The organism is Falsiroseomonas sp. E2-1-a4 (assembly GCF_051433165.1).
GTDB lineage: Bacteria > Pseudomonadota > Alphaproteobacteria > Acetobacterales > Acetobacteraceae > Falsiroseomonas.
Window position 1 is genome coordinate 112446 of record NZ_JBHMFS010000002.1, and the last position, 56223, is coordinate 168668.

50 protein-coding genes and 1 tRNA gene (2 of these 51 running past the window's edge) are annotated in these 56223 nt (G+C 69.5%); 35 read left to right on the forward strand and 16 right to left on the reverse strand.

Translation table 11 applies throughout. From position 1 onward, the window contains the following. The 8 genes from ACFHNC_RS03290 to ACFHNC_RS03325 form a co-directional block, all read right to left on the reverse strand. Window positions 1-429, reverse strand: partial view of an ABC transporter ATP-binding protein gene (locus ACFHNC_RS03290; RefSeq protein ID WP_437167784.1) — the 5' portion only. The gene continues 381 nt to the left of window position 1, outside the view; 429 of the gene's 810 nt are visible here — the first part of the coding sequence; the start codon lies at window positions 427-429; the stop codon falls past the left edge of the window. Then, complete coding sequence (locus ACFHNC_RS03295; RefSeq protein WP_437167785.1) at window positions 426-1403, reverse strand: ABC transporter ATP-binding protein; 978 nt, start codon at window positions 1401-1403, stop codon at window positions 426-428. Before ACFHNC_RS03295 ends, ACFHNC_RS03290 begins: the two co-directional genes overlap by 4 nt. After that, the gene (locus ACFHNC_RS03300; protein ID WP_437167786.1) at window positions 1400-2314 is read right to left on the reverse strand and encodes an ABC transporter permease; all 915 of its coding nucleotides are present in this window, start codon (window positions 2312-2314) and stop codon (window positions 1400-1402) included. Before ACFHNC_RS03300 ends, ACFHNC_RS03295 begins: the two co-directional genes overlap by 4 nt. Continuing rightward, the gene (locus tag ACFHNC_RS03305; protein WP_437167787.1) at window positions 2311-3318 is read right to left on the reverse strand and encodes an ABC transporter permease; all 1008 of its coding nucleotides are present in this window, start codon (window positions 3316-3318) and stop codon (window positions 2311-2313) included. Before ACFHNC_RS03305 ends, ACFHNC_RS03300 begins: the two co-directional genes overlap by 4 nt. A gap of 2 nt (window positions 3319-3320) precedes the next feature. Then, window positions 3321-4904: an ABC transporter substrate-binding protein gene (locus tag ACFHNC_RS03310; protein ID WP_437167788.1), complete on the reverse strand. Its 1584-nt coding sequence runs from the start codon at window positions 4902-4904 to the stop codon at window positions 3321-3323. 10 nt (window positions 4905-4914) lie between these two features. Then, window positions 4915-8718, reverse strand: coding sequence for a hydantoinase B/oxoprolinase family protein (locus tag ACFHNC_RS03315; RefSeq protein ID WP_437167789.1), 3804 nt, complete (start codon window positions 8716-8718; stop codon window positions 4915-4917). Between the two features lie 159 nt (window positions 8719-8877). Further along, the gene (locus tag ACFHNC_RS03320) at window positions 8878-9813 is read right to left on the reverse strand and encodes an AroM family protein (RefSeq protein WP_437167790.1); all 936 of its coding nucleotides are present in this window, start codon (window positions 9811-9813) and stop codon (window positions 8878-8880) included. Between the two features lie 112 nt (window positions 9814-9925). Next, window positions 9926-10789 carry an oxygenase MpaB family protein gene (locus ACFHNC_RS03325; protein WP_437167791.1) on the reverse strand — a complete coding sequence of 288 codons (864 nt, stop codon included), beginning with the start codon at window positions 10787-10789 and terminating at the stop codon, window positions 9926-9928. A gap of 134 nt (window positions 10790-10923) precedes the next feature. Between ACFHNC_RS03325 and ACFHNC_RS03330 the strand changes: the two genes are divergently transcribed. The 6 genes from ACFHNC_RS03330 to ACFHNC_RS03355 are packed head-to-tail and all read left to right on the forward strand — an operon-like array spanning window position 10924 to window position 17236. Beyond that, complete coding sequence (locus tag ACFHNC_RS03330) at window positions 10924-12057, forward strand: ABC transporter ATP-binding protein (RefSeq protein ID WP_437167792.1); 1134 nt, start codon at window positions 10924-10926, stop codon at window positions 12055-12057. Next, the gene (locus ACFHNC_RS03335) at window positions 12050-12964 is read left to right on the forward strand and encodes a carbohydrate ABC transporter permease (protein WP_437167793.1); all 915 of its coding nucleotides are present in this window, start codon (window positions 12050-12052) and stop codon (window positions 12962-12964) included. Before ACFHNC_RS03330 ends, ACFHNC_RS03335 begins: the two co-directional genes overlap by 8 nt. Continuing rightward, window positions 12957-13793 carry a carbohydrate ABC transporter permease gene (locus ACFHNC_RS03340; protein WP_437167794.1) on the forward strand — a complete coding sequence of 279 codons (837 nt, stop codon included), beginning with the start codon at window positions 12957-12959 and terminating at the stop codon, window positions 13791-13793. Before ACFHNC_RS03335 ends, ACFHNC_RS03340 begins: the two co-directional genes overlap by 8 nt. A gap of 26 nt (window positions 13794-13819) precedes the next feature. Continuing rightward, window positions 13820-15091 (forward strand): extracellular solute-binding protein, encoded by a 1272-nt coding sequence (locus tag ACFHNC_RS03345; protein ID WP_437167795.1) that lies wholly within the window; start codon window positions 13820-13822, stop codon window positions 15089-15091. Between the two features lie 26 nt (window positions 15092-15117). Continuing rightward, window positions 15118-16407 carry an ABC transporter substrate-binding protein gene (locus ACFHNC_RS03350; RefSeq protein WP_437167796.1) on the forward strand — a complete coding sequence of 430 codons (1290 nt, stop codon included), beginning with the start codon at window positions 15118-15120 and terminating at the stop codon, window positions 16405-16407. Window positions 16408-16411: 4 nt separating this feature from the next. Then, window positions 16412-17236: a metallophosphoesterase family protein gene (locus tag ACFHNC_RS03355; protein ID WP_437167797.1), complete on the forward strand. Its 825-nt coding sequence runs from the start codon at window positions 16412-16414 to the stop codon at window positions 17234-17236. A 39-nt stretch (window positions 17237-17275) separates the two neighbouring features. Here ACFHNC_RS03355 and ACFHNC_RS03360 read toward each other — a convergent pair whose 3' ends face one another. Next, the gene (locus ACFHNC_RS03360) at window positions 17276-18604 is read right to left on the reverse strand and encodes a diguanylate cyclase (RefSeq protein ID WP_437167798.1); all 1329 of its coding nucleotides are present in this window, start codon (window positions 18602-18604) and stop codon (window positions 17276-17278) included. After that, the gene (locus ACFHNC_RS03365; RefSeq protein WP_437167799.1) at window positions 18594-18974 is read right to left on the reverse strand and encodes a PAS domain-containing protein; all 381 of its coding nucleotides are present in this window, start codon (window positions 18972-18974) and stop codon (window positions 18594-18596) included. The genes ACFHNC_RS03360 and ACFHNC_RS03365 overlap by 11 nt, the downstream gene beginning before the upstream one ends. 492 nt (window positions 18975-19466) lie before the next feature. Here ACFHNC_RS03365 and ACFHNC_RS03370 point away from each other — a divergent pair, with 492 nt between their 5' ends. Genes ACFHNC_RS03370 through ACFHNC_RS03385 form a run of 4 tightly spaced genes read left to right on the forward strand, consistent with a single transcriptional unit; the run spans window position 19467 to window position 29211 of the window. Continuing rightward, window positions 19467-20090 carry a hypothetical protein gene (locus ACFHNC_RS03370; protein WP_437167800.1) on the forward strand — a complete coding sequence of 208 codons (624 nt, stop codon included), beginning with the start codon at window positions 19467-19469 and terminating at the stop codon, window positions 20088-20090. 32 nt (window positions 20091-20122) lie between these two features. After that, entirely contained in the window at window positions 20123-20950 is an 828-nt protein-coding gene (locus ACFHNC_RS03375; protein ID WP_437167801.1) for a cellulose synthase operon protein YhjQ/BcsQ, read from the forward strand. A gap of 23 nt (window positions 20951-20973) precedes the next feature. Next, the gene (gene bcsA / locus ACFHNC_RS03380; RefSeq protein ID WP_437167802.1) at window positions 20974-25518 is read left to right on the forward strand and encodes a UDP-forming cellulose synthase catalytic subunit; all 4545 of its coding nucleotides are present in this window, start codon (window positions 20974-20976) and stop codon (window positions 25516-25518) included. Between the two features lie 3 nt (window positions 25519-25521). Continuing rightward, window positions 25522-29211, forward strand: a complete 3690-nt coding sequence (locus ACFHNC_RS03385; protein ID WP_437167803.1) for a cellulose synthase subunit BcsC-related outer membrane protein — start codon at window positions 25522-25524, stop codon at window positions 29209-29211. Window positions 29212-29384: 173 nt separating this feature from the next. On the opposite strand, the gene ACFHNC_RS03390 is transcribed toward ACFHNC_RS03385, so the two are convergent. Further along, window positions 29385-29723: a winged helix-turn-helix domain-containing protein gene (locus tag ACFHNC_RS03390; RefSeq protein ID WP_437167804.1), complete on the reverse strand. Its 339-nt coding sequence runs from the start codon at window positions 29721-29723 to the stop codon at window positions 29385-29387. A gap of 169 nt (window positions 29724-29892) precedes the next feature. Between ACFHNC_RS03390 and ACFHNC_RS03395 the strand changes: the two genes are divergently transcribed. From ACFHNC_RS03395 to ACFHNC_RS03405, 3 genes are all read left to right on the forward strand, one after another. Then, the gene (locus tag ACFHNC_RS03395; protein ID WP_437167805.1) at window positions 29893-31098 is read left to right on the forward strand and encodes a CaiB/BaiF CoA transferase family protein; all 1206 of its coding nucleotides are present in this window, start codon (window positions 29893-29895) and stop codon (window positions 31096-31098) included. Beyond that, window positions 31099-31932, forward strand: coding sequence for an alpha/beta fold hydrolase (locus ACFHNC_RS03400; RefSeq protein ID WP_437167806.1), 834 nt, complete (start codon window positions 31099-31101; stop codon window positions 31930-31932). 73 nt (window positions 31933-32005) lie between these two features. Continuing rightward, entirely contained in the window at window positions 32006-34063 is a 2058-nt protein-coding gene (locus ACFHNC_RS03405) for a methyl-accepting chemotaxis protein (RefSeq protein WP_437167807.1), read from the forward strand. A gap of 6 nt (window positions 34064-34069) precedes the next feature. Here ACFHNC_RS03405 and ACFHNC_RS03410 read toward each other — a convergent pair whose 3' ends face one another. The 3 genes from ACFHNC_RS03410 to ACFHNC_RS03420 are packed head-to-tail and all read right to left on the reverse strand — an operon-like array spanning window position 34070 to window position 36721. After that, entirely contained in the window at window positions 34070-34432 is a 363-nt protein-coding gene (locus ACFHNC_RS03410) for a hypothetical protein (protein ID WP_437167808.1), read from the reverse strand. After that, the gene (gene hemB / locus ACFHNC_RS03415) at window positions 34425-35429 is read right to left on the reverse strand and encodes a porphobilinogen synthase (protein ID WP_437167809.1); all 1005 of its coding nucleotides are present in this window, start codon (window positions 35427-35429) and stop codon (window positions 34425-34427) included. The genes ACFHNC_RS03410 and hemB overlap by 8 nt, the downstream gene beginning before the upstream one ends. Next, window positions 35426-36721, reverse strand: a complete 1296-nt coding sequence (locus ACFHNC_RS03420; RefSeq protein WP_437167810.1) for an O-acetylhomoserine aminocarboxypropyltransferase/cysteine synthase family protein — start codon at window positions 36719-36721, stop codon at window positions 35426-35428. Before ACFHNC_RS03420 ends, hemB begins: the two co-directional genes overlap by 4 nt. Before the next feature lie 200 nt (window positions 36722-36921). Here ACFHNC_RS03420 and rpiB point away from each other — a divergent pair, with 200 nt between their 5' ends. From rpiB to ACFHNC_RS03470, 10 genes are all read left to right on the forward strand, one after another. Then, window positions 36922-37383 carry a ribose 5-phosphate isomerase B gene (gene rpiB / locus ACFHNC_RS03425; protein ID WP_437167971.1) on the forward strand — a complete coding sequence of 154 codons (462 nt, stop codon included), beginning with the start codon at window positions 36922-36924 and terminating at the stop codon, window positions 37381-37383. Continuing rightward, window positions 37380-38681 (forward strand): serine hydroxymethyltransferase, encoded by a 1302-nt coding sequence (glyA, locus tag ACFHNC_RS03430; protein ID WP_437167811.1) that lies wholly within the window; start codon window positions 37380-37382, stop codon window positions 38679-38681. The genes rpiB and glyA overlap by 4 nt, the downstream gene beginning before the upstream one ends. Before the next feature lie 192 nt (window positions 38682-38873). Beyond that, the gene (gene nrdR / locus ACFHNC_RS03435) at window positions 38874-39326 is read left to right on the forward strand and encodes a transcriptional regulator NrdR (protein ID WP_168052412.1); all 453 of its coding nucleotides are present in this window, start codon (window positions 38874-38876) and stop codon (window positions 39324-39326) included. Between the two features lie 2 nt (window positions 39327-39328). Further along, window positions 39329-40429, forward strand: coding sequence for a bifunctional diaminohydroxyphosphoribosylaminopyrimidine deaminase/5-amino-6-(5-phosphoribosylamino)uracil reductase RibD (gene ribD, locus ACFHNC_RS03440; protein WP_437167812.1), 1101 nt, complete (start codon window positions 39329-39331; stop codon window positions 40427-40429). Further along, window positions 40430-41047 (forward strand): riboflavin synthase, encoded by a 618-nt coding sequence (locus ACFHNC_RS03445; RefSeq protein ID WP_437167813.1) that lies wholly within the window; start codon window positions 40430-40432, stop codon window positions 41045-41047. Beyond that, window positions 41044-42171: a 3,4-dihydroxy-2-butanone-4-phosphate synthase gene (ribB, locus tag ACFHNC_RS03450; protein ID WP_437167814.1), complete on the forward strand. Its 1128-nt coding sequence runs from the start codon at window positions 41044-41046 to the stop codon at window positions 42169-42171. The genes ACFHNC_RS03445 and ribB overlap by 4 nt, the downstream gene beginning before the upstream one ends. Next, complete coding sequence (gene ribH, locus ACFHNC_RS03455) at window positions 42168-42665, forward strand: 6,7-dimethyl-8-ribityllumazine synthase (RefSeq protein ID WP_437167815.1); 498 nt, start codon at window positions 42168-42170, stop codon at window positions 42663-42665. Before ribB ends, ribH begins: the two co-directional genes overlap by 4 nt. Beyond that, window positions 42662-43201, forward strand: a complete 540-nt coding sequence (nusB, locus tag ACFHNC_RS03460; RefSeq protein ID WP_437167816.1) for a transcription antitermination factor NusB — start codon at window positions 42662-42664, stop codon at window positions 43199-43201. Before ribH ends, nusB begins: the two co-directional genes overlap by 4 nt. Window position 43202: 1 nt before the next feature. Continuing rightward, the gene (gene thiL, locus ACFHNC_RS03465; protein WP_437167817.1) at window positions 43203-44162 is read left to right on the forward strand and encodes a thiamine-phosphate kinase; all 960 of its coding nucleotides are present in this window, start codon (window positions 43203-43205) and stop codon (window positions 44160-44162) included. After that, window positions 44162-45343, forward strand: coding sequence for an MFS transporter (locus tag ACFHNC_RS03470; RefSeq protein ID WP_437167818.1), 1182 nt, complete (start codon window positions 44162-44164; stop codon window positions 45341-45343). Before thiL ends, ACFHNC_RS03470 begins: the two co-directional genes overlap by 1 nt. Before the next feature lie 45 nt (window positions 45344-45388). Here ACFHNC_RS03470 and ACFHNC_RS03475 read toward each other — a convergent pair whose 3' ends face one another. After that, window positions 45389-45949: an outer membrane protein assembly factor BamE gene (locus tag ACFHNC_RS03475; RefSeq protein WP_437167819.1), complete on the reverse strand. Its 561-nt coding sequence runs from the start codon at window positions 45947-45949 to the stop codon at window positions 45389-45391. Between the two features lie 121 nt (window positions 45950-46070). Here ACFHNC_RS03475 and ACFHNC_RS03480 point away from each other — a divergent pair, with 121 nt between their 5' ends. The 8 genes from ACFHNC_RS03480 (at window position 46071) to ACFHNC_RS03515 (ending at window position 50555) form a co-directional block, all read left to right on the forward strand. After that, the gene (locus tag ACFHNC_RS03480) at window positions 46071-46604 is read left to right on the forward strand and encodes a ubiquinol-cytochrome C chaperone family protein (RefSeq protein ID WP_437167820.1); all 534 of its coding nucleotides are present in this window, start codon (window positions 46071-46073) and stop codon (window positions 46602-46604) included. Beyond that, the gene (locus ACFHNC_RS03485; RefSeq protein WP_437167821.1) at window positions 46601-47140 is read left to right on the forward strand and encodes a YceD family protein; all 540 of its coding nucleotides are present in this window, start codon (window positions 46601-46603) and stop codon (window positions 47138-47140) included. Before ACFHNC_RS03480 ends, ACFHNC_RS03485 begins: the two co-directional genes overlap by 4 nt. A 103-nt stretch (window positions 47141-47243) precedes the next feature. After that, window positions 47244-47444, forward strand: coding sequence for a 50S ribosomal protein L32 (gene rpmF / locus ACFHNC_RS03490; protein ID WP_304814600.1), 201 nt, complete (start codon window positions 47244-47246; stop codon window positions 47442-47444). Between the two features lie 25 nt (window positions 47445-47469). Further along, the gene (plsX, locus tag ACFHNC_RS03495; protein ID WP_437167822.1) at window positions 47470-48558 is read left to right on the forward strand and encodes a phosphate acyltransferase PlsX; all 1089 of its coding nucleotides are present in this window, start codon (window positions 47470-47472) and stop codon (window positions 48556-48558) included. A gap of 13 nt (window positions 48559-48571) precedes the next feature. Next, a complete protein-coding gene (locus ACFHNC_RS03500; protein WP_437167823.1) occupies window positions 48572-49537 on the forward strand; it encodes a beta-ketoacyl-ACP synthase III in 966 nt (321 codons plus the stop codon). Between the two features lie 137 nt (window positions 49538-49674). Further along, on the forward strand, window positions 49675-49995 hold the full coding sequence (locus ACFHNC_RS03505) for an integration host factor subunit alpha (protein WP_437167824.1): 321 nt from the start codon (window positions 49675-49677) through the stop codon (window positions 49993-49995). After that, window positions 49992-50411 (forward strand): MerR family transcriptional regulator, encoded by a 420-nt coding sequence (locus ACFHNC_RS03510; protein ID WP_437167825.1) that lies wholly within the window; start codon window positions 49992-49994, stop codon window positions 50409-50411. The genes ACFHNC_RS03505 and ACFHNC_RS03510 overlap by 4 nt, the downstream gene beginning before the upstream one ends. A gap of 67 nt (window positions 50412-50478) precedes the next feature. Continuing rightward, window positions 50479-50555: transfer RNA gene (locus ACFHNC_RS03515), tRNA-Pro, on the forward strand. Between the two features lie 18 nt (window positions 50556-50573). Here ACFHNC_RS03515 and ACFHNC_RS03520 read toward each other — a convergent pair. Continuing rightward, window positions 50574-51737, reverse strand: a complete 1164-nt coding sequence (locus ACFHNC_RS03520) for a multidrug effflux MFS transporter (RefSeq protein WP_437167826.1) — start codon at window positions 51735-51737, stop codon at window positions 50574-50576. A gap of 177 nt (window positions 51738-51914) precedes the next feature. On the opposite strand from ACFHNC_RS03520, the gene ACFHNC_RS03525 reads away from it, so the two are divergent. The 4 genes from ACFHNC_RS03525 to ACFHNC_RS03540 all read left to right on the forward strand — a co-directional run. After that, window positions 51915-52691, forward strand: coding sequence for a cyclase family protein (locus ACFHNC_RS03525; protein WP_437167827.1), 777 nt, complete (start codon window positions 51915-51917; stop codon window positions 52689-52691). 104 nt (window positions 52692-52795) lie between these two features. Then, entirely contained in the window at window positions 52796-53620 is an 825-nt protein-coding gene (locus tag ACFHNC_RS03530; RefSeq protein ID WP_437167828.1) for an FAD binding domain-containing protein, read from the forward strand. A gap of 7 nt (window positions 53621-53627) precedes the next feature. Beyond that, window positions 53628-54098 carry a (2Fe-2S)-binding protein gene (locus ACFHNC_RS03535; RefSeq protein ID WP_437167829.1) on the forward strand — a complete coding sequence of 157 codons (471 nt, stop codon included), beginning with the start codon at window positions 53628-53630 and terminating at the stop codon, window positions 54096-54098. Next, on the forward strand, window positions 54095-56223 hold the 5' portion of the coding sequence (locus ACFHNC_RS03540) for a xanthine dehydrogenase family protein molybdopterin-binding subunit (RefSeq protein WP_437167830.1). The gene runs 247 nt beyond the window's last position; the window shows 2129 of its 2376 coding nt (coding positions 1-2129); it begins with the start codon at window positions 54095-54097; the stop codon falls past the right edge of the window. The genes ACFHNC_RS03535 and ACFHNC_RS03540 overlap by 4 nt, the downstream gene beginning before the upstream one ends.

Sequence of the window (56223 nt, forward strand, 5' to 3'; positions counted from 1 at the left end):
TTCATGCGGGAAGCGCCAGAGGAATTCCTGGCCGAGGCCCACATCCTCCAGCAGCCCATCGATCCGCGCGCGCAGCCGCGCCCGGCTCAACCCGCCCTGGATCTGCAACGGCTCCGCCACCGCGTCATGCACGGAAAGCCGCGGGTTCAGCGCCGAATGCGGGTTCTGGAACACCACCTGCACGTCGCGGCGCAAGGCGCGCAGCGCGGCCCCGCGAGCGGTGGTGATATCCACCCCATCCATCAGCACCTGGCCGGAGGCCACCTCCTGCAACCGCAGCAGCACCCGCAGCAGGGTGGATTTGCCGGAGCCGGATTCCCCCACTAGCCCGAGCGCCGCACCGGGTTTCAGCGCCAGGCTGACATCGCGCACCGCCGCCTGCGCGCCAAACCGCACGGTGACCTCGCGCAATTCCAGCAGCGGGATCATGATGGCTCCGCCTGGGGCGGCACCGCGTGGCAGGCCACCGCATGCGGCGCACCGCGCAGCACCGGCTTGGTGGTGCGGCAGACCGGCATCGCCAGCGGGCAGCGCGGATGGAAGCGGCAGCCCTGGGGCGGGTCGCGCAGGTTCGGGATGCTGCCGGGAATGCCCGCCGGCATATGCTCCGGCTGCCGCAGATCAGGCATGGCGGCGAGCAGGCCGCGCGTATAGGGGTGCTGTGGCGCGCCGAACAGCGATTCCGCCGGCGCATCCTCCACGATGGTGCCGGCATACATCACCACGATGCGCCGGCAGGCCGCACCGATCACGCCGAGGTCGTGGCTGATGAGCACCAGCGTCAGCCCCAGCCGCGCCACCAGGTCGTCGATCAGCGCCAGGATCTGGCGCTGGATGGTGACGTCCAGCGCCGTGGTCGGTTCATCCGCCACCAGCACGCGCGGATGGCCGGCCAGCGCCTCCGCGATCAGCACGCGCTGGCGCATGCCGCCGGACAATTCGTGCGGGTAGCGGTCCAGCAGCGCCGCGGCTTCGGGCAGGCGCACGGCCTCCAGCAGCTCGATGCAGCGGGCGCGGCGCTGGGCGCGGGACAGGGAAGGTTCATGCGCGCGCAGCACCTCCTCCATCTGCCGGCCGATGGTGAAGACCGGGTTCAGGTAGGTGACGGGGTCCTGGAAGACCATGCCGATGATGCCGCCACGCAACCGGCGCAGCGCATCGCCGCCCATCGCCAGGATATCCTCGCCATCATAGCGGATGGCGCCGGAGACGATGCGCGCAGGCGGCGCGGGGTTCAGCCGCAGCAGGCTGCGCGCCAGCACGGATTTGCCGCAGCCGGTCTCGCCGACAATACCGACGGAGGAGCCCGCCTCGATCGCGAGGTCGATGCCGTCCAGCACATGGACCCGGCCCTCAAAACCATCGAAGGCGAGGCGATAGTTCTCGATCTCGATCAGGCTCACCCGCGCGAACTCCGCGGGTCGAGCGTGTCGCGCAACCCGTCGCCGAACAGGTTGAAGCCGAGCACGGTGAGGAAGATGAACAAGCCGGGGAAGGCGGAATACCACCACCAGTCGGGCATGTAGGTGCGGCCGACGGCGATCATCGCGCCCCATTCCGGCGCCGGTGGCTTGGCGCCGAGGCCGATGAAACCGAGGGAGGCGGCGGCCAGGATCGCCATGCCCATATCCATGCTCGCCTTCACCACCAGCGGGCTGACGCAATTGGGCAGGATGTGCCGCCACAGGATATGCGCGTGGGAGGCACCCATGGTGCGCGCGGCCTCCACATAGGATTCGCTACGCAAGGTCAGCGCCTTCGCCTCGATCAGCCGGACGTAGCCGGGCCACCAGACGATGGCGAGCGCCAGTACGCCATGCATGATGCCGGGGCCGAGCGCCGCGACGATGGCCAGCGCCAGCACCAGGCCGGGCACGGCCAGGAACACATCGGTGATCCGCATGATGACAGCGCGGATGCGGCCGCCGAAATAGCCCGCGGCGATGCCCAGCGGCACGCCCACCAGCATCGCGATCCCGGTGATGGTCACGCCGATCCAGAAGCTGGTGCGGGTGCCGATGATGACGCGGGTCAGGATATCGCCGCCCATTTCATCCGTGCCGAACCAGTGCGCGGCGGAAGGCGGCTGCAGGCGGTTGGCGAGGTCCACCGCGCCGCGCGCATGGTCCGGGTAGGGCACGATCCACGGCCCGATCAGCGTCAGCACCAGGAAGGCCAGCACCAGCACCAGGCCAAGCATGGCGGAGGGGCTGCGCGCGAAGGTCCAGACGAAGAAGCGCGCCTGGCGGATGCTGCCGGCATGTTCCGTGCCAATGCGGGCGAGGCGGGAGGCGGGAAGGGCGGCCTCGCTCATGCGCCGCGGGTCCGCGGATCGAGCCAGCCATAGGCGAGGTCGACCAGGAGATTGGCCAGCATGAACATCAGCCCGATCACCAGCGTCACCCCCATCACCGGCTTGAAATCGGCGGAGATGGCGGAATTCACGGCGTAGAGACCGATGCCTGGCCAGTCGAACACCGTCTCCACCAGCACCGTGCCACCCAGCATCCAGCCGAAGCGCAGGCCGATCATCGCCAGTGTCGGCAGCATGGCATTTTTCAGCGCCAGCAGCCCGACCACCCGCACCGGCATCACGCCATGCGCGCGGGCGGCGGTAACATGGTCTGAGCCCAGCACCTCGATCATTTCGGCGCGGTTCACCCGCAGCACGGAGGCGAGGCAGGGCAGGGACAGCACGAAGGCGGGCAGGATGGCGTGGGAGGCCGCATCCCGCAGACTGTCCCATTGCCCCGTCAGCAGGGAATCGAACAGCACCATGCCGGTGATGGGTGGCGGTGGATCGGCGGCGATGGACATCAGGCCGCCGGTCGGCAGCAAGCCCCACCAGACGCCCACCACCATCTGCAACAGCAGCGCGATCCAGAAGGCCGGCAGCGCGATGCCGGAGACGGCCAGCACGCGAATGCCATGATCGAGCCAGGAACCGCGCCAGACGGCAGCAAGAATGCCGAGCGGAATGCCCACCGCGCAGGCGAAGGCCATCGCCAGGATCACGAGCTGCAATGTGGCCGGCACATAGCGCGCCAGATCCGCGCCCACCGTATTGCCGCTGGTCAGCGACCGGCCGAATTGGCCCTGCGCCAGATCCGTCACGTAGCGCACGAACTGTTCGGGCAAGGGCCGGTCCAGCCCGTATTCGGCGCGGATCGTCGCCACCATGTCCGGCGTCGCATCCGGCCCGGCGGCCAGCGCCGCCGGGTCGGCGGGCGTGACATTGGCGATCACGAAGGTGATCACCACCAGGCCGAGCAGCATCAGCGCCACATGCACCAGCCGCCCGGCCAGGTAGCGCGCCATGCTCATCCGCGTGCGGCGAAAAGCGGGAACAGATCGACCTCGCCGGTCAGGTTCAGCGCCTGGTGCCGGAAGCCGCGCACATAGCTCCGCATGGCCCAGCGCTGGTTCGCCGTCATGCAGAACACCACCGGCTGCAATTCCAGCACGCGGCGCTGGATGCGAGCGTATAGGTCGGTGCGCTTCGCCGCATCAAGCTCCACCGCCGCCTCCGCCACCATGCTGTCGATCTCCGCATCGCGCAGATGGTGGATGCCCCAGAACTGGCCGGCGGCGGTGGACGCGTATTGCGAGGCGACCGTGTCCGGGGAGGTGGTGACGGGCGTGACATACACCGCCGTCATGGCCGCCGCCGTCTCGGGGTTGGCGCCGCGGCCGATCAGTGTCGGCCAGGGCTGGCCCACGATGTTCACACGGATACCGAGCGGTTGCAGGGCGTTCAGCAGCACCAGGCCGATCTGGCGCTGCACCTCATGCCCCGCCACCTGAAGGTATTCCAGCTCGATCCCGCCATTCGGCGTGGCCGTGCGCGCCATGTACTGCTTCGCGCGGTCCAGGTCGCGGCGTGGCATGTCCAGCGTGATGCGGCCCTCGGTGACGAAGGGGAAGGGGCCGTCCATCAGCTTGGCGTCGCCCTTGTGGATGGCGATCAGCGACTCATAGTCGAAGGCATAGGCGATGGCCTTGCGCAGGTTGATGTCCGCGGTCGGGCCCTTCTGCGTGTTCATCATGATGGCGAAGGGCGCGGCGCCCGTGTCGTTCGTCACCACCATGTTGGGCATGCGGGCAAGCTGCTCGAGGTCATCCGGCGTCAGCCCGGCGGCGATATCCACCTCGCCGCGTTGCAGCGCTGCCTTGCGGGGTGCGGATTCGCGCATGACGCGATAGATCACGCCGGCGGGGCGGTCGGCATCCTCCATCGGCCAGCCCTTCCAGTATTCCGGCACCGCTTCCAGCACCATCACCGTCTGGCCATCCCAGCGGCGGATGCGGAAGGGGCCGGAGCCGGCGGCATTGGTGGTCAGCCATTTCTGGCCGTCATCGCCGCCTTCCACATTCGCCGTCACCTGCTTCGGATTCACCACGAACCACAAAGGCAGGAAGGAGATGAAGTCGGGATAGGCGCGTTCCAGCGTGAAGCGCACGGTACGCGCATCCACCGCCACGATGTTCTCCGGCTTCAGGTGGCGCGACAGCATCCAGGAGATGCCCTTGTTCAGCCGCAGCCCGCGCTGGAACGAAAAGCGCACCGCTTCCGCATCCAGCGCATCGCCATTGTTGAACTTGGCGTTGCCGACCAGGCGGAAGGTCCAGGTCAGGCCATCCGCGCTGGTCTCCCAGCTCTCGGCGAGCCAGGGGATGATGCGCGCGGGTGAGCCTTCATAGCGCACAAGCGGATCATACAGGCAGCGCTGCATCATCCGCGTTGACCAATCGTAGCGCTGATGCGGGTCCAGGATCGGCACCGGCTGGTTGCCGGAAAAGACCAGAATTCGGCGATTGCCCTCGCGTTCGAACCCATAGGCGGGGCTGAGCGAGGAGGCGGCGACCAGGCCACCTGCACCGAGGAGGAGTTCGCGGCGATTCATGCGTCGTCTCCTAGTCCGCAGCCTGGGCCGCGGCCTTTGCCGCCGCCGTGCTGACATAGCCTTCAAGCAAGTCTCGTTCCACGAGGGCGGCACTGCGCGACTCGGGGTCGCCGAAGCCGGATCCGCCACACAGGCGCACCTCGATCATCCGGCTGGTATCGGTCAGCGTCACCAATTCGCCGGTGCCGCAATCCCGGATCAGATTGCCGTCGCGGTCCAGCACCGCGCCGCGCGCCGCACCACCTTGCAGGCCGCCGAACAGGCCGGGTGAATCCACGCCCACACCTTCCGCGGCGACGGAAGCCTGGGTCGGCAGCCCGTCATCATGCAGCTTCCGCATGCGCGTGCGCGTGCCGAGGCCGCCGCGATGCTGGCCGACGCCACCGGAATCGGCGACGAGGGATTTCTCCACCACCAGGACCGGCGACCGCGTCTCGAACAATTCGATCGAGGTGTTCGCGGCCGAGGTCGGCCACAGCAGCGCCGACTTGCCATCATGCGCGGCACTCGCCCCCTGGCCGCCGCCCATGAAGAAGTGGTCGGCATAGAGCCGGCCCTTCGCATCAAGCCCATGCACCTTCACCGAAACCGGCAGGCCCGTATGCGCCTGAACCCGGTCCCGCGCCGCCTCGGAAAGCGCCCGGAAGATGTTCGGCGCCAGGTACCAGCCGGTGCGCGTACGCAGCGCCACCGCGGCGGGGCGCGTGCAGTTCAGCACGGAGCCTTCCGGCGCCTTCACCGTGATCGGCCGGTAGCAGCCGGCATTGCTGCGCACCTGCGGGCTGAGGATGCATTTCAGCGGGTAGGAGCCGTGCGCGGTCGTATAGCTGTAGGTGCAATTCAGCCCGCCGAGCGGCAATTGCTCCGGCACGCCTTCGAAATCCAGCTCGATCGCATCGCCCGCCACCGTCAGCTTCAGCGGGTAGTGCAGCGTGCGGCCGAGCGCGGCGTTGCTGACGGTGGAGTGGTACACGCCATCCGGCAGCGCGCGGATCGCATCGCGCATTGCCCGCTCCGCGCGGCCCTGCACCACGGCGGCCAGTGCCCGCAGATCCTGCATGCCATAGTCGCGCATGAAGCCGAGCAGACGCTCACCGCCCTGGGCGTTCGCCGCGATGAAGGAATGCAAATCGCCCAGCACTTCCTCCGGCTTGCGGACATTCTCGCCGATCATGTCGAACAGCGTGTCGTTCGCCTCGCCGGCTCGATACAGCTTGGCGGGCGGGATCTGCAGGCCCTCGTCGAAGATCTCCGTCGCCTTCAGCCCGTCCTTGATGCCACCGATATCGCCGACATGGCCCACCGTGCCCATCAGCGCGACCAGCCGCCCCTCCATGAAGACCGGCGTGACGATGGCAATGTCGTACAGGTGGCCGGCGCAGAGCCAGGGATCGTTGGTGATCAGCACATCGCCCGGGCGCAGCGTTTCCGCCGGATACTTCTTCAGCATCGCCTTCACGGCACGCGGCAGGGTCAGGTTGAACACCGGCATGGCGCGCGGCGAATGCGCCAGCGATTCGCCATCCGCATCCAGGATGTCGCAGGCGAAATCCTGCGCCTCCGAGACAATCAGGCTGAAGGCGGTGCGGCAGATGGCGTGCCACATCTCCTCCACGATCGTCACCAGCCGGCTCCACATAATCTCGAGCGAGACGGGGTCCGCCTCGATCAGCGCGCAGGCCTCGGCCATCGGCGTGGCGGGCGTGATGCGCGCGGCGATAGGGGCGGCGACGCCGACGCGGATGCGCAGCGTGCCGGCGGCGCCGACCGTGACGCTGTCGCGCGGGCCGAGGATGGTGGTGGCCTCGCGTTCCTCGATGATGGCGGGGCCGTGGATGGTGCCCGCGGCGTCCAGCGCGTAGCGGTCATAGACCGGCGTGTCGTGGAAGCGGTCGCCAAACCAGGCCATGCGGCGGCCCTTCAACGCCACGCCCCCCTCTGGCACATCGGCCTGCGCCACGGTCAGCGCCGGGGCCGGGCCGGCGGCGCGGACGCGGAAGGACACGGCCTCCGCCGTCACACCCTCATAGACCGAGGTGAAGCGTGCGGAGTAGACGCGGCGGAAGGACGCCATCACCGCGGGCAGGCTTTCGGCCGTGATCGTGCCGTCCGGCAGCGGCACGTTGATCTCATGGATCTGGCCAGCGAGCCGCATATCGGCGCTGCGCTCGATGGTGATATCGGCCAGCGACATTCCGGCCGAGGTCAGCATCGCCGCCGTTTCTGCCGCGAGTTCCGACAGCACCTGCTGCATCGCGGCCGGCGCCGCCGGATCGTCCAGCGCCACCGGCAGCGAACGCACACTTTCAAAGGACAATGGTGCCGCGAGGAAGCCGAGCGCGGAGGCGGCGCCGGAGGCCGGCGGGATCAGCACCTCCTCCACACCCAGGATGCGTGCGACCTCCACCGCATGGGCGGGTCCGGCGCCGCCGAAGCCGACCATGGCGTAGCGGCGCGGGTCCTTGCCCTTCTCCACGATATGGATGCGCGCGGCGGCCGCCATGCTTTCCGTCACCGTGCGATGAATGCCCCAGGCGGTCTGCACCGCCGAAAGGCCCAGCTGCGCGCCCACCGCAGCCAGCGCGCGTTCCGCCGCCGGCTTGTCCAGCGCCATGCGGCCGCCAAGGAAGAAGCCCGGATCGTAATAGCCGAGCATCAGATTGGCATCGGTCACCGTCGCCTGCGTGCCGCCGCGGCCGTAGCAGGCCGGGCCGGGGTCCGCGCCCGCGGAGTACGGCCCGACCTTCAGCAGCCCGACCTCATCGATGCTGGCGATGGAGCCACCGCCGGCGCCGATCTCGATCATGTCGATGACGGGCGCCTTGATGGGCAGGCCGGAGCCCTTCTTGAAGCGGTGCAGCCGCGCCACTTCCATCATCGGCGCCACTTCGCAGGCGCCATCCGCGATCATGCAGGCTTTGGCGGTGGTGCCGCCCATGTCGAAGGAGATCACATCCGTCTTGCCGACCAGGCCGCCGAAGAAGGCGGTAGCCAGCCCGCCACCGGCCGGGCCGGACTCCAGCAGGCGGATCGGAAAGCTGCGTGCCGCCTCCGGCCCGACCAGACCGCCGGCGGATTGCATCAGCCGCAGCGCACCCCGGAACCCGCGGCCCCACAATTCGCGCTCCAGCCGCGCCAGATAGCGGTCCATCAGCGGCTGGACATAGGCGTTGGCGCAGGTGGTGACGAAGCGCTGATACTCCCACAACTCCGCCACGACCGCGCTGGACAGCGACAGCGCGAGGTCCGGGAATTCCGCGCGGATCGCGGCGGCGGCCGCCTTCTCATGCATCGGGTTGCGGTAGGCGTGCAGGAAGCAGATGGCGATTGCCTCCGCCCCCGCCGCCACCAGTTGCCGCGCCGCCTGCTGCACGGCGGGCAGATCCAGCGGTGTCACCACCTTGCCGTCACGGTCCAGCCGCTCCGGCACCTCCAGCCGGTGTCGGCGCGGCACCAGCGGGTCCGGGTATTGCAGGAACAGATCATAGATGTCGTAGCGCTGCTCCGTGCCCATCTCGATCACGTCGCGGAAGCCCGCGGTGGTGATCATGCCGAGCGCGGCGCCCTTGCGCTCGATCAGCGCATTGGTGATCAGCGTTGTGCCGTGCACGATCTCCGCGATGTCGGACAGCGCGAGGCCCGCCTCGACCACCAGCGCCGCAAGTCCCGCCAACGCGCCTTCGGAGGGGTCCTGCGGCGTGGTCAGGCATTTGTGCAGGCGGATGGTGGCCGTGCTGCGATCCAGCAGGATGAAGTCGGTGAAAGTGCCGCCGATGTCGAAGCCGATCCGGTAGCGGTCCGCCAAATCTGCCATCTGGCCAGCACCTGTCCCTGTCGCGGCACGCGGGGGGCGGCCGGGTTGTCACGGAACAGCCTTGCAGATTGCAGCGCCCGGGCTGAATAAGGGCGGCTCCTTACCCCGGCGGTCCATTGCGCCCCCAAAGCGGGCAGGGCAGCCGAAATCCGGGCAGCCTCAGGGATCGCGGACGATCATCAGCCGGCGGAACAGCTCGATGGCGGACCCCGCATTCAGCTTGGTCATGACCCGGCCGCGATGGATTTCCACGGTGCGGTGGCTGATGCCAAGGCGGCGGCCGATTTCCTTGTTGCCCTCGCCCTGCAGCAGCGCCATCAGCACATCGCGTTCCCGCGGCGTCAGGCTCTCGGTCTGGCCTGGCAGGCGGTCGATCAGCGCGTGCAGCGGCTCGGCCTCCGGCCCCGGCGGCGGACGGGCGGCGCGCGCCACCAGATGCAGCCGCATCGCGCCAGCCAGTATGCGCCGCGCCGTCACCACGGGCTTGCCGGTGCGCGCCGCAAGCTGTTCGGCCATCGCCTCCGTATAGCCGACGGAGTGCATGAGGATCAGGTTCGCAGCCTCCAGCCGCTGTGCCGCCTCGTCGAAGTCGGCGATGTCATCCTCCCGCGCCACGGCGCGGGCGCTCTGGATCAGGGCGCCATGGGCAGATCCGCGGTGTTGCTCGGCCAGGGAATGGATCACGCCGATCCGCGCCTCGCCCATCACCAGCGCGCCGATCCAGGCATCCACCACCTGCTGGGCGTGCACGAAGGGCGTGCGCAGGCGGTAGGGCTGGAACAGGCTGGTACTGGCCAGCACGATGAGGTCATGATCCTCCGTATCCAGCCGGTGCAGCAGGGGGGCCAGCCGGCGCGCCAGGAAGCCGGCGCCGAGCCGCACGCGCCGCCCATCCACCAGACGCGTGAACAGCACCGGCTCCCTCTCCCGCGGTGCGCCGGCGGCTATGCCGGCCTCATCCAGCCCGTCCAGCGCGCCGTATTCGCACAGATCGATCTCGCCTGGCGCGGCACCGGCCAGGGCGAGCACCTCCGGCGCCATGTCCTCGCGCGGGGACTGGCCGATGGTCACGAAGGCGATGCGTGGGCGGGCCATCCGGCGTTCCTGGAGGCTTGGACCCTATGCCTATTGCGGCGTACTGGCCTCGTGTCCACAGGCAAGTGCCGGAGGCACCACTTGCCCGAAAGCTGCGTTGGCGTGGCCCGCCTCAGCGGAACGCCCAGCGCAGCGTCTGCGCCACACCGAGCGTGCCCGCGCGCACGAAGGGCCGGACGAGCAGCGGGTTGGGCAGCCCGTGCAGGCGCCTGGCCCATTCGGGCAGCAGGTCGATGGCGGCCTGGTTGCCCAGGGCCTGCACCTGGGCTGCCAGCAGGTCCGCGGTGGCCGTCTTCAGCACCAGGGACCGAACCTCCCGCGTGCGTTGGTCCACACGCAGCCGCGGCCGGTAGCTCTCCATCAGGCGCCACGCCCCGGCGCGGTCCGTCGGCACCGGGGCGGCGCCCAGCGCGCGGGCGACCTGTGCCATCTCCGCGAAGTAGCGGTCCTGGTCGGCCGGCGGCATCCGCGGCTCCACATAGCGGCGCCAAGCGTTCAGGAAGCTTGTCGCCTCCGTCACATGCACCCAGGCGAGCAGCGCCGGATCATTGGCGGCATAGGGCGTGCCGCCGGGCAGGGTGCCACCTACCCGGTCATGGATGTAGCGGACGCGGCGGATCACCGCCTCCGCCTCCTCCCGCCCGCCATAGGTGGTCAGGGCGATGAAGCGCGCCGTGCGGCGCAGGCGGCCCTGCATGTCGGTTCTGAAATTCGAATGATCCCAGACGCCGGCCAGCACCGCCGGGTGCAGCATCTGCAACAACAGCGAGGAGATGCCGCCCACCATCATGGCGGCGACATCGCCATGCACGCGCCAGGCAACGGAATGGGGACCGAACAGGCCATCCGGGCGGCGCGGGACCGGCGCCTCGCCGCGACTGCGGTCGTTGAACAGGGCGACGACGCGGCCGGCGATTGCGGCCTTGAGGGGGCGCGCGAAATCCATCGGCGTGGGGCTGCGCAGTGTCTGGCTCATGCGGCGGGATATGGTGTGGGCTTCGCACAGGGCCAGTCGTGCGGTGCGGTTATCTAGTCATTCTGCAACACCGCTCTCATCGGGACGTCACGAAACCCTGCGATACCGCCGCCGCAAGCGGGGGAGTTTGGTCATTGGCGGGTATCAGCATCGAGGGTGTCAGGCGGCGTTTCGGCACTGTGACGGCGCTGGATGGCGTGTCGTTGCAGGTTGCCGCCGGTGAATTCGTCGCCCTCGTCGGCCCCTCCGGCTGCGGCAAGACCACGCTGATGCGAATCGTGGCCGGGATCGAGGGTGCCGATGCGGGCCGCATCGTCATCAACGGGCGCGACGTGACCCGGCTGCGCGCGGCGGAACGCAACGTCGCGATGGTGTTCCAATCCTACGCGCTCTATCCGCATCTGACCGCGCGGCAGAACATTGCCGTTCCGCTGGCCATGCGGCGGCTCTCCACCGCGCAGCGCCTGCCGCTGCTGGGCGGTATCTGGCCCGGCGCGGCGGAGGTGCGGCGCGGGATCGCCGCGGATGTGACGAAGGCGGCGGAGGCGCTCGGCCTCGGCGCCTTGCTGGACCGGCGTCCGGGGCAGCTTTCCGGCGGCCAGCGCCAGCGCGTGGCACTCGCCCGCACCATCGTCCGCAGCCCGGCGGCCTTCCTGATGGATGAGCCGCTGTCGAACCTCGATGCGGCGTTGCGGGTGCAGACCAGGCGCGAGATCGTCGACATCCACCGCCAGAGCGGCGCTGCCACGCTGTATGTCACGCATGACCAGGCCGAGGCGCTGACCATGGCCGACCGCGTCGCCGTGATGCAGGCCGGGCGCATCCTGCAACTGGGCACGCCGGAGGATATCTACGCCAATCCGGTGGATCTGCGCGTCGCCACTTTTATCGGCAGCCCCCGCATCAACACCCTGCCGGCGGAGGCAGGTGCAGATGGCTTGGTGCGGGTTGGCGGCCTGCCGATCGGGCTGCGGGCGCAGCCGGGCGCGTTGACCTTCGCGGTGCGGCCTGAGGATTGCCGCCTGGCCGAGACCGGCATCCCAATGGAGACGGCCGGCGCGGAATTCCTCGGCGAGAGCCTGCTGCTGCATGGTTTGCACGCACCGACCAACAGCCCGGTGATCCTGCGGCTGGCGCCGGAAGCGCCGCGCCCGCGGCCCGGGACGCCGGTGCATATCGGCTTCGATCCAGCGCGCGCGCTGCTGTTCGACGCCGCCGGCCAGCGCATCGCGCGCGTCGCCGCCATGGCGGAGAAGGCCCTTGTCTGACGCCCTCGCCATCGGCGCCATGCCGCGCCGCCGGCCGGTGGGGGAGGCGCTGGCCGGGCTGATGCTGACCCTGCCGGCGGCCATCGCCTTCCTGCTGCTGCTGCTGCTGCCAACGCTGGCCGCCATCGTCCTGGCCTTCACCGATTACGAACTCGGCGCGCCGGACATCGCCTGGATCGGGCTCGGCAATTTCGAGGAGTTGCTGGAGGATCGAGGCTTTCGCCAATCGCTGCGGAACACGCTGGTCTATACCGCCATCGTGGTGCCGGCTTCCATCGGCGGGGCGCTAGCGCTAGCGCTGATAATCGAGGCGCTGACGCGCGGCAAGGCGCTGTACCGCGCCGTCTTCTTCCTGCCAGTGGTGTCGCTGCCTGTGGCGATGGCGACCGCCTGGCAGTACCTGCTGCACCCGACCATCGGCCCGCTGAACGCGATATTGCGCGAGGTTGGGGTGAACGGCCCCGCTTGGCTCACCTCATCGGACACCGTGCTGATCTCGCTCGCCGTGATCGGGATCTGGGAGGCGATCGGCTTCAACCTGGTGCTGTTCCTGGCGGGTCTCACCGCGATCCCGCGCGAATTGCACCAGGCGGCGGAGGTGGATGGCGCGGCCTCGGCCTGGGAACGCTTCCGGCTGGTGACCTGGCCGCTGCTCGGCCCGACCATGCTGTTCGTGGTGACCATCACCATGATCCGCGCGGTGCGGACCTTCGACAGCGTGGCGGTGCTGACCCAGGGCGGGCCGAACCGCGCGTCGGAGGTGCTGCTCTACACCATGTACACCGAGGGCTTCACCTTCTTCCGCCTCGGCTACTCCGCCGCGATCACGCTGGTGTTCCTGCTCATCGTGCTGGCGCTGATGCTGCTGCAGACGCGTATTCTCGACCGGAGAGTCCATTATGGTTGAGCCGCGCGCACGCAGCCTGGAAGTGGTGCGCTGGATCGTGCTCGGCGCGCTCGGGCTGCTGTTCCTGATGCCCTACATCTGGATGGTCTCGGCCTCGCTCAAGCCGCTGGATGAGATTTTCCGCGCCTCCCTGAACCTCATTCCCGAAGGTGGTGGCACGCTGGCGAACTACGCCAAGGTGCTGGCGGAGGTGCCGGTCGGGCAGTATCTGTGGAACGGCGCCGTCGTGTGTGGCGGCATCCTGTTCTTCCAGTTGCTGTTCGCCGTGCCCGCGGGCTACGCTCTGGCAAAGCTGAACTTCCCTGCGCGGGACTGGGTTTTCGGCGCCGTGATGCTCGGGCTGCTGGTGCCCTATCATGTGCCGGCGCTGCCGCTGTATGTCGGCTTCAGCGCGCTCGGCATGCTGAACACCTATGCCGCGCTGATCCTGCCCTCCATCATCTCCGTCTTCGGCATCTTCCTGTTCCGCCAGTTCTTCAAGGCGCTGCCGGATGAGCTGATCCATGCCGCGCGGCTGGATGGCATGGGCGAGCTTTCGGTGGTGTGGCGCGTGATCATGCCAAATGCGCTGCCGGCCGCAACCGCCTTCGCCATCTTCTCCGTCGTCGCGCATTGGAACGACCTGTTCTGGCCGCTGATCGTGGTCAGCGGGCCCGATCGCGCGACGCCGGCGCTCGGCGTTCTCTACTTCCGGACGGAGGAGGCGGGCGATGATTTCGGCGCGCTCATGGCCGCCTCCGTCATCATGACCACCCCGCTCGTCCTCGCCTTCCTCGTCGCGCAGCGGCGCTTCGTGGAAGGCATCGCGACCACTGGCCTCAAGGGCTGACGCGCCCGCTTAAGGAGTTCCCGACCATGACGCGCATCACCCGCCGCACGGCGCTCGCCCTGCCATTCGCGCTCGCCGCGCCTGCCATTCCGCGCGCCCAGGGCGCGGTGGACATTACCGTGCATTACGCGCAGCCCTTTATCTTCAAGCCATCCTACGATGCCATCACCGAGGCCTTCGCGCGCATCGAACCCGGCATCCGCATCAACTACGTCAACACCCCGAACTACCAGGACGGCGCCCAGCTTCTGCTGCGCCAGGCGGCGACCAACCAGTTGCCGGACCTGTCCTACCAGGGGCTGAACCTGCTGCGCGTCTTCGCGGAACGCGGCATTGCGCAGGACCTCGGGCCGTTGATCGCGCGTGATGGCGACCCCGCCGCCCAGGGCTTCACGCCGGGGCTTCTCAGCCTCGGCCGGCACAACAATTACCAGGCCGGGCTGGCCTATGCCGCCTCCACCGCGATCAGCTTCATCAACGCCGATCTGGTTCGCAGCGCAGGCTTCGATCCGGACAATCTGCCGCAGGATTGGGACGGGCATCTGCGCCTTGCGGCCGCGGTCAAGGCGCGCAGCGGCGGGCCGGACGGCATGTGGTTCGCCTGGAGCGAGTGGATGTTCCAGACCCTGGTTCTGAGCCACGCCGGCGCGATGATGACGCCGGATGAAAGCGACATCGCCTTCGAAGGCGCGGAGGGCCTCGCCACGCTGAAGCTGCATGAGCGGATGGTGGCGGAGACGGCAATGCCCGCGCTCAACGCCAACACCGCCTCGCAGGCCTTCGCCGCCGGCCGGCTCGGGGCGTTCTACTGGACCACTGCTGTGGTGCGGAACACGATCAACAGCGTTGGATCGAATTTCGACTTCCGCACCTATCCGCTGCCGGTGGTCGCGGGCGTGGAGGGCGGCACCCTCGCGACCGGCGGTTCCGCCGGCATGATCACGGCACGCGACCCGGCGAAGCGGGAGGCGGCTTGGAAGTTTCTGCGCTTCACCGCCTCCGCCCAGGGCCAGGCGCTGATGGCGATGAACAGCGGCTACGTGCCCTGCAACCAGCTTGCGATCGATGATCCGCGCTGGCTCGCCGATTTCTACCGCGCCAATCCGCGCTTCGGCGCCGCCGTGGCGCAGATGCCGCGCATGGCGCCTTGGTTCGCCTTCCCGGGCGCGAATGGCGTGCGCATCACGGAGGCCATCAACAACAATACCTCCCGCGTCATCGAGCGTCGCGCCACGCCGGAAGTGGCCCTGGCGGACATGGCACGTGACGTGCGCCGCCTGCTGCCGCGCCGCAGCTGATGCCCTTCCGCATTCGGAGACTGTCCATGACCGCCCTTTCCCGCCGCACGGCGCTGATGCTGCCCACCGCCCTTGCCCTGCCATCGCTTGCCCTGTCGTCGCGCGCGCGCGCGCAGCAGCCGGTCGAGATCACCATCCACTACGCCCAGCCGGCGATCTTCAAGGCGTCCTACGACGCCATCATCGCCCGCTTCGCGGAGCTGGAGCCGCGTATCCGCGTCAATGTCGTGACCACGCCGAACTACGAGGAGGGCGCGCAACTTCTGCTGCGCCAGGCGGCGACCAACCAGCTCCCGGACCTGTCCTACCAGGGCTTCAACCGCCTTCGCATCTTCGCCGAGCGCGGCATCGCCAAGGACCTCGCGCCCCATCTGGCGCAGGAGGGTAATCTGGTGGCCGCCGGCTATACGCCGACGATCCTGGCCCTCGGCCAGTTCGGTGGCATCCAGGCCGGCATGCCCTATGCCGCCTCCAACCCCATCACCTACTACAATGCCGACCTGTTCCGCCGCGCCGGGCTGAACCCGGATGCCTTCCCGACCGATTGGGACGGCGTCATCGCCGCCTCCCGCGCCATTCGTGCGCTGGGTGATGGCGTCGAGGGGCTGTACTACAATTGGGTTGGCGATGACTGGATGTTCTCCGCCCTGCTGTTCGGCCATGGCGGCCGCATGCTGACGAAGGATGAGCGCGACATCGCCTTCGACGGGCCGCAGGGTCTCGCGGCGCTGCGCCTGCTGGACCGGATGGTGAAGGAAGGCGGCATGCCCAACTTCAACGCCGCCTCCAGCCAGCAGGCCTTCGTCGCCGGCAAGCTCGGCATGGTGTTCCGCTCCACGGCGACGCTGCGGAACATCATCAACGGCACCGGCAACAGTTTTGCGCTGCGGACCACCGCGATGCCGGTGATCGACCGTGAAAATGGCCGGCTGCCCACCGGCGGCGCCGCCGGCATGATCACGGCGCGCGACGCGGCGAAGGCGGAGGCGGCCTGGAAGTTCCTGCGTTTCTCCACCAACGCGGAAGGCCAGGCGCTGATGGTGATCAACACCGGCTATGTGCCGATGAATCAGCTTTCGATCGACGACCCCCGCTGGCTCAGCGCCTTCTACCGGGAGAATCCGCTGTTCCTGGCGGCCGTGCGGCAATTGCCGATCTCCGTGCCGTGGTACGCCTTTCCCGGCACCAATAGCGTGCGCGTGACGCAGACCATGGTGAACAACCTGGCCCGCATCGCCGAACAGCGCGCAACGCCGGAAGTGGTGCTCGCTGACATGGCCAGCGAAGTGCGCCGCATGCTGCCGCGGCGGAGCTGAGGCAATGCCGACGATCCTGCAACTCTCCGACGCGCATCTCTCGCCGCGCAACGACCTTTTCCGTGGCAATCTGGCGCGCATCCGTGCCGCGGTGGAGGCCACGCCACTCGATCTGGTGGTGGCCAGCGGCGATGTCTCGCTCGACGGTGCCGACCGCGACGAGGATCTGGCGCTGGCCGCCGCGTTGCACCGGGCGTTTCCCGCACCCTTGCTGGCGCTGCCGGGCAATCATGATGTCGGCAGCCATCCGCACACCATGCCGAAGCAGCCCTTCGACAGCGCCCGCCTCGATCGCTTCCAGACCCACCTGGGGCAGGGCAGGGGTCTGGTGGACCTGCCGGGCTGGCGCGTGGTCGGGCTGAACACCGAAGTGATGGGCACCGGCCATGCGGAGGAAGCCGCGCAGGCCGAGTTCATCGCCGAGGCCGCGGCGGGTGCCGGGACGCGCCGCATCGCGCTGTTCCTGCACAAGCCGGTCTTCGTGACGGAGCGGGAGGATCCGACCTTCGACTACTGGTCGGTGCCGCCGCATGGCCGCGCCGCGCTGGCGCCGCTGCTGGACCATCCCGGCCTGCGGCTGGTCGCCTCCGGCCACCTGCATGTTCACCACCAGATGCAGCGCGGCCAGGTCGCCTATGCCTGGGCGCCGCCGCTATCCTTCGTGGTGGAGGCCGAGGGCCAGCCGGGCCTGCCTGGCGAAAGACGGACCGGCGCGCTGCTGTACCACCTGCATGAGGATCATGTGGAGACGGTGCTGCTGGCGCCGGACGGCATGGAGGCGCCGTTCATCAGCCAAATCCGGCATCTGACCTACGGCGCGCCGGGCTGACGCCCGGTTGAGCACCGGCGGCACTGGTCGCAGCCGGGGTCAGGGCGTGGATGTGCCAGGATTGGCGGATGCCGGCACTGGCGCAACGTTCCTCGCCTTGGCGGCGCGGGCTGGCGCGCCGATCTCGACGCGGTTCCGTCCGCGACGTTTGGCGGCATAGAGGGCGGCATCGGCGATCTGGATCAAGGCATCCGGACTCCCGCTGCCGATGGCCAGGCCAAGACTGGCTGTCATGGTGATCCTGCCGGCCGGAATGGCGATGGCCGCTGTCTCGATGGCAGCGCGCAATGCCTCCGCGACCGAAAGGGCCTCATCCTCCCGCGTCGAGGACAGGATGATCAGGAACTCCTCACCACCCCACCGGGCAACCGCCCCGCGTTGGCCCAGCACCGCCTGGCAGATGTTGACGAGGGCACAGAGTGCCGCATCGCCGGCCTCATGGCCGTGCCGGTCGTTGATAGGCTTGAAGTGATCGACGTCGAGCATCAGCACGCCAGGCTGCCGATCGTCGCGCTGCGGCAGACGGAAGGCGTCGGTCAACAAGGCCTGGCCCGAGCGGCGGTTGAGCGCGCCGGTCAAGGGATCCGTCGTGGCCAGGCGGCGAAGCTCGTCCTCCATCCGCTTCCGTTCGGTCATGTCGCGGGAGACGGCGACGAAGCCGCGCACGTCACCGGCCACATCCGGCAGGGCCGTCAGCACGGTATTGGCCCAAAGAAGGCTTCCATCGCGGCGCAGGCGCCAGCCTTCGGTTTCCACCGAACCTCTACTGCGCGCCTGGGCCAGCATCGTCTCCATCTTGCCGGCGTCGCGTTCTTCCTGGGTGAAGAACGTGTCGAGCGGGCGCAGCGTGACATCCTCCGGCAGCCATCCGCCGAAGCGCTGCAGCGACTGGTTCCACTCGTCGACGCGCCCCTTCGGATCCACCGTGAAGATGGCGTAGTCACGCACATTGTCGAAAATGGCGCGGAAGCGCTGCCGGTCTGCGTAGATCTGGCGCTCCTGGGCGACGAGTGCGGTCACGTCGTCCAGCACGATCAGGTTGGTGCGGCCGTGCATGCGGTGAACGGTGACGGACAGCACGGAAGACCGGGTGCCGAGCGTCACTTCGCAGCGATGATGGTCCAGGATGATGCCAGCCGGTGCGGTGAATTCGCGCACCAGGCGCCCGAGTTCCGGCACCAGCGGCGACAGCGCGGAATAGGCATCCGTCAGGTCCCCCCCTGGCGCCAGGGGCATCAGCAGCTGGGCGGCAAGCGGATTGGCGATCTGCACGGTCCCGTCCATGCGGAACTGCATCAGGCCGACCGGCACGACGTAGAGGAACTCCGTCAGCGCCTCCAGCGCGTCGGGCTGGGTTTCAAGCTGCATGCGCGTTACGCCGCTGAACCAGCAGATACATGCGCGAGGCATCCGGATGCTTCAGCATCCGCAACTGAACCTGTGCCGGCGCCATGCGAAGCGTGAAGACGTAGTCGATGGTGCGATCCAGCTCCGCTTCGGCCTCGAAGGGGTGCGCGACCAGGTAGTTGTTGGTGCAGGGCGCGACGGAGGTGAAAAAATGGCGGCCGATGACGCGCGCCGCCGTGAGGCCGGACAAGGCGGCTTCGGCCTGATTATAGGCCAGCACATGTCCTCCTGAGTCCATGACGACGACGCCAAATGGAAGCAGATCCATTTCCGAATAAGTCATGGACTCAAGTTGCGGAAGGATATCGAAGTCAGAAAAGTTGAGTTCCATGCTACTTCATTACCACGAAAATGCGCCGGGGAGCATGTTTTACTGAAAAGCCCGCTGCGTCATGAAAAAATTTGTTAGACTGGAACGCAAACGACACTTCCTTACGTTTGCCTTGGGGAATTTCTTGGCGATTGCGGTCGCAATGGCGCCTGGAAACGGGGATCTGCGCTCCTCCGCCGATCTCGCGCTGATTTCGGGGGTGGGTTAGCCTTCGGCCGAAGTGCAGGGGCCGGTTGGCTGCGAGTCGCTTGACGAAAATTCAGCGCAAGTCGGTCTTCGGTACAACGGCGGAAGCGCCGAAACAAAAAAGCGTCTCAAACTCTGGAAATGCTGCCCGTTCTGCGAAGTCATCGTAAACGAATCGAACCATCACCCGATTCTTCCCTTACCTTTTCCTCCCGGACAGATGTGCGACAGCCAAATTTTGTTGACTTATCGGCGAATCCTGATGCATTCACGTGCTCCTGTTGCTTCAACAGGAAGTGGGGGGGCATGGAAAGCCACGTCGAACGGCTAATCGCTTCCTGCGGTCTCGCCCAGTTCAGCTACCGTACCTGGCCGGCTACCGAGATTATGGCCTCCGCTGCTCCGGCCGAGCCATCGCCACCTACCGAAGTTGCGCGCCTTCTTGTCGTCGCCACACCGGTACCTGTCGCAATCGGCGTGACCGAAGCTGCCGTAATGGAAGCCAACGTCACCCTGGCCGGCCTGTCCGAGGCTGGTGCGGCGAAGCCGCGTGCCGCAGCCGAGGCGCCGGCCGCGGCTCGTGCCCGCACGCTGCTGGCAAGCCTTTACAGTTTGATCGAAAAGCCGCCATCGCACCCGGCCGGTCCCGTCGCGCCAGGCCTCCAGCGGGCCAACCGGCCGCGCGGCCCGCTCGCGCTGCCCCCGCCGGAGGGGTTCGAGGCGCCCATTCATGTCGGCTACCAATCGCCGGCGAAAAGGGTGCGAGACCGGCTGGAAACCGCGGTCGGCGCCATAAGGGCGCCCACGGGGGGCGCTCCGGCGCCCATTGCCGAAGCCGGGCCAGCCCGGCGCTTCGCGCTGCTCGACGAATTGCTGCCGGTGCCGCCGCGGCACGCCGACCGGCGCGCGCCACCTACGTCCACGCCCTAGCCCAACCATCCAGCCAGAGTACCCCATTCGCCATGCCGCTCGTTGCTTTTGTTTCGCCCAAGGGCGGCGTCGGGAAGACCACGCTCGCCGCCAATGTCGCCGCCGTGCTGGCAGCCCAGGGGCATGAGGTTGTGGGTCTCGATCTCGATCCGCAGAACGCGCTGCGCCTGCACCTCGGCGTGCCGATCCATGAGGAGGGCGGCTTCCTCGCACGGCTGGCGGAGGGTGTGTCCTGGCGCGACTGCGTGCGCCCGACGCGGGCCGCGGTTTCCCTGTTGCCGCATGGCAATACCGAGCCCAAGGCGGCGCTCGACCTGACGCGGCTGCTGCTGGAACAGCCGGAGGTGCTGGCCAGCCAGGTGCGGGACATGCTGTCGGCGCCGCAGCGCGTTGTAGTGGTGGATGCACCACCGGGGCCGACCCCGGCGCTGTCCGCCGTGCTGCCGATGGCGGATGTGATCTGCGTGGTGCTGCTGGCGGATTCGGGTTCCGCCTCCTTCATCCCCTCCATCGCCACGGGGCGCTTCCTGGGTCGCGGCACCCTGGCGGCGCGTTCGGCGCAGAAGGCGATGCTGGTGCTGAACCAGGTCGAACTCGCCGCCCCGCTCTCCGATGCCGTGCTGGAATTCGCGCAGCAGACCATGGGCGACCGCCCGGTCAGCGCCGTGGCGCGCGACCCTGCGGTGGCGGAGGCGCTGGCCGATCGGCGCCTGCCGGTGGAGGGCACCGGGCCGGGGTCCGAGGATCTGGCCCTGCTGGCCGAGCGCATCGAGGGCCTGTTGGCGTTGGCTGTGCCGAAGGATCGTGACAAGCCGCGGCCCACCTTTTCCGCGCTGGCATCCTGGGGCCACCGGCGTTGATCCGCGCCGCGACGGAAGGCCGATTGCCGCTCGCCGGCCGGCTGCTGCGCGGGCTGTTGATCGGCCTCGGCCTGCTGGCACTGCTCATCGTCGTGACGGTGCCGCTGCCGGGGGAGGCACAGGGCGTGCTGACCCTGGCGGGGGCCGCCGCCTTCATCATCCTGAACCGCTTCCGGTCCCGCCGCATCACCGTGGTGCTGGTGATGCTGTCGGTCGCCATCACCTCCCGCTATCTGTTCTGGCGGGTGACGCAGACGCTGGAATTTGAGACCGTCCTCGGCGGCACCCTGTCCATCGGCCTGATCCTGGCGGAGGCCTATGCGGCGACGCTGCTGTTCCTGTCCTACATCCAGTTGACCTGGCCGCTGGACCGCAAGCCGGTGCCGCTGCCGGCCGACCCGGCAACCTGGCCCACCGTCGATATCTACGTGCCCTCCTACAACGAGGATCTGGACATCGTCCGGCCGACGGTGCTGGCGGCGATGAACATCGACTGGCCGCGGGACCGCATGAATGTCTACATCCTGGATGACGGGCGGCGGACCGAGTTTCGCAAATTCGCCGAGGAAGTGGGCTGCGGCTACATCATCCGTCCCGACAACAAGGGCGCCAAGGCAGGCAACATCAATCACGCGCTGAAGCACACGGATGGCGAATACATCGCGATCTTCGACTGCGACCACGCGCCGACCCGCGCCTTCCTCCAGCTCACCGCCGGCTGGATGGTGCGCGACAGCCGCATCGCGCTGGTGCAGACACCGCACTTTTTCTATTCGGCCGATCCGTTCGAGCGGAACCTGGCGCGTCGCCGCCCGGTGCCGAATGAGGGCCTGCTGTTCTACGGCGCCATCCAGCCCGGCAATGATCTGTGGAACGCCGCCTTCTTCTGCGGCTCCTGCGCGCTGATCCGCCGCACGGCGCTAGAGGAGGTGGGCGGGGTTCCGCACCAGACGGTGACGGAGGATTGCCACTGTTCCTTCCTGATGCAGAAAAAGGGCTGGCACACCGCCTATCTCCGCCTGCCGCTCGCTGCCGGCCTCGCCACCGAACGCCTGTCGATCCATATGGGCCAGCGCATGCGCTGGGCGCGCGGGATGATCCAGATCCTGCGGCAGGAAAACACGCCGATGGCGCGGGAACTGACGGTGGCGCAGCGCCTTTGCTACACCACGGCCGGATTCTCCTTCCTGTTCGCGCTGCCGCGCATCGTCTTCCTGACGGCGCCACTGGCCTTCCTGTTTCTCGGCCAGAACATCATCGCCGCCTCGCCGCTGGCGATCATCGCCTATGCGGGCAGCCATATGATCCATGCCTTTGGCACCGCGGCGCGGCTGAACGGCCGCAACCGCCATTCCTTCTGGTCCGAAATCTATGAGGCGACATTGGCCGGACCGCTGATTCGCGTGACGCTGGCCACGCTCTGGGACCCGCTGAAGGGCAAGTTCAACGTGACCGACAAGGGCGGCATGGTGGAGGAAGGCTATCTCGACGTGCAGGCGGTGCTGCCGACGATGATCATCCTCGGCCTGCTGCTGATCGGGGTTTCCATCGGCATCTACGGGCTGTCCACCACTGCCGTCGGGTCGCTCGAATTCCAGGCCTATGCGCTGAACACGCTGTGGGCGGTGCTATGCCTGGTGCCGGTTTCCGCCGCCGTCGCCGTGGGTGTGGAGCGTGAGCAGATGCGCGCCCGCGCCCGCATCCAGGCGGATATCCCTTCCGAGATCGTGCTGTCCGACGGGCGGCGGATGCCGGCCACGACCTCGGACCTGTCGCTGTCCGGTGCGCGGCTGCTGCTGGACCGGCCGCTCGGCCTGGCCGACGAAGCCGAGATCCGCATCGCGTTCCATGTCGGCGGAGAAGTGCTGGAAGTGCCGGCGCAATTGCTGCGCTGGGAGGATGACGAGGCGATGGTCCGCTTCGTGCTGACCGATGTGCGGGATGAGATGGCGCTGGTGCGGGTGTTCTTCGGCCGGCCGGATGCGTGGATCGCCTGGGACAATTGGCCGGTCGATCGCCCGATGCGCGCGCTGCGCGACGTGGTCGCGGCCACCCGCGATGCGGTCTTCGTGCGCTACCGCTTCCGCATCCGCAAGCCGCCGGTCCGCAAGCCCGCGGAACTGGTGGCGGCGGTGCAGGAACGCAAATCGGACATGCTGCGTCCGCGTCGCCCGGGCGAAGCCGCGCCGGCGCAGAAGAAGGTGCCGGAACTGGTTTCGGCGCTGCTGCTGTCGCTGGCGCTTGGCCTGCCCGGCGCGGCGCTGGCGCAGACGCTGCGCCCGCTGCTGGACCCTGGCGCCTTGGCCGAGCCGGCACCGGTGCCGTTTACGCCAATGCCCCTGGCAGCCCCGCGCGCAACCCCATCCGCAACCCCGTCCGCAATCCCGCTGGCCGCCGCGCCGCTGGCGTCGAATGCGGTGCGGGAGTTGCGCTTCACGCTGCGGGAGTTGGGCCTCAGCGGCCCCATGCAGTTCCGCGGCACGGCGGATCTGCAGGGCGTGCTGTTCGGCTTCTCCCGCGACGAGGTGGTCACCGCCGCGCGGCTGGTGGTGCAGGGCGGGTCTTCGGCCCAGCTCATCCCCTCCCTGTCGCAGATCGCGGTCACGCTGAACGAGCAGTTCGTCGGCAACCTGCCGCTGGACCCGGCGCGCGGCGCCTTTGGCCCGGTCGGCTTCGACCTGGACCCGCTGGCCTTCGCCGAGCTGAACCGGCTGAACTTTCGCTTCAGCGCGCGCTACAGCACCGAGTGCAACGACCCGCTCTCCGGCCTGCTCTCGGCCAATGTCTCCGACCTCTCAACGCTGTCGCTGACGATTGAGCGCCTGGCGCCGCAGCGCGACCTGGCAAGGCTGCCGGAGCCGCTGTTCGACCGCCGGAACCTGCGGCAGGCGCTGAACCTGCCGGTGGTCATGGCGTCCGAATCCGGCACGGCGGCGCTGCGTGCGGCGGCGATCGCCACCTCCTACTTCGCGGTGGAGGCGGATTACCGCGGCGCGCGCTTCCCCGTCTCCCGCCAATTGCCGCCGACCGGCAACGCGCTGGTGCTGGCGGCCAGCGCCGACGCCATCCCGAACCTGCCCTTGCCACGCATCACCGGGCCGACGCTCGCGCTGGTGCCGAACCCGACCGACCCCTTCGGCACGCTGCTGGTCATCGCCGGACGGTCGGAGGGTGAACTGGTGCAGGCCGCGACCGCCATGGCGGCGGGCGGCAACAGCTTCGGTGGCGAGATGGTGGTGATCTCGACCCCGCCGACGCTCGCGCCGCGCCGGCCCTATGATGCGCCGCGCTGGGTTGCCGCCGACAGGCCCGAGGAATTCGGCCAGCGCACCGATCGCACCGACCTCCAGGCCTATGGCTACAGCCCCGGCACCATCAGCGTGCCACTGCGCACCGCGCCCGACCTGCTGACCTGGGCCGGGCGCGGCATCCCGGTGGATATCGCCTTCCGGGCGCCGACGGGGCAGGCGCTGGATGTCGCGGCCTCCCGCCTCGACATCGCCGTATCCGGCGCCTTTCTGAAGTCCCTGCCGCTCGGCACCGGGGATCGCTGGTGGCTGCCGGCATTCGCGCAGCCCTGGTTGGTCGGCACGCTGCTGGACGACCCGGCGGTGCGCCGCGGCCGCGTGCTGGTGCCGACCTACCTGCTGGCGGGCCAGGACGAGCTGCAGATGCGCTTCGACATGCGCCCGATGGCGCGCGGCGATTGCGTGGCGGTGCCGGGCGAAATCCGCGCCGCGATCGAGCCGACCTCGACCATCGACATCAGTAGCGCCTGGCGGCATGCGCGGCTGCCCTCGCTGGGCTTCTTCGCCTCCTCCGGCTTTCCCTTCACCCGCATGGCGGATCTGTCCGGCACCGCGGTGGTGCTGCCGGAACAGCCGAACACGGTGGAGACCGGCGCCTTCCTCGATCTGATCGGCGCGCTGGCGCTGAAGGTCGGGCTGCCGGCGACGGGGTTGCAGGTGGCCTTCCCCAATGGCCTTGCCGCTACCAGCGCACGCGACGTGATCCTGCTCGGCACGCTCGGCCGCCAGCCGGCCGCGGCGGCGCTACTGCGCGACAGCCCTGTGCAGGTGACGGCGGATCGCCTGAGCCTCGGCGCCTCCGACCGTCTTTCCGACATCCGCGCGCTGTTCCTGGGCGAGGGCGAGGAACGCCAGCGCGCCGCCGCGGCCCTTTCCGAACTCGGCGAAAGCGTCGCGGTCATCGTTGGCACCGAATCGCCGCTGCAATCGGGCCGGTCGGTCGTGGCGCTGCTGGGCGCCACGCCGCGGGCGCTGGCCAATGCGGTGGCGACCTTGCGCGATACGGCGACGGCAGGGCAGGTGCAGGGCGACCTTTCCGTGCTGAATGGCAGCCGCATCAGCGCCTTCCGCACCGGGCGCGGCTATTCCGTTGGCGACCCGCCCTGGTGGCTGGTGCCGTATCTCTGGATTGATGAAGACCCCTACGCGGTCATCGCGCTGATGCTGGCTGCGGCGCTGCTGCTCGGCCTGCCGACCGCCTGGATGCTGCGCCGCCGTTCCGGCATGCGCCTGCGTGCGCGCAACCCGAAGGATCATTGACGGATGCGCAAGCGGCTCCCCCTCCTCCTGCTGGCCACGCTCGTGGCCGCGCCCGCCTTGGCCCAGGAAGCGCCCGCCTCCGGCGCCGTGAGCATCCTGATCCGGCAGGCGGAGCGCTGGCTGGGGCAGGACCGGCCGGACCTGGCCGCGGCGCCGATCGAGCGCGCCCTGGCGGCCGAACCGCAGAACGCAGCGGCGCTGGAAGTAGCGGCGCGGCTGGAACTGGCGCGCGGCAACCGGGATGCGGCGAATGGCTACCTCATCCGGTTGCAGCGCGGCGGCGCGACCGCGCAGGTGGCGGCTGTGCAGGACGCGCTGCGCGCCAGCACGCTGGACCGCACGGGGATCGAGGAAGCCCGGCGCCTGGCCCAGGATGGCCGCGCCGCCGCCGCGGTGCAGCGCTACCGCGCCGTCTTCGGCAACCGACCGCCGCCCGAGGAATTCGCCGCCGAATACTACCAGGCGCTCGCCGGCGCCCCGGCAACGCGGGCGGAGGGGTTGCGGAGCCTTGGCCGCCTAGCCGACCAGCCCGGCGCTGATGACCGCACCCGCCTGGCCCATGCCCAGGCGCTGACCTTCGATCCCGGCACCCGCGCCCAGGGCATCGAGCGTCTGCGCGCCCTGGCCGAAGTGCCGGATGTCTCGGTCGAGGCCCGCCGTGCCTGGGCCGCCGCCATCGGTTTCGCCGGTAACGACCCCGCCATCGCGCCGCAGGTCGAGACCTTCCTGCGCCGCTTCCCGGATGATGCCGCCATGGCGCAGCGCCTGTCCGGCCTGCGCAGCGCGCCCGCAGCCGTCGCGCCAGACGCCGATGCGGCGGCGCGCGAGACCGCCTTCGCGCGGCTGGAAGCCGGTGCCCTGGGCGACAGCGCAAGGCGCTTCCAGGCGCTGGTGCAGGACAATCCGACGGATGCCGATTCCCTCGGCGGCCTCGGCATCATCCGGCTGCGGGAAGGCAACATGCCGCAGGCGCGTGACCTGCTGGAACGCGCCATTGCGGCCAACCCGACGGGTGCCGGCCAGTGGCAGCGCGCGCTCGACGCGGCCTACTATGGCGAAGAAGTCGCCGCGTCCCGCGCCGCGCTGCGCCGTGGCGCGCTGGACCAGGCTGATACCATCGGCCGCCGGGCCGCCCTGCGCGATGTCGAGGACCGGTCCGACGCCGAGACGGTGCTGGGCGAGATCGCACTGCGCCGCGGCGATGCGCCTGGGGCCGAGGCGCGCTTCCGCACCGCCCTGGCCCGGCGCCCTGGCTTTCCCACGGCCCAGGCCGGGCTGAACGCGGCGCTGCGGGCGCAGAATCGGGGCGGTGAGGTCGCGGTGAGCCAGCCCAGCGCGCCAGGCGCGGTGGCCGGTGGCACGCCGCCCGCGCCCGCCGCCGCCACCGCCTTCCGCAATGAGGCCGCGCGCATGGCCGACCCGGCCGCGGCCGCCGCGCTGCTGCGCAATGCCGTGGCGGCGGCGCCGAACGACCCGTGGATTCGCCTCGACCTCGCCCGCGTCCTGCGCCGGCAGGGCCGTGGGGCGGAGGGCCGTGCGCTGGTCGAGGAACTGGCCGGCCGGCTCGCCACGCCGGATGCGACCTATGCCGCGGCGCTGATGGCGGAGGAGGATGGCAGGCTGGCCGATGCCGATGCCTTCCTGGCCCGCATCCCGGCCAATCGTCGCAGCGCCGACATGTCCCGCCTCGCCACCCGCATCCGCAGCCAGCGGGACGTAGCGGCGGCGGTGGCGCTGATGGCCGCTTCGCCGCTGGATGGCCGCACGCGACTGCTGACCATCGCCGCCCGGCCGGACCCCACCGGCAGCACTGCCGCCGCCGTCATCCGTGCTTTCGGCGAGGCCAGCGACCGCCCCGGCGCCGGGGAAGCCGCGCGCGTAGCCGCCATCGCCAACCGCACCCAAGTGCCCGCCCGCATCGCCATAGCCGGCGCGCTGCTCTCGGCCGGGCTGGAGGCGGAAGCGGTGGCGCTGGCTGCCGAGATCGAGGCCGGCGGCGTTTCCGCCGAAGCGCAGCGCGACCTCGCGGCGCTGCGCGGCGGCGCCGCCATCCGCGCCGCGGACCGGCTGAACGAGTCCGGCGACCAGGCCGGTGCCTTTGAGCGCCTGCGCCCGGCCTTGGCCTCCGGCAGTGATGCGGAGGCGCAGCTTGCCCTCGCGCGCCTCTATATCTCCGCCCGCCAGCCCGCCGAGGCGCTGCGGATCGCGGAGACCCTGCTGGCCCGCGACCCGCGCAATGTCGAAACGCGGCGCGCCACCATCGAGGCGGCGATCGCCGCCGGCGACCGCCAGCGCGCGGCGCAGCTTCTGGCGGAAGGCCGCAGCGCCATGCCGGGTGATGCGCGGATGCTGCTGCTGGAGGCCCGCGTGGCCCGCGACGCTGGCGATGGCGGCCGGGCGCGGCAGGCGCTGGAGGCCGCGCAGCGGCAACGCGCCGCCGAACTCGGCGGTGGGCGCGGCCTGGCGCCGGCGACGCCGGCCGGCCGGGTCAATCCCTTCGGCCCCGCCGCCGTGACCCGGCCCGGCGCGCCCGCCGACCCGCTGACCCGAGAGATCGAGCGGGAGCTGGCCGCGCTGCGCAACGATGTCGGCCCCAGCCTCGGCGCCATCGCCTCCGGCCGCATGCGCTCCGGCGATGGCGGCCTCGACAAGCTGAGTGAGCTTTCGGCGCGGCTGGAGGGGGTGGCGGCGCTGCCGGTCATCGGCGGCCGGCTCACCGCCTTTGTGGAGCCTACCACCATCGATGCGGGCGGGCTGGAGAATTCCCGCCAGGCGCGGCAGCGCTTCGGCACCAGCGTGCTGAACGGGGCAGGGACGCTGCCCGCGCCGGGCGATGCCGGTGCCGCCGGCGTCGGGGTCGGTCTCGCCTATCAGCGGGGTGACTGGCTGCGGATGGATGTCGGTACCACGCCGATCGGCTTCCAGACCTCCAACATCATCGGCGGCGCCGAGATCGCGCCGGAGCTGACGGCGCAGGGGCTGCGCGCGCGCTTCACCGTCGAGCGGCGCGGCATGAATGACAGCCTGCTATCCTGGTCCGGCGCCACGGACCCGCGTACCGGCGCAAGCTGGGGCCCGGTGCTGCGGACCGGCGGGCGGGCGCAGATCGAATTCCCGCTCGGCAATGGCTACGGCTATGTCGGCGGCGGCTATTCCAGCCTGGACGGCAGCGGTGTCGCCTCCAATACCAGGATCGAGGGCGGCGCGGGCGTCTCCGTCCCCGTCTGGCGGCAGGGCGATGCGGAGCTGCGGACCGGGCTGGACCTGGTCTACCTCGCCTATGAGCGGAATCTTCGCTACTTCACCCTCGGGCATGGCGGCTACTTCTCGCCGCAGCAATACACGGCGCTGAACATCCCGGTGGATTATCGCGGCCGCAGCGGCGACCTGACCTACGGCGTCGGCGCCACCATCGGCTATGCCGCTTGGCGCGAGGATTCTGCGCCGGTCTTCCCGAATGATCCGGGGCTGCAGGGCCAGCTCGTTTCTCTGGCCAACGCCTCGACCGGTACCAATGACGCGATCCTGGCCAATTACCGCAGCCAGTCCCAGGCCGGCGCGGTGGGTGGGATCAGGGCGGATCTGGATTATGCGCTGAACCCGAGCCTCTCGATCGGGGCGGGGCTGCGCTACGACAAGGCGTCGAATTTCGACGAGACGCGGTTCCAGTTGCGGCTGCGGAACCGCTTCTGAAGCCGGGCGGCGCGCTGCGGCTCATTCCAGATCCATTGATTGCGACCTGCGCCCGCCACAGGCGGGAGCGCCCGAATGGGCGCCGCGCCAGGTGGCGCCTAGCCAAGCGGAGCGCCGGCGTTTGAGGGGTTGGAGCTATAGCTCCAACCGGTCACGATTCGCGGGATTTGGTATCAGTCCTGGCGGGCCAGGACTCCGCGCAGCCAAGTGACCCGATCACGGACCGCGGCCTCCGCGGCGGCCTCCGCCTCGCGGTAGGCGCGCAGCACCTGCTCACCGAGGCTGGTCAGGCGCGCGCCGCCGCCGCCAGATCCGCCCATCGCGGTCGCGACCAGCGGCTCGCGGAAGTCTTCGTTCAGCGCGGCCACCAGGTCATGCGCGCGCTGGTAGGACATCTGCATCCGGCGCCCGGCCGCGGCGATGGAGCCTTCGTCCCGGATCGCCTCCAGCAGCGCGGCCTTGCCCGGCCCGATCGCCACCTGTTCGCCGAGAGCGAGCCGGAGCGTCAGCATCCGCCGCCCCACTTCGCCCCGATTGCGCCGTCCTGCCATGACACAAGGAAACCACGCGAGCCCGGCGGCGCCAACCACCGCCCGTATCGTTGCCCCCCCCCCGCCGCGGCCCCCGGGCTTGCCCTGTCCGGGCACCACGCTTAAGCAATCCACGAGATGGAGGCAGCCCATGACATCGCCCACCGGCCCGCTTCGCGGCCTTCGCGTCCTCGACCTGACCCGCGTGCTAGCCGGCCCCACCTGCACCCAGATGCTGGGCGACCTGGGTGCCGAGGTCATCAAGATCGAAAAGCCCGGCTCGGGCGATGACACCCGCGGCTTCGCGCCGCCGGTCTGGCCGGAGACGGAGGAAAGCGCCTATTTCCTCGGGGTCAACCGCAACAAGAAGTCGCTGACGCTGGATATCGCCAAGCCGGAAGGCCAGGCAATCATCCATGATCTGCTGGATGGCTGCGACATCCTGGTGGAGAATTTCAAGGTCGGCGCGTTGGCCAAATACGGCCTAGGTTTCGAACAGCTCAGCCAGAAATTCCCCGGCCTGATCTATTGCTCCATCACCGGCTTCGGCCAGACCGGCCCCTACGCGCCGCGGCCGGGCTATGATTCACTGATCCAGGCGATGGGCGGCGTCATGTCCCTGACCGGGGAGCCGGATGGTCTGCCGCAGAAGGTGGGCGTGCCGGTGGCCGACCTGTTCGCCGGGCTTTATGGCTGCATCGGCATCCTGGCCGCGCTGCGCCACCGGGAACGCACCGGCCAGGGCCAGCAGGTGGATATCGGCATGCTGGACACCAGCGTGGCCTGGCTGGCCAACCAGGGCATGAACTACCTGGCGACCAAGGAAAACCCGGCCCGCCTGGGCAACCAGCACCCGAACATCGTGCCCTACCAGGTCTTCCCGACGCGGGACGGGCACATCGTGCTGTCCGTCGGCAACGACCCGACCTTCGTGCGTTTCTGCGAGGTCACGGGCCAGCAGGCGCTGCTGGCGGATGAGCGCTTCGCCAGCAACGCGGCGCGCGTGGCGAACCGGGACTTCGTAACGCAGACGCTGACGCCGGTGATGCAGTCCCGCAGCACCGATGAATGGGTGGCCGCGCTGGAAGCCGCGAAGATCGGCTGCGGTCCGATCAACACCTTGGAAAAGGTGTTCGCGGACCCGCATGTGCGGGCGCGCAAGGTGGTTGTGGAGATGCCGCATTCCTCCGGCGCCACGGTGGAGGTCATCGCCAATCCGGTGCGGCTTTCTGCCACCCCGGCGGATTACCGCGTGCCGCCGCCCCAGCTGGGCGAGCACTCCGAGGAAGTGCTCTCCGGCCTTCTGGGCATGAGCGAAAGCCGGATCGCGGCGCTGCGCGAGAAGGGCGTGGTCTGAATGCGGGCGGGAAGGCTGCGCTACCTGCTGGGTGCCGCCTTCCACCAGTTGGCCTGGACCGAATGGGGGCCAACGGATGGCGCCCCGGTGGTCTGTGTCCATGGCCTGACCCGCAATGGTCGGGATTTCGATGCGCTGGCCGAGGCACTGGCCGCGCGTGGCAGGCGCGTGCTGTGCCCGGATTTGCCGGGGCGCGGCCTGTCGGACTGGCTGCCGGACCCGGCGCTGTATGCGCCGCCCGTCTATGTCGGCGCGCTGGCGCATCTGCTGGCACGGCTGGATGGACCGGTGGATTGGGTCGGCACCTCGCTGGGCGGCATCTGCGGCATGATGGTGGCCGCGGCCACGGGCCAGCCGATCCGGCGCCTGGTGCTGAACGATATCGGGCCGCAGGTGCCGTTGGCGGCGATGGCGCGCATCCACGCCTACCTCGCCGACAGTCCGCGCTTTGCCGACCTGGCGGCGGTGGAGGCGCATCTGCGCGAGGTGCATGCGCCCTTCGGCCCGCTGACCGACGCACAATGGGGCCATCTGGCGCGCCATTCGGCACGGCCGGCGCCGGAAGGCGGACTGATGCTGCATTTCGACCCCGCCCTCGCCACACCCATCCGCGCGCGGCCGCCCGAGGCGGTCGATCTGTCAGCGCTGTGGGCGCGTGTTTCCGTGCCCGTGCTGGCGATCCGGGGTGCGGAAAGCGACCTGCTGCTGCGGGAGACCCTGGCCGCCATGGCCGCGCGCCCCGGCGTACAGGTGGCGGAAATCGCCGCAGCCGGGCATGCCCCCGCGCTGATGGACCCGGTGCAGGTAGATCTGGTGGCAGGCTTCCTCGACTGAGGTCGCGTTCACCTGAAGGCAACCTGCCTGACGCATGATGGCCCGAGCCACCATGCGCCAGGGACCTCCAGACATGCGAATCCGCCAAGTCTTTCTGCTTACGACGCTCGCGGGCTCCGCTGTCGGCATCGTGGCGGCCGTGATCTTTGCCTTCGCCCAATGGGGGGTGCTGCGCGCAGACCGGATGGCGCTTCAGGATACAAGGCTGCTGGCCGCCGCACTGCGCATGCCGGAGGCCCTGAATCTGGAACGCGCCTTCGTCAACCCGCTGCTGTTGGCCCCGGGCGCTGCGACGGCGGAGCAGATGGTGCCCGTGACGCGCCATTCGACCGCTGGCGACGCCGCATTGACCGAAGGCAAGAGCCTGGCCCCGCTGCCCGCGGATGCCGAGGCCCTGGCCCGCATCGAGCGGAACATCGGGCAGATCCGGCGCGCCGCGCTTCAGGCGGTAGCCCAGCCACAGGCCGCGCGGGATCCCGCACTGCTGCGCGACTACGTCGCCCGCATGTTCGCAGTGCAGGAGGAGGCAGCCGAATTCGCCGCCGACCTGCAGCGCCGTATCGCGACGCTGGAAAACAGCGTCGGCCGCGCCGCGCGCCTCGCGCTGCTGGGCTGGGACATGCGCGACCAGGCCGGGCGCCAGGTGACGCTGGTGGTTCGCGCGGTCGGCCTTCGCCAGCCGATGGAGGGCGAACTGGCGGAGCAGATCGCCAGCTTCAAGGGCCGGATCGAGACCATCTGGGCCAGCATCCGCGCCGCCGCGATGGAGGTTCGCACGCCGGCCGTGGATGCGGCGCTGGCCGGGGTGCAGAATGGCTACTGGGCCAAGGGTGGCGAAGCCTTCGGCACCTTCGTCGTTCCCTATCGCGGGCGGCCTGCCGAGACCACCGTGCCGAACCTGTTCCGGGACACGGTGCCGGTGCTGAACACCATTCTTCCCGTCCGCGATGCCGCGCTGGCCGAGGCGCTGGCCCGCGCCGAGGCCGCCATCGCCTCGGCCTCGCTGCGCTTCCTGCTGGCCTGCGGCCTGGTGCTGACCACGGTTCTGGCCAGCGCCGCCGGTGCCTGGTGGTTCAACCGTCGCGTCGTCGCCCCCACCGGGCACCTCACCGCCGCGGTGCGGGGTCTGACCGGCGGCGCGCGGGAGGTGGCGATGCCGCTCCAGGACCGCCATGACGAGCTCGGCGAACTGGCGCAGGCGATCGAGACGATGCGGCGCGCCGCGCTGGAGGCGGAGGCCGCTGCGGCTGCGAACATGGCGGAACAGCAGGCCCGCGCCGCCCGCGGCGCCGCCCTGCAGCAGGCCGCCGGGGCCTTCGAGACGGATGCGGATGCCGCACTCGGCGCCGTGTCCCGTGCCACAGGCCAGTTGCAGCAACAGGCGAACACGCTCACCGAGGCCGCCAGTGAGGGCAACCAGCAGGCCGACGCGGTGGCCGGTGCCGCGCAGACCGCGTCCGAGAATGTGCAGGTGGTCGCCGCGGCGATCGAGGAACTGACCGCCAGCATCGGCGAGGTGCATCGCCGCGTGGCGGACGCCGCCAGCATCGCGGTCGGCGCGGCCGGCGCGGCACGGGAAGGCAACACCGCCATGCAAAGCCTGGCCGAAAGCGCCCAGCGGATCGGGGAAGTGGTGAAGATGATCACCGACATCGCCGGCCAGACCAACCTGCTCGCTCTGAACGCCACGATCGAGGCGGCGCGGGCAGGCGAAAGCGGCAAGGGCTTCGCCGTGGTGGCGGGCGAGGTGAAGGCGCTGGCCAGCCAGACCGCCAAGGCAACGGAGGAAATCGCCCGCCAGATCGGCGCGATGCAGGGCGCGACCGAAGGTGCCGTATCCGCCATCCGAGGTATCGGCGAGACCATTGGCCAGCTTGAGGGCGTGACCGCCGCGGTGGCCGACACCGCCCGGGAACAGGCGGAGGCCACCCGCAGTATTGCCGAGGCGATCAGCCGTGCCGCGGCCGGCGCCGAGGATGCGGCGCATCATGCCAAGGCGGTGCGCCAGGGCGCCGCACGGACCCGGCAGACGGCCGAAGCGGTGCTCTCGGCAACGGGGGAATTGTCCGGTCGCGGCGATGCGCTGCAAAGCGGGGTGCGTGGCTTCCTGACCTCGCTGCGGGCGGCGTAGGCCGCACTACCGGTCGGGCGGTGCTGCCTCCTCCCGCAGCAGCCGGGCAATGCGGCCCGGCGGCTGCGCTGTTTCCAGCCGCAGCAGGCCGAACCGCAGGCGCAGCTTCTGCCAGCCACTCAGCGCCCCGTCCGGCGCCGGCAGCGGCGGCAGGCGGTGCGCTTCCTCTCGCAGCAGGGCCAGACGGGCCTGCCGCGCGCCGTGCAGCCGCCACCAGGCCAGCGTCTTCGCCTCGCCAGGCCGGGTATGCTGCCAGGCCATCAACGCCTCCACCTCCGCCCGCTTCGCGCGCAGCGCCGCCACCGCAGGCTCGCTGCCGCGGTCGGAGGCGCCGTGCCAGGGGCGGGGGAAGGGCGTGGGTTCAGCCATGGCGCAGCAGCGTCGCCGCCTCCACGGCGAAGTAGCTCAGCACGCCATCGGCACCGGCGCGCTTGAAGCCGAGCAGGCTTTCCATCATCGCCCGGTCATGGTCCAGCCAGCCATTGCGGACGGCCGCCATGATCATCGCGTATTCGCCGGACACCTGGTAGGCGAAGGTAGGCACTGCGAAGCGGTCCTTCACCCGGCGAACGATATCCAGGTAGGGCATGCCCGGCTTGACCATGACCATGTCGGCACCTTCTGCCAGGTCGAGTGCCACTTCGCGCAGCGCCTCATCCGTATTGGCGGGGTCCATCTGGTAGGTCTTCTTGTCCCCACCTTGCAACGAGGCGCCGGAGCCGACCGCGTCCCGGAACGGGCCATAGAAGGCGGAGGCGTATTTCGCGGCGTAGGACATGATCCGCGTGTGGATCAGGCCCTTCGCATCCAGCGCGGTGCGGATGGCGCCGATGCGGCCATCCATCATGTCCGACGGCGCGATGATGTCGATGCCGGCTTCTGCCTGGATCACCGCCTGGATGGCCAGGATCTCCACCGTCTCGTCATTGGCGACATACATTCCGCCCGGCCCGGGGCGCAGCACGCCGTCATGGCCGTGGTCGGTGTAGGGGTCCAGCGCCACATCGCCGACCAGGCCGAGATCGGGGAATTCCCGCTTCAGCAGACGGGCCGCGCTGCACATCAGGTTCTCGGGGTTCTTCGCCTCCGTCCCCTCGCCATCCTTCCTGGAGGGGTCCGTGGCGGGGAACAGGGCGAGCGCCGGGATGCCCAGCTTCGCTGCCGGTTCCACATGCGCCGCCAGCCGGTCCAGCGTCACCCGCTTGATGCCGGGCATCGAGGCGACCTCAGTCTCGATCCCCTGGCCCTCGATGACGAAGATCGGCCAGATCAGATCATCGACCGATAGCTTGTTCTCCGCGACCATCCGCCGGGTAAAGGCATCCACCCGGTTGCGGCGGGGGCGCTGGGCCGGATAGCCGCTCATGCCACCGCGGCCGCCAGTGCCTGGTCGAGGTCGGCGATGATGTCGTCGATATGCTCGATGCCGATGGATAGGCGCACATAGCCCGGCGTGACGCCCGAGGCCGCCTGTTCCTCCACCGAGAGCTGGCTATGGGTGGTGGTGGCCGGGTGGATCGCCAGGCTGCGGGCGTCACCGATATTGGCGACGTGGTAGAACATCTTGAGCGATTCGATGAACTTGCGCCCGGCCTCGGCGCCGGCCTTCAGCTCGAAGCCCATCAGGCTGCCATAGCCGCCCTTCAGCGCCGCATCCGCCCGGCGCTTCGATTCGCCGGTCATCAGGCTGGGATGGGTGACGCTGGCCACCGCCGGATGTCCGGCGAGGAAGGCCGCGACCTTGATGGCGTTGGCGCAATGGCGCTCCATCCGCAGCGGCAGCGTCTCCAGCCCCTGCAGGGTCAGGAAGGCGTTCATCGGCGCCATCGGCGCGCCGAGGTCGCGCAGCAGGATCACCCGCATGCGGATGATGTAGGCGACCGGCCCCATCGCCTTCACCGCCTGGGTCCAGACCGCGCCGTGGTAGCTGGCATCCGGCTTGTTCAGGGTGGGGAAGCGGGCGGCATTGGCCTCCCAGTCGAAATTGCCGCCATCCACCACCACGCCGCCGATGCTGGTGCCGTGCCCGCCGATCCACTTCGTCGTGGAGTGCATGACGATGGCCGCGCCCAGCGCCAGCGGCTTGCACAGGATGGGGGCCGCGGTGTTGTCCATGATCAGCGGCACGCCGAGCTTGCGACCGAGTGCGGCCACTTCCGCGATCGGGAAGACCTGCAATTTCGGATTCGGCAGCGTCTCCGCATACCAGCAGCGGGTGCGGTCATCGGTGGCATCCGCGAAGGCCTGCGGGTTCGCCGGATCGATGAAGCGGACCTCGATGCCGAAGGTTTTCAGCGTGTTGGCGAACAGGTTGAAGGTGCCGCCATACAGGTCGGTGGAGGAGACGATGTTGTCCCCCGCCTCGCACAGGTTCAGCACGCAGAAGGTGGTGGCGGCCTGGCCGGAGCCCACCGCCAGCGCCGCCACGCCGCCTTCCAGCGCGGCCACGCGCTTTTCCAGCACGTCCACGGTGGGGTTCATGATGCGGGTGTAGATGTTGCCCATCTCGGCCAGGCCGAACAGGCGCTGGGCGTGGCCCGTGTCCTGGAACTGGAAGCTGGTGGTCTGGTGGATCGGCACGGCGACGGAACCCGTGGTCGGGTCCGCACGCCAGCCGGCATGAAGGGCGATGGTCTCCGGATTCGCCGACGACGCCATGTTCTGTATCTCCTGTCCCGGGCGCATCCGTTCCACGTCCAGGGGGGCGGAGGCAAGGCGGGGCTTTGGCTGCTCCGGCGGGGCGGGGTTGGGGGTGCGGCTGTCTCCCGCAATGGCGGCGCGGGAACAATCCTGCCATGCGCCACAGTATCTGGCGGTTGTGGTTCCGGGCGGACACCGGAAGTGGTAACAGCCTCGGCATGACGCCCCAAAGCACCCCCATCGCCCTCGGCTCCGACCATGCCGGCATCGGTTTGAAGGCGACGCTGCGCGCGGCGCTGGAGGCAGCCGGCCATCCGGTGCTGGATCTCGGCACGCATGGTCCGGAAAGCGTGGACTACCCGGATTTCGCCCATGCCGTCTGCGGTGCGGTGCTGGAAGGCAAGGCGCGCTTCGGCGTGCTGGTCTGCGGCACCGGCATCGGCATTTCCATCGCCGCCAACCGGCATGAGGGCATCCGCTGCGCCCTGATCCATGACGCGACCGGCGCGCGACTGACCCGGCAGCACAATGATGCCAATGTCCTGGCCCTCGGCGCGCGCATGATCGGCGCGGAAGTGGCGCTGGATGCCCTGAACGTCTTCCTGACCACGCCATATGAGGGGGGCCGGCATGACCGCCGCGTCCTCAAGCTCAGCCCCGGATGGAGCCCGTCCCCATGAACGAGACCACGCCGGCGGTGACCCCCGCCCGTTTCTTCCAGGCCCCGGTGGCCGAGACGGACCCCGAGATCGCCGCCACGCTTCGCGATGAACTGATCCGCCAGCAGGACGGCATCGAGCTGATCGCCTCCGAGAACATCGTCTCCCGCGCGGTGCTTGAGACGCAGGGCTCGGTGCTGACCAACAAATACGCGGAAGGCTACCCCGGCCGCCGCTATTATGGCGGGTGCGAGGTGGTGGACATCGCCGAGAGCCTGGCGATCGAGCGCGCCAAGAAGCTGTTCGATTGCGGTTTCTCCAATGTGCAGCCGCATAGCGGCGCGCAGGCCAACCAGGCGGTGTTCTTCGCGCTGATGCAGCCAGGCGATACCTTCATGGGGCTCGACCTCGCCGCTGGCGGCCACCTGACCCATGGGGCGCCGGCCAACCAGTCCGGCAAGTGGTTCAAGGTCGCGCCCTATACGGTGCGGCGCGAGGACCAGATGATCGACATGGAGGAGGTCGCCCGCATCGCGCGGGAGACGAAGCCCAAGATCATCATCGGCGGCGGCTCCGCCTATGCCCGCACCTGGGACTTTCCGCGCTTCCGCGAGATTGCGGATGAAGTCGGCGCAATCTTCATGGTCGATATGGCGCATTTCGCGGGCCTGGTCGCCGGCGGCGCACACCCTTCGCCCTTCCCGCACGCCCATGTGGTGACCACCACCACCCACAAGACCCTGCGCGGCCCGCGCGGCGGTATGATCCTCACCAACGACGAAGCGCTGGCCAAGAAGTTCAACAGCGCCGTCTTCCCCGGCCTGCAGGGCGGCCCGCTGATGCATGTCATCGCCGCCAAGGCGGTGGCGTTCGGGGAGGCGCTGCGCCCGGAATTCCGCGCCTATGCGAAGCAGGTCGTGCTGAACGCCAAGGCGCTGGCGGCGGAGCTGAAGGGGCAGGGGCTGGATCTCGTCACCGATGGCACCGACAACCACCTGGTGCTGGTGGACCTTCGCCCGAAGAGGCTGACGGGCAAGGCGGCGGAGGGTGCGCTGAACCGTGCCCACCTGACCTGCAACAAGAACGGCATCCCCTTCGACCCGGAGAAGCCGATGGTCACCTCCGGCGTCCGCCTGGGCAGCCCGGCCGCCACCAGCCGCGGCTTTGGCGAGGCCGAGTTCAAGCTGGTCGGCCAGATGATCGGCGAAGTGCTGGACGGCCTGGCCCAGGCCAACAGCCCGGAGGCCAATGAGGCGGTCGAGACCGCGGTGAAGGCCCGCGTGCTCGACCTCTGCCGCCGCTTTCCGATCTACGGGTGAGCCACCCAATGGCGCACTTCCCTCCAGGCGACGTGTGCCGGAACAATGGCGCGACCTGCGGCCCGCGCACTTTCGCGGGCCGAGCGGCCGGATGGCCGCCGCGCCCAGACCAGCCGTTTGCCCCGGCGCCAGAGTGCACGGCGCGAAGGCAAGCGCGCGGAGCGCGCGCCCGCCGTTTGAAGGCATAGATATATGCGCTGTCCCTTCTGCGGGCATGAAGACACGCAGGTGAAGGACAGCCGTCCGGCGGAGGATGGCGCCTCCATCCGCCGCCGCCGGTCCTGCCCCGCCTGCGGCAACCGCTTCACCACCTTCGAACGGGTGCAGCTGCGCGAATTGGTGGTGATCAAGACCGATGGCCGCCGCGTGCCCTTCGATCGGGACAAGCTGGCGCGCTCCGTCCGCGTCGCGCTGCGCAAGCGGCCCTTCGACGAGGAACGCATCGAGCGCATCGTCAACGGCATCCAGCGCCGGCTGGAGGTGGAGGCCGATAGCGAGGTCCCCTCCCACCGGATTGGCGAGGTGGTGATGGAAACGCTGCGGGACGTGGATGAGGTGGCCTATGTCCGCTTCGCCAGCGTCTATCGCAATTTTCGGGAAGCCAAGGATTTCCGTGCCTTCCTGGGGAAGATCGAAGGCTCCTGACCGTGTCGGACGAAGCGCATATGCGGGCCGCGCTGTCCCTGGCAGCGCGAGGCCTCGGCAATACCTGGCCCAACCCGGCGGTCGGCTGCGTCATCCTGGCGGCGGACGGCCAGGTGGTCGGACGCGGCTGGACCCAGCCCGGCGGCCGCCCGCATGCGGAGACGGAGGCGCTGAAACGCGCTGGCGCCGCGGCCCGCGGCGGCACCGCCTATGTCACGCTGGAGCCCTGCTGCCACTGGGGCCGCACGCCCCCCTGCACCGATGCGATGATCGCCGCCGGCGTGGCCCGGGTGGTCGTGGCACTGCGCGACCCTGATCCGCGCGTGGATGGCGCGGGTTTCTCGCGGCTGCGCGCGGCCGGCATCACGGTGGAGGAGGGATTGCTGGCGGAAGACGCCGCAAGCCTGAATGCTGGCTTCATCAAGCGCCTGCGCTACGGCCTGCCGATGGTGACGCTGAAGCTGGCGACCACGCTGGATGGCCGCATTGCCACCGCCTCCAAGGAAAGCCGCTGGATCACCGGCCCTGAATCGCGCCGCGCCTCCCATGGCCTGCGGGCGCGGCATGACGCCATCCTGGTCGGCTCCGGCACCGTGCTGGATGACGACCCGGACCTCACCTGCCGGCTGCCCGGCGGCGTGCCCATTCCGGCGCCCCGCGTGGTCGCGGATGCGCGGCTGCGGATGCCCCTCGGTGCAAAGCTGGTCCGCACGGCGCGGGAGGTGCCGACCCTGGTCGCCACCATCCCCGGCCATTCCGAATCCGCCCTGGCGCCGCTGCGCGAGGCAGGTGTGGAAATCCTCGAACTGCCGCCGGGGCCGCAGGGCCTGTCCATGCACGGTATCCTGACGGCGCTCGCCACCCGCGGCATCACCCGCGTTCTGGCGGAGGGTGGCTCCGGCATCGCGGCGTCCCTGCTGCGGGAGGAGCTGGCCGACCGGCTCGCCTGGTTCCACGCGCCCAGGGTGATCGGCGGCGATGGCATACCGGCTTCCTATGAACTGCCATTGCTGGAACTGGCGCGCGCGCCCAAGTTCCGCCGCGTGGCGCACCGCACCATCGGCGCGGATGTCCTGACCGAATTCGAGCGCGAGGCTGGCTGAATGTTCACCGGGATCATCACCGCCCAGGGGGAGGTGACCGCCATCACGCCGATCGGGGAGGGCCAGGACATGCGCCTGACCGTCGCCGTGCCGCAGGGCTGGCTGGAGGGCGCGGTGCTCGGCGCCTCCATCGCCTGTTCCGGCTGCTGCCTGACGGCGGTGGAACTGGAGCCCAGCGCCTTCACCGTCGAAGCCTCGGCCGAAACACTGGCGAAAACCACGCTGGGCGGCTGGCAGGTGGGGCGCCGGATCAACCTGGAACGGCCCCTGCGGATGGGCGACGAACTGGGCGGCCATGTCGTCTCCGGCCATGTCGACGGGCTGGGCGAGGTTCTGGCCGCCACGCCGGAAAACGGCTCCACCCGCTGGCGCTTCCGCGTGCCGCCCGCCATCGCACCCTTCATCGCGTCGAAAGGCTCGGTCGCCATTGATGGTGTCTCCCTGACCGTCAACGAGGTGGCCTCCGACAAGGAGGGGGGCCACGAATTTGGCGTGAACATCATCCCCCACACGACGGAAGTGACCGGCTTTGCAAATCTGCGCCCCGGCCATTCCGTGAACATCGAGATCGACATGCTGGCCCGCTACGTCGCCCGCCTGCGGGAGTTCAACGCATGAGCACCGTCACCGCCCAGGTCACCAATTTCCACGACTTCCTCAGCCCCACCGAGGAGCTGCTGGAGGAAGCCCGCCGTGGCCGCATGTTCATCCTGGTGGATGACGAGGACCGGGAGAATGAGGGCGACCTGGTCATCCCCGCGCAATTCGCGACGCCGGATGCGATCAACTTCATGGCCAGGCACGCCCGCGGGCTGATCTGCCTGGCGCTGACGCGGCATCGGGTGGATCAGCTCGGCCTGCCGCTGATGGCGCAGTCCAACGGCACCCGCCACGCTACCGCCTTCACGGTGAGCATCGAGGCACGGGATGGCGTGACCACCGGCATCTCCGCCGCCGACCGGGCGCGGACCGTGGCCGTCGCGGTGAACCCGGAACTCGGCCGCGAGCACATCGTCACCCCCGGCCATGTCTTCCCGCTGGTGGCGCGGGAGGGCGGCACGCTGGTGCGCGCCGGGCATACCGAGGCGGCGGTGGATTTCGCGCGGCTGGCCGGGCTGAACCCCTCCGGCGTCATCTGCGAGATCATGAATGACGACGGCTCCATGGCCCGGATGCCGGACCTGGTGGCCTTCGCGCAGCATCATGGGTTGAAGCTCGGCACCATCGCCGACCTCATTGCGCATCGCCGGCGGACGGAACGCCTGGTGCGGCGGGTGGAGGAAGGCAGCGTGGAAGGCGTGGGCGGCACCTGGCGCGTGGTGGTCTATGCCTCCACGCTGGACCAGGGCGAGCATCTGGCGCTGGTGAAGGGCGACCTCTCCGGCCCCAGCCCGGTGCTGGTGCGGATGCATGCGACGTCGCTGCTGCGGGACATGGTGGGCGGCAAGGTGGAGGATGACCTGCACGCCGCCATGCGGACCATCGCGGAGGCCGGGCGCGGCGCGGTGGTGATGCTGCGTGACTGGCGGCTGGATGGGCTGTCCCAGCAGGTGCGTGCGGCGCGAGAGCGGCGCCTGACCTCGCCGGAAATCCGCGACTATGGCATTGGCGCGCAAATCCTGGCCGATCTGGGCTTGCGCGACATCATCCGCCTGTCCGACAACCCCCGCCCCGTCGTCGGCCTCGAAGGTTATGGCCTGACCGTGGTCGAGACGCGACCGATACCGAAGGACAGCAAGTGAGTACCAAGGACGCACCCGCCCGCACCACGCGGACACTGGCCGGCGAGCAGCCGCGCATCCTGGTGATCCAGGCGCCCTATTACGCCGATGTCGTGGGCGGCATGCTGGCCGGTGCGCGCGGCGTGCTGGAAGGCGTTGGCGCCAGCCTCGATGTGGTGGATGTGGCCGGGGCCTTCGAGATGCCGGCGGCACTCCGCATGGCGCTCGGTGCGACGGAGCGCTGGGACGGCTTCCTGATGCTAGGCTGCGTGGTGAAGGGCGAGACGGACCATTACGACTTCATCTGCGCCTCGGTCTGCCAGGGTGCGATGACGGTCGCCTCCGAATATGGTGCGCCGCTCGGCTTCGGCCTGCTGACGGTAGCCACGCTGGACCAGGCCATCGCCCGATCGCGGCCTGACCAGCACAACAAGGGCGCGGAGGCGGCGCATGCCGTGCTCGGCCAGGTCACGCTGGCGCGGCGCTGGCATTTCTCGCATTGGGCCCGGCGATGAGCAGCCAGAAGGGCCCACCGAAGGGCAAGCCCCCCGCATCTGGCGGCCGCCCGCGCACCGGCGCACGCGTCGCCGCGGTACAGGCGCTGTTCCAGAGCGAGCAGGCCGGCGAGAATCCCGAATCGGTGATCGCCGAATTCGTCCGCCACCGCCTCGGCCCCAACGCGGCCGAGGACAGCTACGGCGAGGGCCGCATCCCGGAGGTCGACGCCAAGCTGTTCGCCCGCATCGTCCGCACCGCCGCCGCCCAGATCGAGAGCCTGGACGAGACGATCGGCAAATCGCTGGCCAAGGATTGGCCGCTGGAGAAGCTGGACCCCGTCCTGCGCGCCCTGCTGCGCGCCGCGGCGGCGGAATTCGCCACGCCGAAGGACCCGCCCGCCCGCGTCGTCATCAACGAATACCTGGATATCGCCAACGGTTTCTTCCTGGGCGATGAGCCGCGCTTCGCCAATGGCGTGCTGGATGCACTGGCCCGCGCCTACCGCGCCGACGAGTTCGCCCCGGTTCCGTCCGCACCGGCGCCGCGCGGCTGAGATGACGCTGCCCGCCGAGTTCGGGCTGATCGCGCGCCATTTCGCGCCGCTGGCGGGCAAGGGCGCGCTTGGCCTGGGGGATGATGCGGCGCTGCTGGACCCGCCGCCGGGCCGCACCTTGGTGCTGGCGGCGGATGCCATGGTGGCGGGGGTGCATTTCCTGCCGGATGACCCGCCGGAGACGCTGGGCCGCAAGCTGCTGCGGGTGAACCTGTCCGACCTCGCGGCGATGGGCGCGGTGCCGCTGGCCTATCTGATGACCACCGCCTTTCCGCGCGGCGTGACGCAGGACTGGATCGCGGCCTTTGCCGGCGGGCTGGCGCTGGACCAGGCGGAATTCGGCATCGAGCTGCTGGGCGGCGACACGGTGGCTACCGACGGGCCAGCGACCTTCTCGCTGACCATCCTCGGCCATGTCGCGCCAGGGGCGGCGCTGCGGCGGGTGGGGGCACGGCCGGGCGATGAGGTCTGGGTATCCGGCAGCATCGGCGATGGCGCGCTCGGGCTGCTGGCGTTGACGGGGCGGTTGCCGGCGGACCCGCACCTGGCCTCCCGCTACCTGTTGCCGCAGCCGCGCGTGGCCCTCGGCCTGCGGCTGGCCGGGCTGGCGCGCGCGGCGATGGATGTCTCGGACGGGCTGGTGCAGGACCTCGGCCATCTGGCACGGGCGGCCGGCTGCGGCGCGGTGATCGAGGCGGAAGCGGTGCCGCTTTCCGGCCCGGCGCGGGCCGCGTTGGCCACTGACCCGGCGCTGCTGGCCCGCATCCTGACCGGCGGCGACGACTACGAGCTGATCTTCGCCGCCGGCCCGGCCGATTCGGCGCGGGTGCAGGCGGCCGCGGCCGAGGCAGGTGTCGCGGTGACGCGGATCGGGGTTTTTGAAGCCGGGCAGGGGGTGCGCGTGCGCGGCCCGGACGGGCATGATGTGACGCTGCCTACCAGCGGATGGAGCCATTTCTGATGCCTGCCGAAGAAGCCCGCATGAAGCGGGATGTGCGCATCCTGTTCTTCTGCCAGGCGCTGATGAATGCCTCCGTCGTCGGGCAGGTCACGATGGGCGGGCTGGTCGGCTACAGCCTGGCCGATGACAAGTCCTTGGCCACGCTGCCGCTGGCGTTGCAGATGGTCGCGACCATGGCGGCCTCGATCCCCGCCGGTATCATCTTCGCCCGCCTTGGCCGCCGCGCCGGCTTCCTGATGGGGGCGGCGGGGTCCTTCTGCGGTGCGCTGATCTTCGCGCTGGGTATCTGGAAGGGTGATTTCTGGATCTACGCGCTGGGTGGGCTGCCCGCCGGCATCGGCTTCGGCATTGCCCAGCACTACCGATTCGCCGCGGCCGAGGTCGCCTCCCCGGCCTATCGGCCTCGCGCCATCTCCCTGGTCATGGCCGGCGGCGTGCTGGCGGCGATCTTCGGGCCGGAACTGGTGAAGCACAGCCGGAACATGTTCGAGCCCTTCATCTTCCTCGGCACGTATCTGATCCTGGCGCTGCTGCCGATTGCCTGCGCCGTGCTGCTGACCAAGGTACGCCTGCCGCCGGCACCACCGCGGCCCAAGGTGGCCACGCCCATCATCGAAATCCTGCGCCGCCCGGCCTTCCTGGCCGCGGCCGGCACCGGGGCTATGGCCTATGGCACCATGAACCTGCTGATGACCTCGACTCCGCTGGAAATGATGGCCTGCGGCTTCGGCGTCGGCGCCAGCGCGACCGTGATCCAGGCCCATGCGGTGGCGATGTTCGCGCCGGGCTTCTTCACCGGCCGGCTGATCGCCCGTTGGGGCGCACGCACCATCATCGCGGTGGGAGCGGGGCTGAACGCGCTATGCGTCGCGGTGGCGGTGCAGGACGAGACCTTCTGGCACTTCACCGTGGCGCTGGTGCTGCTCGGGCTCGGCTGGAACTTCATGTTCACCGGCGCCACCACCCTGCTGGGAGAGGCGCATTCGACGGAGGAGCGGGTGCGGGCGCAGACCGCGAACGACTTCATCGTCTTCGGCACGGTGGCCTGTACCGCGCTCGGCTCCGGCGTCATTCACGCGACCGCGGGGTGGGAGGTGCTGAACCTGCTGCTGCTGCCGGCGCTGCTGTTCGCGCTGGTGCTGACGCTGTTTGTCCGCCCGGCCCGCGCCAGGGCTGCCTGAAAGCCGCAGGAACAGCCGCTTGCGGCCGTTCCTGCGCACGCCTTGTCAGCGGCTCGGCGCGCCGATGGCCTGGGCCTGGCCGCCGAGACCCGGCGCCAGGCGACCGATATTGCCGAACAACTGCTGCATGATCGTGCGGTCATTGCCCGGGGATGGGGTGATGCGGCTGACCACCCGGACATCACGCCCCTCCTCCGGCCCGATGCGGCGGATATCCTCCACCACGCCGGCCTGGGTGAAGCGGATGGCGACCACGCGCTGGTCCTCCACGGACAGGGTGCGGCCCGGACGCTGCCGGGTGACGCTGCTCATGTAGTACCAGACCGAATTGTCGAAGGTCCCGGTGTGGGAGGGAGATCCGATCAGCGTCTCCACATCGGCGCGGGAACTGACGCCGGGCGTGATCTGCGTCAGCGTCGCCTCATCCACGGCATGGCCGCGCATCTGGCGCGGGCTTTCGAACAGTCCCAGCCCTGGAACGGAGGACAGGCCGGAGCATCCGGCCGTGCCCAGCAGGGCAACCATGGCCAGGGCAAGGCCCGGGCGGGCGCCGAGACGGGAAGTTTGACGGGCCGCCAAGGGCCGCAACATGTTGACCGCGTGCATGGGGCGCTCCATGTCCCGGCAATGCCACCCTCGCGGGTCGCGGTCAACGTCGCCCCTGGAACGTCGCCCTCGGGAAGATCAGACCCGCCCGATCGGTGGCCAATTGCCCGGATGGGAGTGGATGATGGGCCTGCTCGGCCTTTTTGGGCGAAAGCCGCATGAACGTGCGGGCTTCGATCTCTATGGCGCCGCCGTGGCGGCGGCGCGGCAGCCGCGATTCTTCGCCGAACTCGGCGTGCCGGACACGCTGGACGGGCGGTTCGACCTGGTCTCGCTGCATGTGGCGCTGCTGATCCGCCGGCTGCGGCGGGACCCGGATGCGGCGGGGCCGAAGCTCGCCCAGGCGGTGTTCGACGCCATGTTCGCCGATATGGACGTGAACCTGCGCGAGATGGGGGTCGGCGACCTGGTGGTGGGCAAGCGGGTGAAGCGCATGTGGGAGGCATTCCACGGCCGCGCCGCGGCCTACGAATCGGCCGTCGATGCCGGCGATGTCGCGGCGCTGGCGGAGGCGCTGGCCCGCAACATCTGGCGCGGCGATCAGCCGCCAGCTGGCGCCGCCGCGCAACTGGCCGCCCATGCCCTGGCGGTGGCCGGGCAATTGGCGCCGCAGCCGATGACGGCGCTGAAGCGCGGCAAGGCGGTGTTCACATGACATCGGAGCAACCCTACGAATTCTCCCGCCGTCACCGACTCGGCAGTGCCGAGTCCCGCAGCCTGGAGCTGCGCGCGCGGCCTGAGGAATGCGCGGCACTCGCCGCCCGCTTCCGCATTCCCGGCGTGGCGCGGCTGGAGGCCTTCCTGACCCTTACCCCCGAGACCGGCGGCACCACGCGGCTGCGCGGCCGGCTCGTGGCGGATGTGGTGCAGGAATGCGTGGTCTCGCTGGGTCCCGTGCCGCAAACCGTCGATACGGCATTGGATCTGCGCATCCTGCCCCCCGGCACGCCCGCCACCGATGACGACCCCGACAGCCCGGATGAGATCGAGACATTTGGCGATGCGGTCGATCTGGGGGAGGTGGTGGCGGAGCAGCTTGCGCTGGCGCTGGACCCCTATCCGCGCGCCCCGGATGCCGCGATCCCGCCGGAGCTTGAGGGTGATGCGCTTGAGCCTGGCGCCGATATGGACGATACGGCCCCGGAGCGCCCGAATCCCTTTGCCGCCCTGTCCCGCCTCAAGCGGAACTGAACGGCGCAGGAACTCCGGGGCCGCTTGCTTCCCCGTGCCGCGCGGTGCTAATGCCCGCGGCTCCGCTGATATTGCAGCTTGTTGACGAGAAAGGCTCGGCACCATGGCCGTCCCGAAGAGAAAAGTATCGCCGTCCCGCGCCGGCATGCGGCGGAGCCACCAGGCTCTGACGGCTGCCGCGCATATGGAGTGCACGAACTGTGGCGAACTGAAGCGCCCGCACCACATCTGCTCGCATTGCGGCCATTACGATGGTCGTGAAGTGATGGCGGCCGACAAGGCCAAGGGTGTCGTCCGCGTCTGATCCGCATGAAAGGGCAACCGCCCATGTGGCGAAGGCTCTGAAGGTGGCGGGGAAGATCCTGGCGGGTCGTGGCCCGGCGGAGTTCGCTCTGGCGATCGATGCCATGGGCGGCGACCACGCACCGGACTCCATCCTGGACGGGTTGGAACTGGCCGCGGAACGTCATCCGCAGGCGCGTTTCCTGCTCGTTGGCGATGAGGCTCGGGTCGGCGCTTTGCTGGCGCGGCGGCCGCGCGCGGCCAAGGCCTGCAGCCTGCGTCATGCGCCGGAAGCCATTCCGGGCGACATGAAGCCGACCGCGGCGTTGCGCGTGCGTGGGTCCTCCATGCGCGTCGCCATCGATGCGGTGGCGCAGGGAGAAGCCTCGGGTGTCGTCTCCGCCGGCAATACCGGTGCGCTGATGGCCCTGGCGAAGATCGTGGTGAAGACGCTGCCCGAGATCGATCGGCCGGCGCTAGCGGCCATCGGGCCATCGGCGCGGGGCGACGTGGTCATGCTCGACCTCGGCGCGAATTTGCAGTGCGATTCACGCAATCTGGTCGAGTTCGCGATCATGGGCGATGCCTTCGCGCGCGCCGTGCTCGGGCTCACGAATCCAACGCTGGGCCTGCTCAATGTCGGCTCCGAGGAGCTGAAGGGCGATGAGCGGGTGCGCGTCGCGGCGGAGACGCTGCGCGACAGCCATCTCGGCACCAATTTCCGCGGCTTCGTCGAGGGCCATGACATCGCCGCCGGTACGGTGGATGTGATCGTCACCGATGGCTTCACCGGAAATGTCGCGCTGAAGACCGGGGAGGGGGCGCTGAAGCTGATGCGCGACCTGCTGCGCCAGGTCTTCACCAGCTCCATGCCCGCACGCATGGGCTATCTGCTGGCCCGCCCGGCGCTGGACCGGCTGCGCGAATGGATGGACCCGCGGCGCTACAATGGCGCCGTGCTGATCGGGCTGAATGGCGTGGTGGTGAAAAGCCATGGCGGCACGGATGCCGTAGGCTTCGCCCATGCGGTGGATGTGGCGATGGACATGGTAACGCACCGCTTCAACGACCGGATCCGGGAAGGCCTGGCGCTGCTGCCCAGCCCCGCCCAACGGCTTGCCGCCACGCCGCGCTGATACGATGGGCAGCATGATTCGCGGCGTCATCGCCGGCACCGGCGGCTATCTTCCGGCGCGCTCCGTCAGCAATGACGAACTGGCGGCGGAAAAGAACCTCGACACCACCAATGACTGGATCGTGGAGCGCACCGGCATCCGCCGGCGGCATTTTGCCGCGATCGGCGAGACCGCTTCCTCCATGGGCATGGAAGCCTGCCGGGCCGCGCTGGCCCAGGCTGGCGCCTCCGCGGCGGATGTCGATGCGGTCATCGTGGCGACGGCGACGCCCGACAGCGCCTTCCCCTCCACCGCAACGCGCATCCAGGGCGGCCTCGGCGTCACCCGCGGCTTCGCCTTCGATCTGTCCGCCGCCTGCACCGGCTTCATCTACGCGCTGTCCGTCGCCGATGCGATGATCCGCACCGGCCATGCGCGTGGCGTGCTGGTGGTCGGCACCGAAATTTATTCCCGCATCCTGGACTGGTCCGACCGCGGCACCTGCGTGCTCTTTGGCGATGGCGCCGGCGCGGTGTTCCTGCGGGCGGAGGAAGGCACGGCGCGCGGCCTGCTCTCCACCCATCTGCATTCCGATGGCCGTTTCGGCGACATCCTCCAGGTCGATGGTGGCGCCGGCTCCACCGGATGCGCTGGCGTGGTGCGGATGGCGGGGCGGGAGGTGTTCAAGCACGCCGTCACCAAACTGGCCTCCGCGGTGGATGAGGCGCTGGCGGCCAATGGTCTCGGCCATGACGACATCGCCTGGCTGGTGCCGCACCAGGCCAATATTCGCATCATCGAGGCGATGGGCCGCAAGCTACATATGGGCCTCGATCGCGTGGTGGTCACGGTGGACCGCCACGCCAACACCTCCGCCGCATCCATCCCGCTGGCGCTGGCGGAAGCCACCCGCGACGGCCGCATCAAGCCGGGTGAGCTGGTGCTGATGGAGGCGATCGGCGGCGGGCTGACCTGGGGCGCTGCACTGGCGCGTTTCTGAGCGATTCCCGCGCCATGTGAGGCGCGGCGGCAACAGTGTTGCAACTTCCCGCAACACTACCCCAAACCTATGGTTGACGGCCATCGCGGAACCCGGCTTTCTTGCGACTTGAAGGGGTTGCAAGGACCTGCTCTGGCATGACCACGATCACGCGGGCCAATCTGGCGGAAGCGATCTACGCGCAGGTGGGACTCTCGCGCAACGAGAGTGCCGAGCTGCTGGAGACGGTGCTGGAACGCATGTCGGCGGCGCTGGAGGCGGGGGAGGCGGTGAAGATCTCCGCCTTCGGGTCCTTCGTCGTGCGCCAGAAGGGCCGGCGGGTCGGGCGGAACCCGAAGACCGGGGTGGAAGTGCCGATCCAACCCCGCAAAGTGCTGGCCTTCCGGCCCTCCCACGTCCTCAAGGCGCGGCTGAATCCGGGCCAGACCATCGCGCGCTCGGCCGATGACGACACATGAGTGACGAGGGCCAGGACGGCGACGATAGCCGCGGCCGTCCCCGCAAGGCACCCACTGCGTTCCGCACAATCAGTGAGGTAGCGGATGATCTTCAGATCCCGCAGCATGTTCTGCGGTTCTGGGAGACGAAATTCCCCCAGCTCAAGCCGCTGAAGCGCGGCGGCGGGCGGCGCTACTACCGGCCGGAAGACATCACGCTGCTGCGGCGCATCTCCGACCTTCTCTATACCCAGGGCTACACCATCAAGGGCGTGCAGCGCCTGCTGCGCGAAGGTGGGCTGGATGAGGCCGGGCAGGCGCCGGAATTGCCGCTCGGCGACCTCGATGAGGCGGAGGCTCCGGAGCCGGTGCGCGAGGCGCTGGACACCCTGGAACGCCTGGCGCACGAGCTTCGGGCACTGACCGCCCGGGGTTGATACGGGGGTTGAATTTGCGGCGCGGGGGTTGGCGCGGCCCGGCGCCCGGTGCTATTGCCGCCGCAGTCGGAGCGTAGCGCAGTCTGGTAGCGCATCAGTCTGGGGGACTGGGGGTCGTGGGTTCGAATCCCGCCGCTCCGACCACTCGGCGCCTCCCTGCACTTACCGCGCCGTCCGCAGTCGGTCTGCCAGCAACGCCGTGGCAACGCCGGCCAACATCAGCAGCGCCATCGGCACCGCATCCGTTCCCGTCAGCGCACCCACCAGCCAGGCGCCCAGCGCCGCCAGGCCGAACTGTAGCATGCCGAGCAGGGCGGAGGCGCTGCCCGCCCGCGTGCCGTGGCGCGCCAGCGCGCCCACCGCGGCATTCGGCAGCACCAGGCCGGTGCAGGCCAGCGCGACGCAGGCCGGCAGATACAGGCCGAGGAAGCCGCCCCAGCCGGTGCTGGCCGACAGCGTCATCACCAGCACCGCCAGCAGGGCCGCATGCAGCGCCACCCGCGGCACCAGCCCACCAAACCGCCCGAGCAGCCAGGGGTTGAGCTGCGTCAGCCCGATGAAGCCGATGGCGCTGACGGCGAACAGCAGGCCGAACTCCGAGGGCGCGATGCCGTATTGCGCGATATAGACCTCCGGTGCGCCGCCGATGAAGGCGAAGACCATGAACATGGCGGCACCCCCCATCACCGCATGGGTGATGAAGCCGCGCTCCCTGCCGATGCGGCCGAAATCGCCGAGGACCGTCATGGCCGAACGCCGTTGCCGGCGCTCCGGTGGCAGCGTCTCCGGCAGCAGGAAGCCCGCGAGCAGGCAGGACACCAGTCCGTAGCCGGCCGAGACCCAGAAAATGATGCGCCAGCCGCCGGCCTCCAGCAGCAGCCCGCCGATGGTTGGCGCCAGGATCGGCGCGGCACCCATCACCAGCATCAGCCGCGACATCAGCCGCGCCGCATCCAGCCCGGTGGCCAGGTCCCGCACCATGGCGCGCGGGATCACGGCACTCGCCGCGCCGCCAAAGGCCGCGAGGCAGCGCCATGCCGACAGGGTGGCGATATCCGAAGCCAGCGCGCAGCCGATGGAGGCCACCGTATAGATGGCGGTGCCCACGATCAGCGGCCGGCGCCGGCCGAGCCGGTCCGCCAGCGTGCCCTGCACCAACTGCCCGACCGCCAGGCCCAGGAACCAGGCGGACAGCGTCGCCTCCACGCCGCCCCAACCGGAGCCCAGCTCGGCCTCGATCGCCGGGAAGGCCGGCAGGTACATGTCGGTGGAAAGCGGCCCGACGGCGGTGAGGAAGCCGAGCAGCAGGGGAAGCCAGCGGGGCATGGGGAACCTTGCGGGGAGGCGTGCGCCGGGCTGCGCTGCGATGGCGAGGACCATGCAGGAGGGTGGCAGCCTGCGCCAACGCCGAAAGCCGGACCCGGGTATACGCGAAGAGAGGGGGTTTCCCCTGTCGCGCGATCGCGCGCTAGGCTGCTTCCGGGCCTGGGGGAAACGCCGAGAATGCCGCGACGGATCATCGACCTGTCGATCTCGCTCGACAATGACGTGGTGCAGGACCCGCCTGGCTACGGCCCCGCCATCGAATACCGCACCCACAAGGACTCGGCCGGGGAGCTGGTGGCCTTCTTCCCCGGCATTACCCCGGACCAGCTTCCGGATGGGGAGGGCTGGGCGATGGAATGGGTGCGCCTATCCACCCATAACGGCACGCATCTCGACGCGCCCTGGCACTATGCCAGCACCATGGATGGCGGCGCGCCGGCGCTGACGATCGATGAGGTGCCGCTGGATTGGTGCATCGGCCCGGGCGTGCGGCTGGATTTCTCCGAATTCGCCGATGGCCATGTGGTGACGGCGGCGGAGGTGGAGGCGGCACTCGCCACCATCGGCCACACGCTGCAACCGGGGGACATCGTGCTGGCGCATACCTCCGCCGGGGCCTGTTATGGGCGGCCGGACTATGTCTCCCGCGGCTGCGGCTTCGGGCGGGAGGCGACATTGTGGCTGACGGCCCGCGGCGTGCGGGTGGTCGGCACCGATGGCTGGTCCTGGGACGCGCCCTTCATCCAAACCAAGGCCAAGGTGGCCGCCACCGGCGATGCCAGCCTGATCTGGGAAGGCCACAAGGCGGGGCGGGAGGCCGGCTACTGCCAGATCGAGAAGCTGACCAACCTGGATAAGCTGCCCGCCACCGGCTTCACCGTGAGCTGCCTGCCCGTGAAGATCACCCGCGCCTCCGGCGGCTGGTGCCGGGCGGTGGCGATCTTCGACGACTGAGCCTTCACAAGCCTGTGCTGGACAAAGCTCGCGCGCACGACAACTCTGGCGTCAACAAGCCGCGGCCCTGACCGCGGCGGACGTCCAGGGAGAGTATCGGAGCGGTGAAACCAGCCCCCTTCGCCTATGCGCGCGCGACCACCCTGGCGGAGGTGTTCGACGTTCTTGAGACCCATGGCGACGCCGTACGGCTGCTGGCCGGCGGGCAGAGCCTTGTCGCCGCGCTGAATCTGCGGCTCGCCAGCCCGGACTTGTTGCTCGATATCAACGGGGTCGCCGCGCTGCGCGGGGTGACCTACGCGGATGGCGTGCTGCGGATTGGCGCATTGACCCGGCATGCGGAGCTGGGCGCCGACCCGTTGGTGGCGCAGCACGCGCCGCTGCTGGCCCAGGCAGTGCCACATATCGCCCATGCCGCCATCCGCAATCGGGGAACCATCGGCGGGTCGCTGGCCCTGGCCGACCCGGCCTCGGAACTGCCGGCCTGCGTCCTGGCGCTGGAGGCGAATCTGGTGCTGGCGAGCCGCGCCGGCGAGCGCCGCGTGGCGGCGGATGCGTTCTTCCAAGGGCTGTACCAGACCGCGCTGCGCGGGGATGAGGTGCTGACGGCGGTCGAAATCCCCTCCCGCGCCGGGGCGGCCAGCACGCTGCAGGAATTGGCGCGACGGCATGGCGACTACGCCATTGTCGGGCTGGCGGCGCAAATGATGGGGCAGGGGGTGCGCCTCGCCTGGTTCGGCGTCGGCGCCACGCCGCTGCGGACGCCGCGTGCCGAGAGTGCCCTCGCCGCGGGCGATCTTGCCGCGGCGCAGGCGGCGCTGGCTGCGGAGCTTGACCCGCCGGAGGACCTGCACGGCCCACCGGCGCTGCGCCTGCATTGGGCGCGCGTGCTGCTTGGCCGCGCGGCCGCAGCGATGAAGGGGCATTGAGATGAAGATGGACCTGTCCCTGACGGTGAATGGCGAAGCCGTCTCCGCCCGCATCGAGCCGCGCATGCATCTGGTGGACTTTCTGCGCGACACACTCGATCTCACAGGCAGCCATGCCGGCTGCGAGCACGGCGTCTGCGGCGCGTGCTCGCTGATCGTGAATGGGGAGATGGTGCGCGGCTGCCTGATGCTGGCGGTGCAGGCCGAGGGCGCCGAGGTCTGGACCGTGGAAGGCCTCACCGAGTCCGGCGCCATCGCCGCCTTGCAGGACGCCTTCGTGGCCCGCAACGCGCTGCAATGCGGCTTCTGCACGCCGGGGATGCTGGTGGCCGCGGCGGCTTTGCTGAAGGCGAATCCGAACCCGACGCGGGAGGAAATCCGCGAGGGCATCAGCGGCAATTACTGCCGCTGCACCGGCTACCACGCCATCGTCGATGCCATCGAACAGGCCGCCAGTGTCACGGAGACTCGGGCATGAACGAGCTTTCCTCCGTCGATCGGCCCAACTCCTATATCGGCCGCTCCGTGCCGCGGCCCAATGCGAAGCGGCTGGTGGCCGGGCGCGGGCAGTATGTGGATGACCTTCGCCTGCCGCGCATGGTGCATGTCGCCTTCCTGCGCAGCCCGCACGCGCATGCGCGCATCCTGTCCATCGACAGCACGGCCGCGAAAGCCTCGCCCGGGGTTGTGCGGGTGGTGACGGGGGCGGAGATGGCCGCGGTCTGCACGCCCTGGGTCGGCGTGCTGCACCACCTCAAGGGCCTGAAATCCGCGCCGCAATACGCGCTCGCCCTGGATCGCGCCTGCTGGCAGGGGGAGCCTGTCGTGGCCGTGGTCGCGCGGTCTCGCGCGGAGGCGGAGGATGCGGTCGGGCTGATCGAGGTGGCGTGGCAGGAACTGCCCGCAACGGTGGATATGGAAACCGCCCTGGCCGCCGGCACGCCGGTGATCCACCCGGAGCTTGGCGATAATCTGGCCTTCCAGCGCGAGCATATGGGCGGCGAACCGGATGCGTGTTTCGCTGATTCTGACAGCATCGTAGTGCAGGCGATCTTCCACACCGGGCGGCATACCGGCGTCTGCCTGGAAGGTCGCGCGATCCTGGCCGATTGGAACGCTTCGGAGGGTCGCCTGACGGCGTACCACTCGAACCAGGCGCCGCACATGATGCAGACGGTGTTCGCCAAGCACCTGAACCTGCGCGAGGGCGATGTGCGCGTCATCTGCCGCGATGTCGGCGGCAGCTACGGCATCAAGGTGCATGTCTATCCGGACGAGATGGCGACGGCCGCCTTGTCTAAGATGCTCGGGCGGCCGGTGAAGTTTGCCGCCGACCGGATCGAGGGCATGGTCTCCGACATCCACGCCCGCGACCACCGCATCACGGCCCGCGCGGCGGTGACGAAGGATGGCGTGATCACTGCGATGGAGATCGACGACCTCACCGGCATCGGCCCCTATTCCGTCTATCCCCGCACCTCCGCGGTGGAGGGCAACCAGGTGGTGAACCTCTGTGGCGGCCCCTATGCGCTGCGCGGCTACAAGGCGCGCACCACGGTGGTCTTTCAGAACAAGACACCGACCTGCCAGTATCGCGCCGTGGGCCACCCGATCGCGACGACGGTGACGGAAGGGCTGGTGGACCTCGCCGCCGAGGCCATCGGCATGGACCCCGCCGAAATCCGCAGCCGCAACCTTCTGGCTGATGACATCTACCCTTTCCGTAATCTCGCCGGCCTGGCCTTCGAGGGGCTGTCGCATCACGCATGCCTGCAGAAACTGATGGCAATGATGGATTATGAGGGGCTGAAGGCGGAGCGTGACGCGCTGCGGGCCAAGGGCGTGTATCGCGGCATCGGGCTGGCCAGCTTCATCGAACTGACCAATCCATCCCCCTTCATGTACGGCATCGGCGGGGCGCGGATTTCCGCGATGGATGGCGCGACGGTGCGGCTGGACCCGGATGGCAGCGTCGCCATCGCCTCCGGCGTCACGGAACAGGGGCAGGGGACGGAGGCAATGCTGGCGCAGATCGTCGCTGGCGCGGTGGGTGTAGATATCGCGCGGGTTCGTGTGACGACCGGCGATACCGAGACCACGCCCTATGGCGGCGGTACCTGGGCCAGCCGCGGGGCGGGCATCGGCGGCGAGGCGGCGCTACAGGCCGGCAACGCGCTGCGCGAGCAGATTTTGGTGATCGCCGGCACCATGTTGCAGGCCGCGCCCGACAGCCTGGATGTGCGCGGCGGTACCGTGGTCGATCGCGCGACGGGTGCGGAACGGCTGCCCTTGGAAGAACTCGGCCGCATCGTCTATTTCCGCGGTGACACGCTGCCGAAGGATCTGCCGCGCGAATTGGTGGCAACGCGGCACTACACGCCGAAGGACTACCCCTTCGCCTTCACCAATGGCGCCCAGGCCAGCTACCTCGAAGTCGATATCGAGACCGGCTTCGTCAAGCTGCTGAAGCATTGGTGCGTCGAGGATTGCGGCACCGTGATCAACCCGATGTTGGTCGACGAGCAGATCAGGGGCGGCGTGGTGCAGGGCCTCGGCGGCGCGCTGCTCGAACACTGCGTCTATTCGCCCGAGGGCCAGCTGCT

What these genes read in the sequence shown, in the direction of transcription:
- nusB (WP_437167816.1), top strand. Translation starts at nt 42,662, where the DNA reads ATGAGCAGCCAGAAGGGCCCACCGAAGGGCAAGCCCCCCGCATCTGGC.
- thiL (WP_437167817.1), top strand. Translation starts at nt 43,203, where the DNA reads ATGACGCTGCCCGCCGAGTTCGGGCTGATCGCGCGCCATTTCGCGCCG.
- ACFHNC_RS03365 (WP_437167799.1), bottom strand. Translation starts at nt 18,974, where the DNA reads ATGGAACTCAACTTTTCTGACTTCGATATCCTTCCGCAACTTGAGTCC.
- nrdR (WP_168052412.1), top strand. Translation starts at nt 38,874, where the DNA reads ATGCGCTGTCCCTTCTGCGGGCATGAAGACACGCAGGTGAAGGACAGC.
- rpiB (WP_437167971.1), top strand. Translation starts at nt 36,922, where the DNA reads ATGACGCCCCAAAGCACCCCCATCGCCCTCGGCTCCGACCATGCCGGC.
- ACFHNC_RS03390 (WP_437167804.1), bottom strand. Translation starts at nt 29,723, where the DNA reads ATGCTGACGCTCCGGCTCGCTCTCGGCGAACAGGTGGCGATCGGGCCG.
- ACFHNC_RS03300 (WP_437167786.1), bottom strand. Translation starts at nt 2,314, where the DNA reads ATGAGCGAGGCCGCCCTTCCCGCCTCCCGCCTCGCCCGCATTGGCACG.
- ACFHNC_RS03470 (WP_437167818.1), top strand. Translation starts at nt 44,162, where the DNA reads ATGCCTGCCGAAGAAGCCCGCATGAAGCGGGATGTGCGCATCCTGTTC.
- ACFHNC_RS03480 (WP_437167820.1), top strand. Translation starts at nt 46,071, where the DNA reads ATGATGGGCCTGCTCGGCCTTTTTGGGCGAAAGCCGCATGAACGTGCG.
- ACFHNC_RS03325 (WP_437167791.1), bottom strand. Translation starts at nt 10,789, where the DNA reads ATGAGCCAGACACTGCGCAGCCCCACGCCGATGGATTTCGCGCGCCCC.
- ACFHNC_RS03305 (WP_437167787.1), bottom strand. Translation starts at nt 3,318, where the DNA reads ATGGCGCGCTACCTGGCCGGGCGGCTGGTGCATGTGGCGCTGATGCTG.
- ACFHNC_RS03385 (WP_437167803.1), top strand. Translation starts at nt 25,522, where the DNA reads ATGCGCAAGCGGCTCCCCCTCCTCCTGCTGGCCACGCTCGTGGCCGCG.
- ACFHNC_RS03445 (WP_437167813.1), top strand. Translation starts at nt 40,430, where the DNA reads ATGTTCACCGGGATCATCACCGCCCAGGGGGAGGTGACCGCCATCACG.
- ACFHNC_RS03500 (WP_437167823.1), top strand. Translation starts at nt 48,572, where the DNA reads ATGATTCGCGGCGTCATCGCCGGCACCGGCGGCTATCTTCCGGCGCGC.
- glyA (WP_437167811.1), top strand. Translation starts at nt 37,380, where the DNA reads ATGAACGAGACCACGCCGGCGGTGACCCCCGCCCGTTTCTTCCAGGCC.
- ACFHNC_RS03360 (WP_437167798.1), bottom strand. Translation starts at nt 18,604, where the DNA reads ATGCAGCTTGAAACCCAGCCCGACGCGCTGGAGGCGCTGACGGAGTTC.
- ACFHNC_RS03310 (WP_437167788.1), bottom strand. Translation starts at nt 4,904, where the DNA reads ATGAATCGCCGCGAACTCCTCCTCGGTGCAGGTGGCCTGGTCGCCGCC.
- hemB (WP_437167809.1), bottom strand. Translation starts at nt 35,429, where the DNA reads ATGAGCGGCTATCCGGCCCAGCGCCCCCGCCGCAACCGGGTGGATGCC.
- ACFHNC_RS03375 (WP_437167801.1), top strand. Translation starts at nt 20,123, where the DNA reads ATGCCGCTCGTTGCTTTTGTTTCGCCCAAGGGCGGCGTCGGGAAGACC.
- ACFHNC_RS03320 (WP_437167790.1), bottom strand. Translation starts at nt 9,813, where the DNA reads ATGGCCCGCCCACGCATCGCCTTCGTGACCATCGGCCAGTCCCCGCGC.
- ACFHNC_RS03520 (WP_437167826.1), bottom strand. Translation starts at nt 51,737, where the DNA reads ATGCCCCGCTGGCTTCCCCTGCTGCTCGGCTTCCTCACCGCCGTCGGG.
- ACFHNC_RS03475 (WP_437167819.1), bottom strand. Translation starts at nt 45,949, where the DNA reads ATGCACGCGGTCAACATGTTGCGGCCCTTGGCGGCCCGTCAAACTTCC.
- ACFHNC_RS03535 (WP_437167829.1), top strand. Translation starts at nt 53,628, where the DNA reads ATGGACCTGTCCCTGACGGTGAATGGCGAAGCCGTCTCCGCCCGCATC.
- ACFHNC_RS03340 (WP_437167794.1), top strand. Translation starts at nt 12,957, where the DNA reads ATGGTTGAGCCGCGCGCACGCAGCCTGGAAGTGGTGCGCTGGATCGTG.
- ACFHNC_RS03420 (WP_437167810.1), bottom strand. Translation starts at nt 36,721, where the DNA reads ATGGCGTCGTCGGCGAATCCGGAGACCATCGCCCTTCATGCCGGCTGG.
- ACFHNC_RS03510 (WP_437167825.1), top strand. Translation starts at nt 49,992, where the DNA reads ATGAGTGACGAGGGCCAGGACGGCGACGATAGCCGCGGCCGTCCCCGC.
- ACFHNC_RS03395 (WP_437167805.1), top strand. Translation starts at nt 29,893, where the DNA reads ATGACATCGCCCACCGGCCCGCTTCGCGGCCTTCGCGTCCTCGACCTG.
- ACFHNC_RS03315 (WP_437167789.1), bottom strand. Translation starts at nt 8,718, where the DNA reads ATGGCAGATTTGGCGGACCGCTACCGGATCGGCTTCGACATCGGCGGC.
- ACFHNC_RS03345 (WP_437167795.1), top strand. Translation starts at nt 13,820, where the DNA reads ATGACGCGCATCACCCGCCGCACGGCGCTCGCCCTGCCATTCGCGCTC.
- ACFHNC_RS03350 (WP_437167796.1), top strand. Translation starts at nt 15,118, where the DNA reads ATGACCGCCCTTTCCCGCCGCACGGCGCTGATGCTGCCCACCGCCCTT.
- ACFHNC_RS03505 (WP_437167824.1), top strand. Translation starts at nt 49,675, where the DNA reads ATGACCACGATCACGCGGGCCAATCTGGCGGAAGCGATCTACGCGCAG.
- ACFHNC_RS03370 (WP_437167800.1), top strand. Translation starts at nt 19,467, where the DNA reads ATGGAAAGCCACGTCGAACGGCTAATCGCTTCCTGCGGTCTCGCCCAG.
- ACFHNC_RS03405 (WP_437167807.1), top strand. Translation starts at nt 32,006, where the DNA reads ATGCGAATCCGCCAAGTCTTTCTGCTTACGACGCTCGCGGGCTCCGCT.
- ACFHNC_RS03400 (WP_437167806.1), top strand. Translation starts at nt 31,099, where the DNA reads ATGCGGGCGGGAAGGCTGCGCTACCTGCTGGGTGCCGCCTTCCACCAG.
- ACFHNC_RS03410 (WP_437167808.1), bottom strand. Translation starts at nt 34,432, where the DNA reads ATGGCTGAACCCACGCCCTTCCCCCGCCCCTGGCACGGCGCCTCCGAC.
- ACFHNC_RS03485 (WP_437167821.1), top strand. Translation starts at nt 46,601, where the DNA reads ATGACATCGGAGCAACCCTACGAATTCTCCCGCCGTCACCGACTCGGC.
- ACFHNC_RS03525 (WP_437167827.1), top strand. Translation starts at nt 51,915, where the DNA reads ATGCCGCGACGGATCATCGACCTGTCGATCTCGCTCGACAATGACGTG.
- rpmF (WP_304814600.1), top strand. Translation starts at nt 47,244, where the DNA reads ATGGCCGTCCCGAAGAGAAAAGTATCGCCGTCCCGCGCCGGCATGCGG.
- ACFHNC_RS03355 (WP_437167797.1), top strand. Translation starts at nt 16,412, where the DNA reads ATGCCGACGATCCTGCAACTCTCCGACGCGCATCTCTCGCCGCGCAAC.
- ribB (WP_437167814.1), top strand. Translation starts at nt 41,044, where the DNA reads ATGAGCACCGTCACCGCCCAGGTCACCAATTTCCACGACTTCCTCAGC.